The following is a 56,439-nucleotide window of genomic DNA, read 5'->3' on the forward strand; positions in this document are numbered from 1 at the left end:
CAAGCTGCGTTTGGCCAACTATAAGGGGGAACACAATTGCTGACAGAACCACAACGCCATGAAGTCGCCGACCTGTTATGGGATTGCTGGGCCCATGGTCGACGTGTCGCCGAACTGCCGCCCGCCCTGCAGCCATCGGACCGGGCCGAAGCCTACGACATCCAGCGCCGGCTGGAAGCGCGCAGCTTTGCGCCGCTGGCCGGCTGGAAGATCGGCGCCACCGGCCCTGGCGGCCAGCAATTGCTCAATATCGATGCTCCGCTGGCCGGACGCCTGCTGGTAGAACGCCTGCACCGCAGCGGTGCAAGCATTGCATTGGGCAATAGCCTGATGCGCGTCATCGAAGTCGAAGTGGCGTTCCGCATGCGGCACTCGCTGCCCCCACGCGCCACGCCCTATACCCGCGACGAAGTGCTGGACGCGGTGGGCTCGGTGCACCCTGCCCTCGAAATCCCCGATACCCGCTATGACAATTTCAGGACAGTGGGCGCCCACCAGCTGATCGCCGACAACAGCTGTGCCGATCAATTCGTACTGGGCGCGCCCTATGCTGGCGACTGGCGCAGCCTGAACCTGGCGACCCTGCCTACGAGCGGCCGCATCGACGGCGGCGAACAGCGCGACGGCAGCGGCGCACAGGTGCTGGGCGACCCCGTTGCCGCGCTGACCTGGCTGGCCAACGAACTGTCGCAACACGGCCAGACGCTGGGCGAGGGCCAGATCGTGGCCAGCGGCTCGACCATCGTGCCCATGCCGATCCGTGCCGGCCAACGCATTGTGGGCGACCTCGGTCCGCTGGGATCGGTCGAGGTCACGCTGGACTGAGGCCGCCCGCCGCTACAAAAAAAGCCGGACGACGCACACTGCGCTGTCCGGCTTTTACTATGGCGCGTACCCGCGGCCTCAGCTGGGCTTGACCTCTTCGTAGCGACGCGCCAGTTCCTGGCGCAGCGACTTGCGGATCACGGCAGCCTCGAAGCGACGCTTTTCCTCCTGCGAGAAGGGCCGCAGCGGCGGCACCGCGATCGGCTTGCGCTTGTCGTCCACTGCCACCATGGTGAAAAAGCAGCTGTTGACGTGACGCGTGTCCTGGGTGCGGATGTTTTCGGCCACCACCTTCACGCCGATTTCCATCGACGACGTCCCGGTGTGATTGACGCTGGCCAGGAAGGTCACCAGTTCGCCGACGTGAATCGGCTGGCGAAACATCACCTGATCCACCGACAGCGTGACCACGTATTGCGCCGCATAGCGGCTGGCGCAGGCATAGGCGACCTGGTCCAGCAGCTTGAGGATGGTCCCCCCGTGCACATTGCCGGCGAAATTGGCCATGTCAGGGGTCATCAGGACCGTCATGGTGAGTTGGTGAGATGGCAGGTCCATGGTGCGTTGGCTTTCTCTGTGCGGTCGAAATGTGGAGTGTGGTTGGCCGGCAGCTGCATCCCCATGCAGCTCAGCCGGCCGCAGATATTACCAGTCTCGCGGCCGGCATTCCAGGCTTTCAGGCGCGCACGGCCGGTTCTGCCGCCGCAAAATGCTCTTCGCAGTTGCGCAGGAACTGCTGCACCGAGGCTTCCACCGATTCGGGCGACCAGCCGGCCACGTGCGGCGTGAGCACTACATTGGGCAAGTCGACCAGTTCGGCCGGCGGCTGCGGTTCGCTCTCGTAGACGTCCAGCCCGGCGCCGGCCAGGCGGCCTTCGCGCAGGGCCGCAGCGACGGCGGCGGTGTCGACAATGCTGCCGCGCCCGATATTGACCAGATAGCCCTTGGGGCCCAGTTCGTTGATCACGCGACTTGAAATGAGGTGCCGGGTATCGGCGCCGCCGGGTGCGGCCACGATCAGGAAATCGGCCCAGCCGGCCAGCTGTGCCACATCGGGGAAATAGTGGTAATCGACATCGTCGCGCTTCTTGCGGTTGCTATAGGCCACCTCGACATCGAAGCCGGCCGCGCGGCGGGCGATCTTCTTGCCAATGTTGCCCAGCCCGACAATGCCCAGGCGCTTGCCGGCCAGTTGCGGCTGCAGCGGCAGGCCATCGCGCCAGACCCCGGCGCGGGTGGTCCGGTCGAGCACCGGAATGTGCCGCACCGTGGCCAGCAGCAGGCCCATGGCGTGATCGGCCACGCAATCCTCGTTGGTGCCGGAACCGGTGGCGATGTCGATGCCGTGGGCGCGCGCATGGGTCGAATCGATGTTTTCGTGGCCGGCGCCGAAAGCGCAGACCAGTTGCAGGCGCGGCAAGGCCTGCATTTCAGCAGCGGTGAGGCCGGTGGAGCCATTGGTCAGCACCACGGCAACCTGCCTGGCGGCGCCGGCGATCAGGTCGGCGCGGCGCTGGCGGTCGGGGGCGTAGAGGATGTCATAGTGCTGGCCGATGGTGGCGGCGCTGGCGTCGGAAAGATGGATCAGGACAAGCAGTGGCGGCTTCATGTTGTTGGGCGCAGTCATGAAAAACAGTGGATAAGGGATGCCGGGGGCGATGCAATGTCGCCCATTTTATGCGAAATCCCTCACCACGGCCGAGCAAGCGCCCGCGCCCGACACCTCACGCTAATGGTGCCCGGGGCCGCTTTCGACCAACTCGTGGGCCGCCTTGCGCGCGCCCTCCTCGGCCGATTTCTCGTCATCGAAGGTCTGGTCGGGCAACACCCGCTGCGAAGGGAATACGGGGTTGCGGTGCATCGGATTGGTCGAATGTCCGAAAATAGCCACATTGGCGACCCAACCGTCGCCGCCAATGACGCGCTGGCCGGAATACTCGATCTCGTAGTCGCCGATCTGTTCGGTTGCCATGCTGGTCTCCCTGGTGATTGAGGCACCTGTGGATACGGCGCCCGCAGGCGCCATATCGGTGCGCATGTTACGCAGCGCCGTCGCCGGCACGTTCGCTCAGATGGCTGATGGCATAGCCCTTCTCGCCTATCTGCATGTAGGCGTCTTCTGACTGCAAGGTGAAATGCCTGCGACCGTCGCGCTCGAAGTTGACATCCTGCTCATGCAATTGCCAGTCGGTATTGGTGACCTCTTGCGGCATAGGCTTCTGGTGCGGCACGACAAGATAAGAAAAGAGTCCATCGCTGTCCGGGCGTTTATACACATCGACTTTCATCGTCAGCCTCCTTGGTGGCGGTTGTGGTTGAACCAGGCGGCGCAGCGCCTCACCATTGCCGATGAGCTTGCAGGAGCGCCGATTGCCGCCTGCTTTTGTCCGACTTGACGAGCCGGACTTGGTTCAGGAGAAGATGCCTCTTCCACCATAGCAGCCGCTTGCGGCAGATTCCAGCGCGAGCCGCGTCAATAATAGGTCAGCAGGAACTCGGCCCTGACGTTGACGGTGCCCGCCGTCACCGCGCCAGTTCGATAGTATTGGGCGAACAACGACAACGTCGCCTGCTGTCCCACTACCGCCACCGAAGCGACGTTATTGGGGCCTTGCGGCGTCAGCGTCTGGTTACCCTCTCGCATGCCCACATGCAGGGCTACGCCCGACGCGGTGCCCTGGTTGGCAAAATAATCGGCATGGCCCGGCACGATCTGTCCACTGAACGCAAAAGCGGCACGATTTACCGCCGCGCTGCAACTATTGAGCCGCAAGTCGAAGTTGACGCGTCCGCCATAAGGTGTCGCACTGCTCAGGCTATTGGCAGAAATGGTCGGCAGCCTGACGGTGCGATTGCCGTCGCCAACGCTGAGCTGGCAGGTACGCGCCGGCCTGGGGACGAAGCTGCCGTTGAGCACCTGGTAGAGCATGTGGTCGGTCGATGCGCCGTGGCGATCCCAGGCAGGATGAATCGAGATGAGGATTACGTTGCTCAGCGTCGCTGTATTTGGCATATCGCCATTGCCATGCCAGAAATGCACGTAGTATTCCAGCGTGAAATACGTCGTCTCACCAGCTTTGGTGCGATAGCCGGTATCGATGGGAAAGTCCTGATACGGGTTGACGATCTTGCCCTTGTATTCGATGGCGATGCCAACGCTCAGGCCATACAGGTTCAATCCGACGCCTTGCGGAAACACATGAATTACGATCGGCTGGTCCGTGTATTCATTAGACGGCGTCTGACACGCTACTTGCACGCGTTGCAATGGCGAGCGCCAGAAATAATTGATCCCCCAGACCACGGGCGGCACTTCGATCGTCCCGACATTGAGCGGATATCGCGACGGCCCGGCTATATCGTTCAACCGGCAGATCACTGCCTGCGCGTCGGCCAGCATGAGCGACAACGCCAATAACATGAAAATCCGGGAAAGCGTTCGACGCAGCAAGCCGCCGCCGAGGAAGGGGATGGAAGAATTTGACATGGGGTTTCGGCCTACCGTTGAGTTAACCGGATTCTGCGCGCTTCGCCCTGCCAACTAATATAGGAAATGTCTCAAACTATTTCTGTTGCACAGGAGCAAACAAACTACTATTTGCTCATATCGCATTCAATCGGCTTGTCGCTGCAACCAGGCCAACACGCCATCCAGACTACGGAAATCCGATAGCGAACGGCAGGCAATCTGCGGATGGCGTTCGCGCAGCATGCGCGACAGCGCATTGCCGGGGCCGAGTTCCAGCGCGACCTCGATGCGATGCTCGGCGCAGGCGTCCATGCAGGCGGCCCATTGGATCGGTTCGCCCAGTTGCCGCACCAACTGGGTTCGGGCCTGGACCGGATCGGACACGGCCTGGCCGCTGACGCCGGCCAGCAAGGTGGTCTCAAGCACGCCGGGCGGCATGCCATCCAGCAGCGCCGCAAATGCTTGCTGCGCGGGCTGCATCAAGGGCGTATGCGAGGCCAGCGCCACCGGCAATTCGCCGCAGTGCGCGCCAGATCCCGAAAGCTCGGCTGCCAACGCCGTCAATGCCGGCTGCCGGCCCCCGACGATCACGCTGTCGTCGCCGGTGACGATGGCCAGGTGCGCATCGTGACGCGACAGGCTGGCCATGATGCGCCCCAGCGGCAAGCCACCGACCGACATCAATCCCTGCGGGTCGCGCACCGCCTCGTCCATCAGTCTGGCACGCCGGGCCGCCAGCGCGACCGTATCGAGCGGCGCGAACACGCCGGCCACGGCATAGGCAGATAGTTCTCCCACGCTGTAACCGGCCACCAGCGCCGGCGCACCGATGCTGGCGCGCAGTGGCCCGGCCAGGGCCTGCCATGCCGCCAACTGCGCCGCCACCACCAGCGGCTGGGCGTTGCGATTGGCAAACAGCGCCTGGGGGTCGGCCAGCACCTGCTGTCGAGGAGCGCTGAGCAAGGCGTCGAGCTGGCACTGCGCAAGGAAGTCGGCTGCGCGCGCGTCGCCGTGCAGCAAGTCGAACATGGCCGGATGCTGCCCGCCCTGACCGGGGCAGAGGATCGCCAGGCGCAGGCTCATGACGCGATTTCATCCAGCATGCAGGCCTGGCGCACCAGACAGGCCGCGGCCAGCAGGTCGGCCGCGCCGCCCGGCGACAGGCGGCGCTGCACGAACGCGCGATGACAATCCTGCGCCTCGGCCAGCCAGCCTGCATGCGCCGTGCCGCCGGCGGCCAGAAAGGCCGCGCTGCGCTGGCGCACCAACTGGGCGCCGGCTGCGCCGCCACGGTGATAGACATTGGTGTCGCTGAGTTGCGCCATCAGGGCGAACAACGCATCGATCCGGGCCTCATGCTCGCTGCGCCCCTGCGCCAGCGTGGCATCGAGTCGCGGCAAGGCGATCTCGAACACCGACGGAAAGCCGAGTGCGCCCTCTTCGCGCGCGCCGCCCACGGCGTGCTTGCTGGCCACTTGCAGGCCATGGCTGTGCTGCGCCGCGACGGGCGAGGTGTGATGCGACAGCGCGTCGCCCCATTGGATCAGCAATGTCGCCCGCAACGCCGCCGGTGACAGGCCGATATGCTGGCCGCGACAATAAGCGCTCGCCGCGCACAGCATGCCCAGCGCGAAGATCGCGCCGCGATGGGTATTGATGCCACCGGTGGCGGCCAGCATGCGCGCTTCGGCCTGCATCCCCAGTTGCTGCAGCTGGGCGAATGGCGCGCCGCGCAGGCCGGCACGGGCAATCTGATAGAAGTAATGGCGCAGCGCAAACAGGCTGCGCATGAAGGTGCCGGCGTTCATGTCGGCGTGACTGCCGTTGTCGACCAGCGACACCAGGCCGGGCTTGGGATAGAGCGTCAATTCCTGGTACAGGCTGCGCACCGCCAAACGCGCCAGTTGGCGGCAGAAGCGGTTTCCCTGCGCCGTCACCGTCAGCGGCGCGGGTGACGCGCGCACCTGCGATGAGCGACTCAGGCCGTGCATGACTGCTCCTGCTCAGGTGCACAATGCAACGCGTCGATACGTTCCAGCCTGACGCCGCGGGCGCCCTTGACCAGCACCCGCGCAGCGGGCTGGTCGGCCTGCGCCCATTCCTTCCAGGCCACCGCGTCGCCGCCGGCAAAGAGGATTTCACCGTCCAGCGGCAAGTGTCTGGCATGGCGCTGCAATAAGCGTATGCCCTGCTCCAGCGCGCTGCTATCCGACGGCTGCCACAGCAGATCGATGTCGGACTGTGCCCTCAGATACGGCTGGCCGGTCAGCACTTGCCACGACAGCGAACCGAACACCCGCAATGGCAGCCCGGCCTGCTGCAGCGCCAGCAGCGGCAGATGCCATGGCCCTGGCAATGCGGGCTGGGCTGCGATCACCTCGGCCAGCGTCAGCGGGGCACGTAGCCGTTGCACATGCGCTTGCGGCACCCGCACCGCGATGCGCAGCTTGTCGCCATCGACGTCGGGCGGCAGCGCTACTGCGGCGCAGACTTCATCGGCGCCGGCATCCGGGTCGGCGCGTCGCAGCACCAGCGGCCACTGTTCTTGCTGCCAGCGCTGCAGCGCCTGACGTTCGCGCGCATCGGCGGCGGCCGACTGCACCTGCGCCCAGCCGGCGTCATCGAGCCAGACCAGGTGGTGACGTTGCCGCAGTGCGGCCGGCGGGCAAGACATCACTTGAATGGCACGTCGTCGGCCACGGCATCGATCACGTGCTGAGCCAGTCGACGCCCGCCGCGTTCCAGCCCAGCGACCGCGCGCCGGTCGGCCGAGCGGTCGACCGCCAGCGCCTCGCGCAGCGACTGCGCCAGGTCGCCGCTCCAGATATCGGCCACGCCGCCCATGCGCAGATAGTTTTCGGGGCCGGGGGCGAACACCGGGTTGTTCCGGGCCAGTTCGGTCAGCCGCTCTTCAGGCACCTTGGTGATGCGCGCCATGGCCGGCAGGCCCATCACGCGGATGGTCGCCTCCGGCAACGCATAGCAGGCGTCGGCGATCAGGCCGCTGGTGATGAAGCCGCCAGAGAGCGCCTGGTCGTATACCAGGCCGATGACCCGATGGCCGCTGCGGCGCGCCAGCTCCACGCATTTGCCCAGGTGCGCCATGTAGCTGTTGATGCCCAGCATCTCGTCGCGGTGACGCAGGCGCTGCCCTTGCGTGTCGACCAGGATCACGATGGCGCGCCCCGGATGATCACGCACCGTGGCCAGGATCGCCTGAGCCTGGGCCAGCGCGATCTCGATGCCGATCGGGGTATGGCCGGTGGTGCCGACCACGGTCACGGTGGCGCCGTCGACCTGGGCGCTGCCGGACAGGAAATTGTCGCGCTCGCCGATGGCATGCCCTTGCGGGAACAACTGCTGCGCCAGTGCGCGCCAGTCGACCTGGGTCGGCGCAGTGGAAGGGGCAGGATTGACTGCTGATTGCATCATATTGGTCCTCTCAGGGGCGCACGCGGTAGGGGTCGACCAGGGCCACGAAGGCGTCGGCCTCCAGCATGGCCAGGTCTTGCGGCGCGGCGATGCCCAGCGCCCGCCAGATATCCTGCGGATCGGCTGCATCGCCGAAGCGCTCCAGGCGCTGTTGCAGCATCGCCTGCTCGGCCGCCAGGCCTTCCAGGGTAAGCGCGCTGGGGCCTGCCGCGCGCAGGGCCTGGATGGCGGCGCCGCGAAAGGCGTCGATGTCGTCGGCCACCAGCGCCTGGCAATCACCGATCAGGTAGCGATGCTTGCCGCCGGTGGTGCGCCAGACCAATGCCCGGTCGCGCGAATCGAATTCCTCGACGCCGTTGGCGGTCTCGATCACCTCCGGGCCCGACATCGCCAGGCGCCCTTCTTCGGACATGATCACCGCATCGGCGCAGCGCGCCACGATGCCCATGCCGCCGAAGCAGCCGTTGGAGCCCCCCACCAGCACCACCACGGCAATGCCGGCGGCGCGCGCCTCCAGCACCGCGCGCATCACTTCGGAGACCGCGATCAGGCCGGCATTGGCTTCGTGCAGGCGCACCCCGCCGCTTTCGACCAGCAACACCACTCCGTCAGCCTTCTTGCGGATGGCGCGCTGGAGCAAGCCGACCAGCTTGGCGCCATGCACCTCGCCGACGGCGCCGCCCATGAAACCGCCTTCCTGCGCGGCAGCCATCACGTGCAGGCCGTCCAGGCGACCTTCGCCGACCACCACGCCGTCATCGAACGACACCGGCGCATCCAGCTGCCCCAGGTGCGGGCTGACCACGCGCTGCGCCGGCGGCAGCAATTCGGTGAAACTGCCGGCGTCGAGCACCTGCACGATGCGCTCGCGGGCGTTGGCTTCGAGGTAGCTGGCGCTCATGGCTGGTCCTCCAGCATGACTTGCACCGCCTGGTCCAGCCGCAGGCTGACCACCGCCGGGGTGGCCCCCATGTCGTTGATGGCGATGCGGGTATCGGCCAGTTGCCAGCGGCCGAAGAAGTCGCCGATCACGGCTTGCCAGATGGCGCCGAAACCGCGCGCGGCGGTCTTGATCTCGATGCTGCAGCCGCCGTCCAGCGCGGCATGCTCGATCAGCACTTCGAGGTTGCCCGAGCTGACCACGCCGACCAGTTCCGGCGCCGGCTTGAGGCGACGGGTGCCGCCGTCAAAACGATAATTCAAGGTTTCCATTGCAGTTGTCCTGGAGCGTGCTTACCAATTGCGAAAGCGCTTGGGTGGCTGGTACAGGCCGCCCGAGGCGCGTACCAGGTCTTTCATGTTCTTGGCCGCCAGCAGGTCGCGGGTGGCCAGTCGCTTGTCGATGCCGAGGTCTTCGGCACGCCGGATCACACCGCGGTCGCGCAGGTTCTCGACCATGCGCCGGTCGCGCCCCAGCCCCACCGGGGTATAACCTGCCACACCCCGGATGGCCTGCTCGCGCTCTTGTTCGGTACGGCACAGCAGCAGGTTGGCAATGCCTTCTTCGGTCAGGATATGGGTCACGTCGTCGCCATAGATCATCACCGGCGGAATCGGCATGTTGGCCTGTTCGGCCAGTTGCCAGGCGTCGAGCCGTTCGACGAAGGCCGGCTGCATGTGCTCGCGGAAGGTTTCCACCGTCTGCACCACCAGCTTCTGGCCGCGCGGGATGGTGTTCTTGCCGGCCCGCGCCTGCTCGCCGGCCTTGAGCCAGGCCGGGCTGGCATGGCGTCGGCCGCGGGCATCGGCGCCCATGTTGGGGGCGCCGCCGAAACCGGCGATGCGGCCCAGCGTGGCAGTCGACGAATTGCCCTGCAGGTCGATCTGCAAGGTCGAGCCGATGAACATGTCGCAGCCGTAGTGGCCGGCGGTCTGCGAAAAGGCGCGGTTGCTGCGCATCGACCCGTCGGGACCGACGAAGAAGACGTCGGGACGGGCGCGGATGTAGTCTTCCATCCCCAGTTCGGAGCCGAACGAATGGATCGATTCGACAAACCCGGCCTCGATGGCCGGGATCAGCGCCGGGTGCGGATTGAGCGCCCAATGCTTGCAGATCTTGCCGCGCAGTCCGAGCGACTCGCCATAGGTCGGCAGGATCAGTTCGATGGCGGCGGTGTCGAAACCGATGCCGTGGTTCAGGCGCTGCACGCCGTACTCGGCATAGATGCCCTTGATGGCCATCATCGCCATGAGCACCTGGATCTCGGAAATCTGCGCCGGGTCACGGGTGAACAAGGGTTCGATGTAATGCGGCGTGGGCGCCTGCACCGCAAAGCTGACCCAGTCGGCCGGGATGTCGATGCGCGGCAAGGTGTCGACGATCTCGTTGACCTGGGCAATCACGATCCCGCCCGAAAACGCGGTGGCCTCGACAATGGCCGGCGTATCTTCGGTGTTGGGTCCGGTATAGAGATTGCCGTGGCGATCGGCCGCCTGCGCAGCCACCAGCGCCACGCGCGGGGTCAGGTCGATGAAGTAGCGACCGAACAGTTCGAGATAGGTGTGGATCGCCCCGATGTTGAGCTTGCCGCTCGAGGCCAGCTTGGCCAGCCGCCCCGCCTGCGGGCCCGAGAACGAAAAGTCGAGTTTGGAGGCGATGCCTTTTTCGAACACGTCCAGGTGCTCGGGCAAGGCCAGCACCGAAAACAGCATGTGCAGGTCATGCACCCGGGCCGGGTCGAGCGCGGCCAGGCTGCGGGCCAGGAAATCGGCCTGTTTCTGGTTGTTGCCCTCGACACAGACCCGGTCGCCCGGCTCGATCACCGCATACAGCAGATCGGTCAGTTGCGCAGCGGCGACCAGCTTGCCGCGCAACTGGCCACCCAACGCATTTGCGGCGCGCTGCAGGCGGGCGTCGCGATTCTGCCCGCGCGCATTCCAGACGCGTTCGTTACCACTCATGGCTACTTTGCTCCCATCAACAAGTCAGGCAATCCGGTCGCAATGCCGGGGAAAAGACATAACAGCACCACCGCCAGGAACATCAACGCCAGGAACGGTATGGTGCCCTTGATCACGTCACCCAGCGCAATGTCGGGTGCGATGTTCTTGATCACGAACAGGTTCAATCCTACCGGCGGATGGATCAGGCCCATCTCCATCACCACCGTCATGACGATGCCGAACCAGATCAGGTCGAAACCGGCGGCCTTGAGCGGCGGCAGGATGATCGGCGCGGTCATCAGGATGATCGACACCGGCGGCAGGAAGAAGCCCAGCACGATCACCATGAACAGGATCACGGCCAGCAGCAGCCACTTCGACAGATGCAGGTCGACCACCCACTGCGCCGCCGACTGGCTGATGTGCAGGTAGCTCATCACATAGGAATACAGCAGCGACATGCCGATGATCAGCAGCAGCATGCCGGATTCCTTGATGGTGGCCGAGAGAAACGGCGCGATCTCGCGTGGCTTGTAGATGCGATACACCACCGCAATCAGCAACAGCGCCAGCAAGGCCCCCAGCCCGGCCGTCTCGGAGGGCGTGGCCAGGCCGCCGTACAGCGCCACCATCACACCGATGAGCAACACCACGAAGGGCAACACGCGCGGCAGCATCTCGACCTTTTGCGCGAGCGTGAACTGCTCGTCGTCGAGGTAGGCCGACTTGACGCCGCCGGCACTGTAGATGGCGTGCGCCAGCTTGTACTCCTTGTGGGCGCGGTACATCGCATAACCCGCAAACAGCAGCACCAGCAACAGGCCGGGCCCGATACCGGCCAGGAACAGCCGGCCCAGCGACTGCTCGGCCGCCACCGCGTACAGGATCATGGTGATCGACGGCGGCAGCAGGATGCCCAGCGTGCCACCGGCGGCGATGATGCCGGCCGCGAAACCGGGCGAATAGCCACGCCGGCGCATCTCGGGAATACCGGCCGAACCGATCGCCGAGCAGGTCGCCGGCGACGAGCCCGCCATCGCCGCAAACAGCGCGCAGGCGAACACGTTGGCGATGCCCAACCCACCCGGCACCCGGTTGAGCCACACATGGATCGCCGAATACAGGTCGCGCCCGGCCGGCGAGCGCCCGATGGCGGCGCCCTTGAGGATGAACAAGGGAATCGACAGCAAGGTGATCGAGGCAATCTCTTCGTAGACGTTCTGGGTGACGGTGTCGAGCGACGAGGCCGGCATGAAGAAGTACATGAAGCCGGTCGCCACCACCCCCAGCGCGAAGGCAATCGGCATGCCCGAGCACATCACCACGATGGTGATGATGCCGTACAGAGAACCCAGGACGAGCGGACTCATGGGGCCTCCTGGCGGACCGGCGCAGGAACGGTGCCGGTGAGGCGCACCAGCACTTGCACCAGCAATTGCAGCGTCAGTACGCTCATGCCCAGCGCCATCATCGAATACGGAATCCACAACGGTGGCGCGAAGGTCGACGAGGTGGTCTGGCCGTCGACCCATGCTTCGTGAAACAGCGTCCACGACTTCCAGGCAAAGAAGGCGCAGAACACGAACGACAGCACGTCGCACAGGAACAGCCGGACCCGGTTGACCGCCGCCGGCAAGATCCCGGCCAGCGCCTCGATGCCGATGTGACCGCGCAGCGACTGCACGTAGCCGGCGCACAGAAAGATCACGCCCACCAGCATGAACACCGAAGCCTCATCCTGCCAGTCGGTGGGCTGGTGAAAGAAATAACGCACTACCACCGAATAGGTCAGGATGGCCGAGGTCACCACCAGCGCGATCATCGCCAGCAGCACGGCGGCACGATGGAACACCCCCAATGCCGCCGCCAGCCACGCCACCGGCGCGCTGGCCGGCACCGTGGCCGGGGCGGCGCTGGCGCCGGGCATCTCGAAGCCGTGACTCATAGTGTCTTCTCCGCCAGCTTGAGCAGGTTGGCGCAACTGGCGTTGCGGGCGGCGAAGTCTTTCCAGGCGGTATTGCGGGCGATGTCCTGCCACTTCTTGACCACTTCCGCATTCAGGTCGACCACCTTGGCGCCGGCCTTCTGGTAGACCTGGGCCACGGCCACGTCGTCGGCCTGGGCGGCCTTCATGGCGAACTGTTCCATCTCGGCGCCGACGGCCATGATGGCGGCCTGCTGGTCCTTGGGCAGGCGCTCGAACACCGCCTTGGAAATCATCAGCGGCTCGAACATGTACCAGTAGGCCTTGTCGCGTCCGGTGGTCAGGGCCTTGGCCACTTCTTCCAGGCGGAACGACATGAACGAAGTCGACGAGGTCATCGCCGCATCCATCGCGCCGGTCTGCATGGCGGCATAGATTTCATTGGACGGCAGGGTCACCACGGCGGCGCCGACTTCCTTGAGGATCAGGTCCATCTCGCGCGAGCCGCCGCGCACCTTCATGCCCTTGGCATCGGCCGGGTCGACGATCGGCTTGCCGCGCGAGGCGACGCCACCGGCCTGCCAGATCCAGCTGACGATGACGATGCCCTTCTCGCCCAGGATGCGCGCCAACTCACGGCCCACTTCGGCGTTCTTCCACGACGCCCCTTGCTGGTAGGACGTGACCAGTCCGGGCATGAGGCCGATATTGGTCTCGGGGACTTCGCCGCCGGCGTAGTTCAGCGGCACCAGCGACATGTCCAGCGCGCCCTTGCGCAGCGCCGAGAACTGGGCGTTGGTCTTCATCAGCGACGAACCCGGATAGATCTCGAACTTGAGCGCGCCATTGGTGCGCTCGCTGACCTGCTTGGCAAAGGTGCGCACCAGGCGATCACGAAAATCGCCTTCGGTGATGGTGCCGCCGGGGAACTGGTGTGAAATCTTCAGACTGCTGCTCTGGGCCTGTGCCAATGGCCATTGGGCCGCCAGCGAGGTGGCCGCCAGCGTGCCCAGGAAATGTCGGCGCGTGATGCTGTTCATCTTGGTGTCTCCTCCAATTGGGAATGTTGATGCCCCGTCGTGTGTTTTTATGGACGCATCGTGTATACAATTTCTTCCCAAAAGAATACATTGTCAAGCAGAACTCGGCATCTAACGAGATGCCCCCGCAAGATATTGAAGGAAGTGCAAGATGGAAAACGCCAAGACCCGCTCGGAAAGCCTGCGTGAGTCGATCGAGGAATTGATCGCCGTGGGCAAGCTGGCGCCTGGCCAGCACCTCGACGAGACCTCGCTGGCCGAGCAGTTCGGCGTCTCGCGCACGCCGATTCGCGAGGCGCTGATCCAGCTGGCGTCGATGGGAATCGTCGAGTTGCGCCCGCGACGCGGCGCCATCGTGGCCGAGGTCGGGCCGGACAAGCTGATCGAGATGTTCGAGGTAATGGCCGAATTCGAGGCGATGTGCGGACGGCTGGCGGCGCGCCGCATGACCGCCGACGAGCACGCGGCCCTGCGCGCGGCGCACCTGGCGTGCCAGGCGGCCCGCGATGGCGCCGATCCGGATGCCTATTTCTATCTCAACGAGGCGTTCCACGACCGCATCTATGCGGGCAGTCACAACAGTTTCCTGGCCGAGCAGGCGCGCGCCCTGCACCGTCGCCTGCGCCCGTACCGACGACTGCAGCTGCGGGTACGCGACCGGCTCCGGATGTCGTTCGACGAACATGCCGCAGCGGTCGACGCCATCATCGCCGGCGACGAAGAAAAGACCATGGAAGTGCTGCGCCACCACATCATGATCCAGGGCCAGCGCTTCGCCGACCTGGTGGCGTCACTGCACCAGCTCAAGACGGCGGCCTGACGCCCTCTGCGGGTGGCATCGAAGATTTTTCGTTCGACTTCAGGGGAATTATCGGACTTCTGTGATGCAACAATCGTCACGCGACATCGACAATACGGGCTTTTCAAGATCCTCCAAGGAACCCCATGAAGCCCTCGCAATCGTTGAGCCGTCGCGCCATCCGCCCCATCATGTTTTTCCTGTACGCCTGGCTGGCGAGCGGCCATGGCGGAGCCGCCGCCGGCAGCGTCCAGCTCAAGGTGGTGGGTTCGCTGGTGCCTCCGGCATGTTCCCTGGCGCTGCCGGCCGGTGACACCGTCGACTACGGCCGCATGCTCAATGCCGAGCTGTCACCCGACAGCCATACGGTGCTGCCCGAGCGTAACCTCAATTTTTCCATCACCTGCGATGCCCCCGCCAAGGTGGCGCTGATGCTGCAGGACGAAAACCCCGCCACCATCGTGCCCGATCTGATCAAGGTCGTGCGTGGCGAAGCCGACGCCAATTTCATGGCCAATGGCCTCGGTTCGGTCAATGGCGTCAACATCGGCATTTTCTATGTGCGGGTCGTCGCCGGCACGGGCCGCAACCAGCCGGGCTCGTTGCGCACGCTGCGCAGTGACGGCGTGCAAGGCTGGTCTGAAACCCCGGTCGATGCGCCGCTATATGCCAATGGCAGCAAGGCAGTCGGTTTTTCCGATGGCCAGGCCAGCGTGCCCACGGCGCTCAGCACGGTGACCGGCCGACTGGCGATCCAGCCGCTGATCAGACCGCGTGCAGATCTTCCTACTGCCGACGAAATCGTGCTGGCCGGTTCCACCACCCTGACCTTGTACTATCAATAAGGCATCGCGGGCGCGTCTTGCAACACGCGCATGCTGTCGAACTGGCGTGGCGACTGGTCGAGCGGATCGATGAACGAGAGCGAGCGCGCCAGCAACTTCAACGGCCGATCCAGGTCGTCCGCCACGCCCACCGGCACCGGCTGCGGATAGAACAGGTCGTGGACGATAGGTATCCCCAGCCCGGCCATGTGCACCCGCAACTGATGACGCCTTCCGGTGACCGGTTCCAGCCGATACAAACCGAATTCGCCACGCGCCTCGATGAGCGAGATGCGGGTTTCGGCGTTGGGTTCTCCGCTCACTTCGTGCATCCTGAAAAACTGTCCCGGGATTTCTTCCATGCGGCTGCGGTGCACCAGCGGCAACGTCAGCTCCGGCCGCAGCGGAGCGATCGCCTCGTACACCTTTCGCATGGTGCGCTGCTGGAACATCGACTGGTATTTGCCGCGCGTCTCGGGTCGATGCGAAAACACGATCACGCCGGCCGTTTCACGATCAAGACGATGAATCGGCACCAGATGCTCGAGTCCGGTGGTCTTCTTCAGCCTGACCAGCAAGGTCTCCTGCACGAAACGCCCGCCCGGGATCACCGGCAGGAAGTGCGGCTTGTCCACCACCAGCAGATGCTCGTCCAGATGCAAAATGCGCTCTTGCACCGGGATCACGGCTTCCGGCTGCGCCAACTCGCGATAGTAGAAGATGCAATCACCGACCCGATAGGGCGAGTCCGGCTGCAATGCCTCGCCGTGCTGGTTGCGTACCTCGCCCCGTTGCATGCGGCTGCGCCAGGCCTGCGGCGGCACGCCGGCATAACGCTCGCACAGGAAATCGAACATGCAACGCCAGTGCCCAGGTTGCAACCAGAAGTAGCTCGGCGCCAGGCCGTCGCGCACCGGCAAGGTGGGAATGGGCTTCATTTCGATGGCTGGATGTTGTTCACGGCCGATATGATGGGCTTTATTGGATGAAATACGCCACCGAAAAAAACGGCCAGACAAAAAAAATCGCGCCCGACTGCGGCGCGACCATGCTGCCAGCCCGACAATCAGGCCGTGGTATTGACGTTACGGCCGATATTGGGATTGGCCGGAAGCGTCGGCGGCAATGCCGACAGCAGTCCTTCCATCGTTGACGACTGGAGGTCTAGGGCTTTCTTGAGCATCGTGATATTGACCGCATCCGCGGTTTCAGCCGTGGCCAAGCTGGTCGACAACGACGCAATTTGCGAAACATCCATGAACACGCTCCTTTGCAGGGGGAAAACACCGCCTGCCAGAAGCGGCCGACGATATCCCTGTTACGGCATTGGAACCCGATTCTTTACATCTGCCAACAAAACAAATGAAATATCACAGGCCATTTGCATAGCGCATGAATATTTCCTCTTTGCAACATCCTGTAACGCATGCCCCGCCCGGCTTTGCTCCGGATCAGCTTGGGCGCTTCCCGAGCTCATCCTCAGGCCCGGGGCGAAAAAAAAATCGCACCCCATCGAGGTGCGATCAAGAAAAATTGCCAATGCAACAATCTTCAGGTGTCGTTCAACGGCTTAGGCGATCGTATTGATGATGCGTCCGATACTGCTGTTGGCCGGCAGCTGCAGCACCGACTTCACCGCACCTGCGACTTCATCCACCGCAGTGGACGCGACCTTGGTCAGGTCGAGCCCGACGGACTGCGCCGCCTTGTTGGCCAGCCAGGCGGTTGCTGCGCCGCCGGCAATTGTTGCGAGCTCCATGATGACTCCTTATACGAGTGGCAAAACATCCCGGCCGACATCTTTACACCGGGAATACACTTGTTGACGGCATGTGAAGGCGGCTCTTAACGGTTACGCGTTCACCCTTACCTGATCTTTCAAGTGTAAATTTGCTGCGTCGCACACTATTCTGATTTCAACGCTAAACTGCTGCCCCCTTTTCTGGAAACGGCCCATGCCCGACGCCTTCGCCGCCCTAGCCGCTCTCGACGCCATCGCCTCGGCCCCGCTCAGCACCGACCTGGGCCCACTCACCGCGCTGGCCGACAGCCTGCGACCGGCTGATCCGGCCGATGCCGACGCGGCGCTGGCCAGCCTGCGTGCGCTCGATCAGTTGCTGCGCGACCAGCCGCACTACGCGGCCGCGCTGCACCAGCATCTGCTGCACCAGCTTTCGGTGCGGCGACAGGTCGGCCTGTATGCCGATACCGGCATCCTGTCCAACGATGGTTTCCTGCACGAATTGCTCAAGCGACTGACCTACCGGCTGCTGCCGCCGGCACTGGACCCGCGCAAGCTCGAGGATTGCCTGGACCTGGTCTTTCACGACCCGCATGACACCCGCTGGCTGTGCGCGGTGTCGCTGGCCCAATGGCAGGCGCTGTGGCAGACCCTGCAGGGAGCTGCGCCTGCCGGCTCGCCCGCGCCTGGCGGCGTCGACCTGCTGCAAGCGATCCAGGTGCTGTCCTACCGCATCAGCGCCATCGGCATGGAGCCGGAACTGCTGCGCATCTACGATGACGTGCGGGCCTTCGAGTCGCCCTTCCTGATGCAGAACGTCGAATTGCACCAGTGGCTGCAGTCGCATCGGCAGGCCCTGCAAGACCGCGCAGCGCCGGCCGACGATGCCCGTCACCTGCTGGTGCTGCTCGACCAGTGCCAGCATGTCATCGATCGCATCCGCCGCCAGGCGCAGCGCATCGGCACCAGCATTTCGCTGACCTACCGCCTGCTGCGCCTGGAACAGAATCTGCAGCGGCTGCGCCAGTTGCTGGCCCTGGTCGAGCCGCCGGCGCCGGACGAGCGCGCGCCGCTGGCGCTGGCCCTGATGCACGAGCTGGCCGCAGCGCGCGCGCAGCAGTACAGCGTGCGCCAACTGCTGGCGGGCAACATCAACCTGCTGGCGCGCAACGTCACCGAAAACGCCAGTCGCACCGGCGAGCACTACATCGCCGAGACCCGCAGCGAATACGTCGCCATGTACCGCTCGGCAGCCGGCGCCGGCTTCATCATCGGCTTCATGGCGCTGATCAAGATCATGATGTCGTGGCTGCGCGCCGCGCCGCTGGTCGAGGCCTTCCTGTACAGCCTGAATTATTCGCTGGGTTTCATGCTGATCCACGTGCTGCACTTCACGGTCGCCACCAAGCAGCCGGCCATGACGGCCTCGCGCATCGCGGCCGACATCCATCGCATCGGCAACGGCCGTGACGTCGATCTCGACAGCCTGTGCGAACTGATCGCCCGGGTCTGGCGCACCCAGTTCATCGCAGTGCTGGGCAACCTGTCGCTGGCGTTTCCGGTGGCGTGGTTGCTGGCGAGCCTGTATCACTGGCTGTCGGGTCATCACTTCGTCGATGCCGCCAAGGCGGCCCACCTGCTGCACGATCTCGACCCGGTGAACAGCCTGGCGCTGTTTCATGCCGCCATCGCCGGCGTCTGCCTGTTCCTGGCGGGGTTGATCTCGGGTTATTACGACAACAAGGCGCTCTATACCAACATCGCGCAACGGGTGGTGCGCGCGCGCTGGCTGGTGTCGCTGCTGGGGTTGCCGCGGGCACAACGGCTGGGCAATTATGTCGAGACCGGCCTGGGCGGCCTGATGGGCAACTTCACCTTCGGCATCATGCTGGGCAGCATCGGCACCATCGGCTTCATGCTGGGCCTGCCGATCGACATCCGCCACATCACCTTCTCGGCGGCCAACCTGGCCATTGCCATGGATGCGCTGGACTGGGCGGTCGGCCCGCGCCTGTTCCTGCTGTCGGCCGCGGGCGTGCTGACGGTGGGACTGGTCAATCTGTGGGTCAGTTTTTCGCTGGCGCTGTGGGTGGCGCTGCGCTCGCGCCAGGTACGCTTTGCCCAGACCGGCAAGCTGCTGCGCGCCTTGCTGGCGCGACTGCTTACGCGCCCCGCGCAATTCTTCTGGCCACCGGCCGAAACGGCGTCAACGCCGCCGGCCGATGTGCCGAAATAACACCCGCTTCAACGCGTGACGGTATCGCGCTGCATCGGCGCCAGCAGGGCCAGCAAGCGGTTCTGGGTGCGCGATGCAATGCCGGACTGGTCCATGGCCAGTTGCAGGTCTTCCACCAGCGCATTGAAATGGGCGTTGGTGAGCTTGAGCCCCTGGTGCACTTCCTTCATCGGGTCGCCGGTATAGACGCAGCCGCCACCGCTCAACTGGCAGAACTGCTCCACCAGCTTTTCGTGCAGGCGCGGCAGGTTGGTGCCCTCGAAGGTGAAGCGGATACGCTCGTCGGCCAGCATGATGGCGACAAAATCGTCGACCACCTTCTGGATCACAGGCAAGCCGCCCAGGTCGTTGAACAGGGTTGGATCGGCCACCTTGGCCGGCGCTGGCATGGCTGCCGGCGCCGGCGCTGCAGACTGGGCCAGCGTCGCCAGTGGCAGGCAAGCCATCAGGAGGCAGAGGCTGAACTTGCGTGAAATCATGTCGGCGTCCTCAGAATCCGGCTTGCAGCGAAAGATAGACGCCGTTCTGCCGCTTGGGGTTATAGATGGTGATGTCGCCCAGCGACACATAGGCCAGCGTCAGCGACAGGTTCTTGCTGGGGAACCAGGCGATGAAGGCGTCGGCATAATCCTTCTCGCTGTCGGCCGCCAGGTTGCGCGGCTTCATGCGGTATTCGGCGCCGATGGCCAGCTGGCGATTAATCAGGTAGGCCGCCGAGAACTCCCCCATCGGTTGATAACGGTCACCACGGTCACCGCCAAAACCCAACAATCCCATCTGGTTGGCCTTGGTCAGCCGCAGCGTGCCGTTGAGCAGGATGCTCTGGTCCAGAAACAGCTTGGTGGCCGCCAGGTAGTAATCGATGCCGCTATCGCTGGCCGCACCCAGTTGCTTGACGCTGGTGACCGCCCCCAGCCCACCGATGCCGTTGTTGCGCTTGAACATGACGCCGGCGGCGATCTGCGGCAGCCACTGGTCCTGGTTGTAGACGGCATCGCCGGCCAGCTTGACCTTGACGCCGAAGATGTCCTGGCTGATCCGCAGGTTGTTGAGCGGCGCCAGGCTGCCATAGAACTCCTGCTTGGCCGCCGACAGCTCGACCCGATCCATGATGCCCACCGCCACCCCATACGACTTGAGGGTGTAGTCCTGGGTGCGCACGGTGGTGTAGTGCGCATTGGCGCCGTAGCTGTCGCGGGTGCCGTAGCCGGTGATCAGCGCCCAGGGCGCCAGGCCGCCGCCGCCCGCGCCTTCGACCTGGATCACGCCGCCGGTGGCGAACAACTTGCCCATGTCGGGCGCCCAGCGGTCGCGTTGTTCCGGCGCCACCGGGGCCGCCGCCGGATTGCGGGCGCCGGTGCCGGCCGCAGGCGCATCGGCGCCCGCGCCCTGGCTGGCGCCGCGCATCAATTGCTCGGCCTTTCTTTCCTGCGCCTCGGCCCAGGCCCGTTGCGCCTCGGGCGACAACTGCGCCACCGCCGGCAGCGCCGCGCCAGCCAGCAACAACCCCATCAACAGCCTACCGGCCAATGGTTTCGTTCGATTCATTTTCCCCCACCATCCCCATGACTCAATTCGGATCTTCAATTACCGCCTATACCGCCATATTTTCCGACTGGTCCAGCATCATCGGCGCCCGCCAGGTGTTCAACCACTCGAGGAAGCGGTCGACCGGCATCGGCTTGCCCATGAAATAACCCTGCCCCTGGTCGCATCCCATCTGGCGCAGCAAGAACCACACAGCCTCGCTCTCGACGCCTTCGGCCACCACCCGCAAACCCAGGTTGTGCCCGAGATCGACCGTGGAACGCACGATCTTGGCGTCGTCCTGATCCTGCTCCATCTTCATCACGAACGACTTGTCGATCTTGAGTTCGTCCACCGGCAGCCGCTTCAGATAGGCCAGCGACGAATAGCCGGTGCCGAAGTCATCGATGCCCAGCGCAAAGCCCATGGCAGATAAACGTTCCAGCGTATGCTGGGCGCGCGCCGGGTCGTCCATGATGGCGCTCTCGGTGATCTCCAGGCAGAACGAGCCTGGCGACAGGCCATACCGCCCCAGGATGCTGAGGAAGGTCGCCGGCAATTCGAGGTCCATCAAGTCGCGGGTCGACAGGTTGACCGAGAACTTGAGGTCGATGCCGCGCATCTTGAGTTCGCCGCACACCCGGGCCACCTTGTCCATCATCCACGTCGTCAGCTGGCGGATGAAACCGGTGGTCTCGGCGAACGGAATGAAATTGTCCGGCCCGATGAAGCCTTTCTCGGGATGGATCCAGCGCACCAGCGCCTCGGCCCCCACCACCTCGCCGGTAGCCAGGTCCAGCTTGGGCTGCAGGTAGAGCATGAATTCGTCGCGCTCCAGGGCGCGCCGCAGTTCGGACAGCAGCGACAGGCTTTCCTGGCTGGTCTGGTCGATCGAATGGTCGTACACCATCACGCCGGAACCCTTGCGCTTGGCGGTGTACATCGCCACCTCGGCGTGCGACAGCAGTTCGTCGCTGCTCTGGCCATGCAACGGAAAACCGGCAATGCCGATGCCCGCCCCGAGGTCAACCGTCTGCTCCTGCAGCGACAGCGGATGCTCCAGCGCACGCAGTATCTGGGTCGCCTGCTCCAGCGCTTCGTCGAGATCGGTATCGGGCAGCAGGATGGCGAACTCGTCGCCCCCCAGCCGCGCCACCCGATCCATCGGCCGCTGCAGTTGCCCTGACAGGCGTTGCGCCACCTGGCGCAGCAGGTCGTCGCCGAAGCTGTGACCGAGCACGTCGTTGACCTGCTGGAAGCGGTCCAGGTCCATCATCAGCACGTGACACGACCCGCGCTTGGTCTGCGGCGCGGCCGCGATGGCGTCGTTGAGCAGATTGGCGAACTGCACCCGGTTGGGCAGGTCGGTGAGCTGGTCCTGGTAGGCCAGCCGCAGGATCTTCACTTCGCGCGAGGCGATCTCGGAACGCATGGTTTCGAAGGCATCCGACAGGCGACCGATCTCGTCATGGCGGCGGATATGCGCCCCCTCGCTATAGTCACCGGCGCCGAGCCGCTTGGCCACGGCCGCCAGGTCGCGCAGCGGACTGGTGATGCGGCGCGCCATCACGGCACTGGCCAGCGCGGCGATGAGCACGCCCAGCACGCTGATGCTGAGCAGGATCACCTGCAATCGGTGATACGGCGCCACCGCCTCGCTCACCGAGCGCTGCAGCACCGCGACCGCGCGCTGGCCGCTGGAGGAGCGTGCCAGCGGCACCAGCTGGGTGCGATATTCGTTGTCGTCCAGGCGCAAGTCCGAAATGCGGGCGCTGTGCAACTCGGAGCGCCCCATCTGCGAGGTCAGCATGGCGCTCGCCTGCGGCATCAGGGTCGACACATCCGACACCCAGCCGGTGGCGCCGCGGTTGCTGACCATGATCGACACCTGCAGCGACGACAGCGCGCGCATGTCCGATATCAGTTGCTGGTCGACCGGAAAGCCCATCACTACCCAGGCAATCGTCACCGGCGCCTTGACCGGCACCGCCACGATCTGGAACAGGCTGTCGCCGACGATCACGTTATCGGCCGCGCCATTCTCGGAGGCCGGCTTGCCGATCAGCTCCAGACTGCTGCGCTGGAGATCGGTGTCGGGATATTCGAGGGTCGAAGCGCGGATGCGGCCATCGGTGCCGATCAGCATCGCCATCGAGGCGCCGATGCGGGCGCCGTGGTTGGACAGCACCGACGTGATGGTGTCGCGGTCATCGGTGCCGATCGCCTGGCGAAAGCCGAAATCGGCCGCCAGCAGGCGCCCGCCCTGGGTCAGCTTTTGCGCGTTCTGGTCGAGCAGGCGGGCAAAGACGCGTTCACCGATGGCCAGTTCGTCCACGATGGCATTGCGCGCATTGCTGTCGATGGCGGTGCGAATGGCCGTGAAGCCGGCCAGCTGCACCACCACGATCAGGATGATGAAGAGCGCAACGATCTTGTTTTCCAGACGATACAGACGCACCGACATCCCCCTGTTGTGCTTGATGGTTTAGCGATCCCAGCCGCCTACAGCGGCACGCCCTTGACACCCAGCTTGATCGACGCCCGGCCATCACCCTGCACCTGCAACGGCTGTGCGACGGCAGGCTCGTTCTGCGGCATGCGGAAGTACCAGGCCTTGAGCGCGTAGCTGCCGTTGGCAATGCCTTCCAGGCGCACCGTGCCGCTACGGTCGGTGACGCCGAAGAATGGCGTGTTGACCACTTGCACGAAGGCCACCATCTGGTCGTGGATGTTGCAGCCCAGCACCACCAGGCCCGGCTTGTCGAATACCACCGGGCTGCCGGGCGTGCCGGAATACAGTTTCAGTTCGAAGGTCTTGGCGGGAGAAAAGGAATAAACGTGGTGTCGCACCGAGTCGTTGTTGGGGAACACGATGGCCGTGCCCGTCTGCACCACCGACACCAACGGAAAGAACGTCTTGTCTTTCTGTTCGATCGACGCCTGGCGGGCCGGCTTGAAGTTGCCCCCGCCTTGCGGCTCGGCATACACCACCGCGTTGGGCAAGGGCTGGCCGGCAGCGTCCAGCACCTGCACCACCACTGCCGCCTGTAGCGGCAACGCCAGCATGGCCCCTGCCATCAGCACGCCTGCCCGCAATCGGGCGCTAGTTGTCTGCCACATGATCGAATGAGATTGATTGAAAATGGAGCCGGTCCCTCGCGCAATGTTGTACGCCCGGCAGTAAATTTTCAATCACTATACGGCAGCACCCCGGAAAAAACATAAGGACTTTTCTGAGTTGCCCTGCGGCATCAACACCCTCAAGCGATGCTCAGGCGGCGCGCGCCGAGGTCAGGTAACCCATCACCGCCGGCAGGATCTCAGGCCGGATACTGCCCGCCGACAGGCCGCCCGGGCCGGTCAGCACCACCGCATTGATCAGCGCCTTGAGCATGCGCTGGATGACGAACGTGGCGACGTCGAGGTCGGGCGGCGTGACCACCCCGCGGTGCTTCTGCAGCACGCCCCGGATCGCATCGAAGAAACGCTGCCGGACTTCGCCCGACACCGGCAGGTTATAGGCCGGAAATTCTTCTTCCAGGATGCGGTTCAGTTCGGGCTCCAGCAGGTGCGCCGCGACCAGCGCGTCGATCAAGGCCTCGAAGTCGTCACGCAACGAACCGGCGCCGTCGATATGCGCGGCCACGTCTTCGAACAGGGCCAGCATGCGCGAGACATGACGCTCGCGCAGCGCGAAGATCAGCGCGTCCTTGTTGGGAAAATACTGGTACAGCGAACCGACGCTGATGCCAGCCGACTCGGCGACCAGGTTGGTGTTGGTCTTGGCGTAGCCGCGTTCGACCAGTACCCGCGACATGGCGTCGAGAATGGTGTCGACCATGGCGCGGGAGCGTGCCTGGCGGGGTTCCTTGCGGGGTTGCAGTTTCATTGTTCAGTTCAGCTTACCGTGATGAATTCGATCGATCCGATGCGAATTCGCAACATGAGTTATTGTTCGCATTGAACAACATGAGTTATTGTTCGTATCCCCGAGTATAATACAAAAATGAGTTTTTACTCGTCAGAATTCTAAACGTAGTCGCGTAAAGATTTGCATGGGTTGGTCTGCATCACGACCACCCGCATGCGAGCGCCGCAGGCCACGCCAAGGCTGAACAGGGTAACAACCATCGGACAACACTAAAACGCGAAAGCAACAACAAGCTCGCATCGCCAAAGAAATTCAACGTGAAAAATTCCATGCACTGTATTACGTCGCCCGCCCGCAGGCTTCGGGCGATTGCCGCTGTCACCGCGCTGATCGGCCTGGTCGGCCTGTCGGGCTGCGCCAGTTTCGAGGGGATCGGCAGCGACCGCAAGATCGCCCAGCCAGGCGACTTCGCCACCCAGCGCAGCCTGGCCGATCCGGCCCAGGCCACGGCCGGCCAATGGCCCGGCAGCGACTGGGTACGCCAGTTCGGCGATGACCAACTGGTGGCCCTGATCGACGAAGCGCTGACCGCCAATCCCGGCCTGCAGCAGGCGCGGGCGCGCGTGGCGGCAGCCGGCGCCATCGCCGAATCGCGGGGCGCGCCGTTGTTGCCCAGCGTCACCGCCGATGCCTCGTTTACCCGCAACCAGTTCTCGTCCACCACCATCTACCCTGCCCCCTACGGCGGCAACTGGTACAACGACAAGAAGGCGATGCTCAACATCGGCTACGAGCTCGACCTGTGGAACAAGAACCATGCGGCCCTGGCGCAAGCCATTTCCAACGAAAAGGCCAGCCAGGCCAGCGAGCAGGAAGCGCGCCTGGTGCTGACGGCGGCCATCGTCTCGGCGTACAGCCAGCTGGCCACGCAGTACGCGCTGCATGACATCCTGCAACGCACGGTCGACCAGCGCGCCGCGCTGCAGAACATTACCGGCGAACGCGTTCGCACCGGCCTGGATACCCAGATCGAGCGCGACCAGTCGCGCAGCAGCAGCGCTGACGCCCGCGCCCAGCTGGAACAGAGCGAAGGCCAGATCCTGCTCACGCGCCAGCAACTGGGCGCCCTGAGCGGTCGCGGCCCGGATCGCGGCCTGCAACTGGCGCCGCCGCAAGCGACACGCCTGGTCACCCCGCCGCTGCCGGCCGAGTTGCCGCTGAACCTGCTGGGCCGTCGCCCCGATATCGTCGCCGCGCGCTGGCAGGTGGAAGCCGCCAGCCAGGGCATCGAGGTGGCGCGGGCGCGTTTTTATCCCGACATCAACCTGTCGGCGATGATCGGTTTCGACACGCTGCTCAACAACAATCCCTTCACGGCGGCCAGCAAGAGCATCGCCTTCGGCCCGGCGATTTCGCTGCCGATCTTCGAAGGCGGCGCGCTGCGGGCCGGGCTCAAGGGCGAGTACGCCAACTATGAGCTGGCCGTGGCGACCTATAACCGCACGCTCGACGACGCCTATACCGATGTCGCGCGCCAGATCGCCCAGATCCATTCGAGCGAGCGCCAGTTGCCGATCCGGCGCGAAGCCCTGGAGGCTGCAGAACGGGCCTTCAGGCTGGCCAGCGAACGCTATCGCCTGGGACTGGTGTCGCAACTGACGTTGCTCAGCGCCGAAACCGCGGTGCTGGCCCAGCGCCAGGCCATGGTGACGCTGGAGGCGGCGCGCCGCGACCAGCAGATCGCCCTGTTCAAGGCCTTGGGCGGCGGCTTCGAGGCAGGCCAGGCCGGTCTGGCCCTGAGTTCGCCGGCGCCGCGCAGCCCTTAACCCTTACTCGACAGAACACCGTGCGCGCCGCACCTTCGGGTGGGGCCAGCGCCATCGACTCTCACGCCAAACGATACGGAAAAAAACATGAGTGAAACCACCGCCCCCGGCACACCCGCAGCCAACCCGAAACCCAACGGCCGCCGCAAATTCCAGTTGCTGCTGCTGACCATCGTGCTGCTGGCCATTGCAGTGGCCTGTTTCCTGTACTGGTTCCTGCATTCCCGCTTCTTCGAAGAAACCGACGACGCCTACGTGGGCGGCAACGTGGTCCAGATCTCGGCCCAGGTCGGCGGCACCGTGACCGCCGTCAAGGCCGACGACACCCAGGTGGTGCAGGCCGGCCAGCAACTGGTGACGCTGGACGCCGCCGACAGCAAGGTCGCCCTGTCGCAGGCCGAGGCCGCGCTGGCCCAGGCGGTGCGCCAGACGCGCCAGCTGTTTCTCAACAACGATACGCTGGCGGCCAATGTGGCGGCGGCCGAATCGAACCTGAACCGCGCCCGCGATGACCTTCAGCGCCGCCAGGCCGGCCTGGCCTCGGGCGCCGTGTCGCAGGAAGACGTCTCGCACGCCCGTGACGCCCAGAAGAGCGCCAGCGCCGCGCTCGACCAGGCGCGTGCCGCCGCTGCCGCCAACCGCGCACTGACCGACCATACCAGCGTCACCGAGCACCCCAATGTGCTGCAGGCGGCCGCTGCCGTGCGCAACGCCTACCTGGCCTATGCGCGCGTGAACGTGGTCGCGCCGGTGGCCGGCTTCGTCTCGAAGCGCTCGGTGCAGGTCGGCCAGCGCATCGCCGCCGGTGCGCCGCTGATGGCCATCGTCCCGCTCGAACAGATCTGGATCGACGCCAACTTCAAGGAAGGCCAATTGAAGCACATCCGCATCGGCCAGCCGGTCGAAGTGATTGCCGATATCTACGGCGACGACGTCAAGTACAAGGGCACCGTGGTGGGCTTTTCGGCTGGCACCGGCGGCGCCTTCTCGCTGCTGCCGGCGCAGAACGCCACCGGCAACTGGATCAAGGTGGTGCAACGGGTGCCGGTGCGCATCGCGCTCGACCCTGAACAGGTGCGCGCCCATCCGCTGCGCGTCGGCTTGTCGACCACCGCCACGGTCGATATCCATGGCGACGGCCGGGCGCTCGAGAGCGTCGCCACCAACTACCAGACCAGCGTCTTCAACGACCTGGGCAAGCAGGCCGACGAGATCGTCGAACGCATCATCGGCGACAACGCCAGCGGCCTGGCGGCGCCCAGAAAGAGCCGGGCCGCCATGGTCGTGCCGCATACCTGATCCGCCCCGTCGACTGAACTCCTATGGCCAACAGCCCTACTCCATATAGCCCGCCGCCGCCCCTCAAGGGCGGTGCGCTGGTGCTCGGTACCTTGTCGGTATCGCTGGCGGTGTTCATGAACGTGCTCGATTCGTCGATCGCCAACGTGGCCATTCCCACCATCTCGGGCAACCTTGGCGTGTCGATCGATGAAGGCACCTGGGTGATCACCTCGTTTGCCGCCGCCAATGCCATCTCGATTCCCCTCACCGGCTGGCTGACCCAGCGCGTGGGCGCGGTGCGCCTGTTCGTCTCGTCGGTGCTGCTGTTCGTGATCGCATCCTGGCTCTGCGGCCTGGCGCCGACGCTGCCGATCCTGCTGGCCGCGCGGGTGCTGCAAGGCCTGGTGGCCGGGCCCATGGTGCCGCTGTCGCAGTCGTTGCTGCTGGGGGCCTACCCCAAATCCAAGGCTTCCTTCGCGCTGGCGCTATGGGGCATGACGGCGGTGGTCGCGCCGGTGGCCGGGCCGGCGCTGGGCGGCTGGATCACCGACAGTTATACCTGGCCCTGGATCTTCTACATCAATATCCCGGTCGGGCTGGTGGCGGCTGGCATCACGCTGGCCATCTATCGCTCGCGCGAGACGCCCAAGCGCGAGCTGCCGATCGACAAGATCGGGCTGGCCTTGCTGGTGACCTGGGTGGCGGCGTTCCAGATCATGCTCGACAAGGGCAAGGATCTCGACTGGTTCGCCTCGCCCACCATCATCACGCTGGGCGTGATTGCGGCGGTCGCATTCGCCTACTTCATCATCTGGGAGCTGAACAACGACCATCCGGTGGTCGACCTGCGCCTGTTCGGGCGACGCAACTTTGCCGGCGGCACGATTGCCATCTCGATCGGCTACGGCGTGTTCTTCGGCAACCTGGTGATCCTGCCGCAGTGGCTGCAGCAATACCTGGGGTATCGCTCGATCGATTCGGGCCTGTCGACGGCGCCCATCGGCATCTTCGCAGTGATCCTGATGCCGCTGATCGGACGCTTCCTGCCGCTGGTCGATGCGCGCAAGGTGGCCACGGTGTCGTTCGTGTGCTTCGCCGGCGTGTTCTGGTTGCGCTCGCGCTACAACCTGGAGGTCGACCAGTGGACCGTGATCCTGCCCACCTTGCTGCAGGGCATTCCGACGGCGATGTTCTTCGTGCCGCTGACGGTGCTGTTGCTGTCGGGCCTGCCGCCCGAACGGATTCCGGCGGCCGCAGGGCTGTCGTCGTTCGTGCGGGTGTTCTGTGGCGCCATCGGCACCTCGATCTCGACCACCGCCTGGAATAACCGCACCATCATGCACCATGCGCAGTTGACCGAGCACGCCACGCCCTACAGCCCCTGGCTGCAGCAAAGCCTGGACAACATCAGTTCGTTGCTGGGGCTCAACCCGGAACAGGCGGCCGGCATGATCGAACGCACCGTCACGTTCCAGGCGGCCATGCTGGGCATCAACGATATCTTCTTCGTGTCGGCCATCATCTTCCTGGCCATCATCCCGTTGATCTGGATCATCAAGCCCTCCAAGGGTGGCGCCGGCGCGGCCGAGGCATCGGCCGCACACTGACGCGCACCACGGCAAAAAGCGCCGGCCCTCGTGCGAGGGACCGGCGCTTTTTTTTATGCGCCTTGCCGGGCCGCTGGTCAGGCGGTCAGGATGCGGTGATGAAAGCGCAAGTGATCTTCCATAAACGTCGAGATGAAGTAATAGCCGTGATCGTAGCCTTCATGGCGACGCAACGTCAGCGGCTGGCCGGCGGCCTGGCAGGCGGCCTCGAACTCGTGCGGCAACAGTTGCTCGGCGAGGAATTTGTCGCCCAGGCCCTGATCCACCAGGATGCCCTGCGGAAATGGCGCCTGCAACGTGCGCATCAGTTCGCTGGCGTCGTACTGCGCCCAGGCCTGGCGGTCGGCGCCCAGATAGTTACCCAGCGCCTTGTGTCCCCACGGACATTTGGAGGGCGCGGCAATCGGTGCGAAGGCCGAGACCGAGCGATAGAGGTCACGATTGCGCAGCGCCAGCGTCAAGGCGCCATGGCCTCCCATCGAGTGACCGAAAATACCGATACGCTGCGGATCGGCAGCGAAGTCGCGCAGGATGGTCTGGCGCAGGCCATGCACCACATACGAATACATGCGGTAGTTTTTTTCCCACGGCGCCTCGGTCGCGTCGACGTAGAAGCCGGCGCCCACGCCGAAGTCCCAGCTGTCGCTCTCGCCGTCGATACCGGCGCCACGCGGGCTGGTGTCGGGCGCCACCAGGATCAGGCCCAGTTCGGCCGCGATACGCTGCGCACCGCCCTTGATCATGAAGGTTTCTTCTGTGCATGTCAGGCCCGCCAGGTAGAACAGCACCGGCAGCTTGGCGCCGGCCTTGGCCTGGGGGGGCGTGAACACCGAGAAACGCATCGGCAGGCCGATCTCGGCCGACTCGTGGCGATAAAAGCCCTGCACGCCGCCGAAGCAGGCATGTTCACTCAGGGTTTCGATCATGGGGCCGGCGTCAGCCGTAGTGTGCCCCGCTGCTGAGATGCTTGTATTCATTAGAGATTAGTCCGAGGTTGGAAAGTGACTGATGGCAATGAAGGCATTATCGCATTGCTGACCGACGGCCATTGATGGCCGCTCCTGCCATGTCCGATGGCAAACTGTCAATTCGCCTGCAATAGCACGCAGCAAGGTGTTGCAGCAGGCGCCGGGGCGGGTGACAAAGCACTGCGCATGCGGTAATGTTAGATCGGCATGGTAAAGCGTGACCCACCGGGGAAGACAGGTGTGTACATAAAACCGACAGACCATGCACTAACCGTTGCGCAAACACTAACAAAAAAAATTTGCACGGACGGATAATGGCATACTGCCTCTTCAGTTAATACGAATTGGCAACGACCACGTAACTTGCACGTAAGCCAGGCGTGCCAGCATCAGGGGGCGCTAGGTATTGATGCAGAGCAGTTAATCAGTTAATGGACCGATGCGGTCTGTCGAAAAAACGTAGGTCCGGTGATGGCCGGGCACCAAAAGGGGTCGCAGCAGAACGCTGCGTAATTCGCACATAGCGACACGTACACGACAGTTGGTTTCGATATTCGTCTAATGGGAAATCAGAAAAAAACGGCCGGTCGGACGGGTAACACCCTGCGAACGCTTCTTCTGTTTGTCGCATTCGTGGGTTCTTTCATCGTGGTGCAGACCTGGTGGGAGATTCGTCAAGACCGCCAATTGACCATCGATGCCGAGAAAAACGGATCGCTGGTGGCCGTGCGCAGCGTGCAGGAGCATGCCGACAGCGCCTTCCGCAGCGTCGACGCCATGCTCACCATGACGTCCGACCGCATCGCCAATGGCGAGCGACTGCTCGATGACGGCCAGGCCCTCTACCAGTTGCTCGGCCAGCAGAAGCAGCGCATGCAGGCCGTGCTGGCCCTGCGCCTGGTCGATGCCAATGGCGTCAACCGCGCCAGCTCGTTGCGCCCGCTCGACCAGGAAGTCAATCCGGACGATCTCAAACTGCGCTTCATCGATAGCAACCCGGCCCGGCCACGCCTGTTCGTGGGGCCCCTCACCCGCAGCCGCTACAACCAGGAACTGGTGTTGCCGATTGCCATGAACCTGTACGACAACCGCACCGGTCACCTGGGCATGCTGGTGGCCGAACTGCGGGCGTCCTACTTCTTCGACTTCTACAAGCGCATCACCAACTTCGAGGCGATCGTTTCGTTGCGGGGCGAAGATGGCGTGATGCTGATCCGCTCACCCTACGAGGAACGCTGGCTCAACACCAACCTGCGCGATGCCAGGAGCATGGTGCGCATCCGCAGCGGCCCGGAAGAAGGCGGCTTCGAAGATGTCTCCCACCTGACCGGCGAACACTTGCTGTTTACCTACAAGCGGCTGCAGGACTGGCCGGTGCTGGTGGTCTATGCGCGCCGCATGGACGACGTGCTGGCGCCCTGGCGCAGCCGCACCGAGAACCGCATCCTGCTGGCCTCGGGCATACTCGGCTTCATCCTGATCGCGCTGATTTCGTTCCTGGTGTACTACCGCTACCAGCGGCGCGTCGACAATGCCCTCACCGTCAGTGAATACCGCTACCGCAAGCTCTACGAAGAAGGCGCCGATCCGATCGTGCTGATTTCGTCGGACATGCGCTACCTCGATTGCAACGTCGCTGCCGTGCGCTTTTTCGGCGTGCCCGACAAGGAACGCATCGTCGGCCGCAAAGTGGGCCTGTTCTCGCGCCAGAAATCGATCCACATCGAGCAGCCCGACATCGACGACCTGGTGGGCCGGGCGCTGTCCGGCCAGCCGCAGCAATTCGAGTGGGTCACGGTACGGCGCAACAAGATCATCTACACCGATGTGACGCTCAACCGCGCCGAGCTCGATCGCGGCTACGCCATCTTTGCGATCCTGCGCGACATCAGCGCCCGCAAGCGCGCCGAGTTGCTGCAGAGCCAGCAGAACCGGGTGCTGCACATGGTGATGGCCGACGAAGACCTGGACGCGATCCTGTCCGAGATCGTCAGCTTCGCCGATTCGCAGATTCCCTACGCCGCCTGCTGCGTGCTGCTGGTCAATGAGCAGGCCACCCACTTCACCTCGGTGCTGAGCCATCGCCATCCCGAGAGCCTGATGCGCCAGTTGCAGGGCATGGCCATCCGTCATGGCAACGGCGTCGGCGCCGAAGCCGCATTGCGCCGCGCGCCCTGCATCGTCACCGATATCGCGCGCGACCCGATGGTGGAAAACCTGCGGCCGCTGATCGATGCCGAGGTCTATCCCTCGTGCGGCGCCTGGCCGATCATCGGCAAGGAAGGGCAATTGCTGGGGGTATTCTCGGCCCTGCTGAAGGAAAACCAGGCGCCCAGCTCGGAATACCTGCAACTGGCCAATATTGCCGCCGACCTGGCCAGCGTAGCCATCGAAAGCCGGCGTGCCGATGAGCGGATCCGCCACCTGGCGCATTACGACGAACTGACCGGCCTGCCCAACCGCTTCCTGTGCACCCAGCACGTGAGCAATGCCATCACCCACGCCGAGCACCGCGACGGCATGGTGGCGGTGCTGCTGATGGACCTGGATCGCTTCAAGAACATCAACGACACCTTCGGCCACGAGACCGGCGAGGCTGTACTGCAGGAAATCGCCCAGCGCTTCCGGGGCTGCCTGCGCGAGCTGGATATCCTGGCGCGCGTGGGCGGTGACGAATTCATCGTGCTGATCGACGATTTCGACGATCCGCTGCAACTGGGCGAGATCGCCCAGAAGCTGCTGGAAGAGGCGCGCAAGCCGTTCATCATCGATGGCCAGGAAGCGCAACTGTCGGCCAGCATCGGCATTGCAACCTACCCCGGCGACGGCAACAATGCCCAGGCGCTGATCAAGAATGCCGACATCGCCATGTACCGCGCCAAGCATCACGGCAAGGACGATTACCGCTTCTTCTCGGACGAGGTCAACACCAATACGGTCGAGCGCATCGCGCTCGAAGCGGAACTGCGCCGGGCCATCGAGCGTGGCGAGTTCGTGGTGCATTACCAGCCCAAGGTCAACCTGGCCAGCGGCCTGGTGGTCGGCGCCGAGGCCCTGGTGCGCTGGCAGCATCCGGTGCGCGGCTTGCTGCCGCCGGCCGAATTCATCACGCTGGCCGAAGAAACCCGCCTGATCGAGCAGATCGGCCTGGCGGTGCTCGACACCACATGCCGCGATGGCGCTCAGTTGCTGGCGCGGGGACTGGAGTTCGGGCGCATCTCGATCAACCTCACCGGCAGCCAGTTCGGCGACGCCAATCTGCTGGGCGACATCAAACGGGTGGTGGCCGCGCATGGCACGCCGCCGTCCTGCCTAGAGTTCGAGATCACCGAGAGCATGGTGATGCACAACCGCGACCAGGCCATCGCCATCATGGATGGCATCCGCGCCGAGGGCTTCACGATCTCGATCGACGACTTCGGCACCGGTTACTCATCGCTGGCCTACCTGAAGCGCTTTCCGGTCAATACGCTCAAGATCGACAAGTCGTTCATCAACGATATTCCCGACGACCCCAACGGCAGCGCCATCGTCCAGGCGATCATCGCCATGGGCCATGCGCTCAACCTGAAGGTGGTCACCGAAGGCGTCGAAACGGCCAAGCAATTGCACGCGCTGCGCGAATTCGGATCGGACGAATACCAGGGTTATTACTTCAGTAAGCCGGTGCCGCTGGAGAAGTTCCTGCAACTGCTGCAGCACCAGCAGGACCACATGGGCACCCTCATGGTGCGCCCTGAGAAAATGGCTAGCCTGCAGCGGGCGCCGCACGCCTGAGCGGCGCTGCGACTCACTATTTTCCGACCAGCCGATCGACCCGGTACAGGTCCGGAAACAGCCGGATCCACAGCAACACGATGAGGATGGTGCCGATGCCGCCGATCAGGACCGCCGGCACGGCCCCGAACCAGGCTGCCGTGAGGCCCGATTCGAATTCGCCCAACTGGTTGGAGGTGCCGATGAAGACCGAGTTGACGGCCGACACCCGCCCCCGCATCTGGTCCGGCGTTTCCAGCTGCACGAACGACGAGCGCACCACCACGCTGATCATGTCGGACGCGCCCAGCACCGCCAGCGCCGCCAGCGACAAGGCGAACGAACGCGACAGGCCGAACACGATGGTGGCCAGCCCGAACACCCCGACGGCGATGAACATGGTGCGCCCCACCCGCCCGCGCAACGGATGACGCGCCAGCAATAAGGCCACCGCCAGTGCGCCCACCGCCGGCGCCGAACGCAACAGGCCGAGTCCGGCCGAATCGGTGTGCAGGATATCCTGCGCATAGATCGGCAGCAGCGCAGTCGCGCCGCCCAGCAGCACGGCGAACATGTCCAGCGAGATGGCGCCCATGATGGCCGGCTTGCTGCGGATGAAGGCCAGGCCGGCGAAGACCGACGACAGGCTGGCCCCGCTGCTCTTGCCGCTGCTGTTGCCCGCGTTCACCGGCGCCGCCGCAGGACGCTTGATGAGCGTCAGCATCAGGCTGCACAGGGCGAACAGGACGCAACTGCTGGCATACACCACCACCGGCCCGGCCACATAGAGAAAACCGCCCACGGCGGGGCCGATGATGATGGCGAACTGGGTGGCCGAGGCCGAACCGGCCACCGCGCGGGGCAACAGCGCCGGCGGCATCAGGCTGGGCAATAAGGCGCTCATGGTCGGCTTGGAAAAAGCCCGCCCGGCGCCGATCACGAACACCACCGCAAAGATGATCTCGCGATTGAGCCAGCCCTCGATGCTGCCCAGCGCCAGTGCGGCAGCGGCCAGCGCTTCGACCAGGGCGCTGATGCGCGCCACGTTGCGCCGGTCGTAGCGATCGGCCACGTGGCCGACCACGAACACCAGAAACAGCGACGGGATGAATTGCACCAGCCCCACCAGGCCCAGGTCGAATGCGCTATGGGTCAGTTGGTAGACCTGCCAGCCGACAGCCACGATCTGCATCTGCAAGGCGATGGTCGAGGCCACGCTGGCGCCCCAGAACAGTTTGAAGGGAGTGTGATGACGCAGTAGCGAGCCGGCGTCGGCGGAAGCGGAAGATGACATGGATGAAGGTCGGAAGGTCGAACATGCCGGCGCGGCGCCGGCAAGATCATGGATCGGCGTAAATTGTTATAAATATTATGAACCGGCATCGGTCATTGGCGCCGATGCCGAGTGCCCTGCACTACTGGAACGGCCCGGCTATACTACCCGATCCTGCGCCAACCGGCCCGCCGCACCTCGGCGCCACGCCGGGCACAATAAACAAGGAGAACCTGCATGCAGTATCGTCAACTCGGCCGCACCGACCGCAAGGTGAGCCTGATCACCCTCGGCACCATGACCTGGGGTCAGCAAAATACCGAAGCCGAGGCCCATTCGCAGCTCGACCTGGCGGTCGAACGCGGCATCAACCTGATCGACGTGGCCGAGATGTATCCGGTGCCGCCGATGCCCGAGACGCAAGGCCTGTCGGAGCGCTACCTGGGGTCGTGGCTAAAGAAATCGGGATGGCGCGAGCGCCTGCTGATTGCCACCAAATGCACCGGCCCGGCACGCAAGCCGCACAATCCGCGCCACATCCGCGGCGGCATCAACAACCTGGATCGCCGGGGCTTGACCGATGCCTTGCACGGCAGCCTGGAGCGGCTGCAACTGGATCATGTCGACCTGTATCAGCTGCATTGGCCGGACCGCAGCGTCAACAGCTTCGGCCAGCTCGGCTACCAGCACATCACCGACGAAGAGACGGTCGCCATCGACGAGACGTTGACCGTCCTGTCCGAATTCGTCAAGGCCGGCAAGATCGGCCATATCGGCTTGTCCAACGAGACCTCATGGGGTGTCGGCCAGTTCCTGCGCGCGGCCGAACGCCACAACCTGGAACGGGTGGTCAGCATCCAGAATCCGTACAACCTGCTCAACCGCAGCTTCGAGGTCAACCTGGCCGAATATGCCCATCGCGAAGATGTCGGCCTGCTGGCCTATTCGCCCCTGGCGTTCGGCATGTTGAGCGGCAAGTATCTGGACGGCGCACGCCCGGCAGCCGGTCGCCTGACGCTGTTCGAACGCTTCCAGCGCTATAACAGTCCCGAAGCCTTCCGCGCCACCGAGGCGTATGTGGCGCTGGCGCGTGAACACGGGCTGGACCCGGCGCAGATGGCGCTGGCCTACGTCAACAGCCGGCCGTTCGTGACCTCCAACATCATCGGCGCCACCACGCTGGACCAACTGCGGGCCAACATCGACAGCCTGCAGGTGCCATTGAGCGAGGCGGTGATTGCCGGTATCGAGGCGATTCACAAAAGCCAGCCGAACCCGGCGCCGTAATCCTTGCGGGCCGCGCGCCGCCAGCGATCGCGCGTTCAGTCGCCGCCGCTTTCGGTGGCGGCGGCCTGCGCCACCTGGTCCGGGCGCGCGCCGTAACGTGCCGCCAGGACTGCGCACACCATCAACTGCAACTGGTGAAACAGCATCACCGGCAGCAGCACCATGCCGATGCTGCCGCTGGCAAACAGCACCTTGGCCATCGGCACGCCACTGGCCAGGCTTTTCTTCGAGCCGCAAAAGACGATGGTGATCTCGTCTTCCTTGTTGAAGCCAAGACGGCGGCTGCCGAACGTGGTGAGCAGCATGATCAGCGCCAGCAGTACCGCATTGATCACCAGCACCGTGGCCAGCATGCTGGCCGGCACCTGATGCCACAGCCCCTCCACCACCGCTTCGCTGAAGGCCACGTAGACCACCAGCAGGATCGAGCTCTGGTCGACGAACTTGAGCCAGGACTTGTTGCGCGCGATCCAGTCGCCGATCCAGCCGCGCAGGACCTGCCCGGCCACGAACGGCAGCAGCAACTGGTAGACGATCTTGAGGATCGAATCCAGCGACACCTGCTGGCCGCCGTGCGCCACCACCAGCACACCCACCAGCAAGGGCGTGAGGAAAATACCTAACAGATTGGACGCCGACGCGGCGCAGATGGCGGCCGGCACATTGCCACGCGCCACCGACGTGAAGGCGATCGACGACTGCACCGTGGACGGCAATACGCACAGGTACAACAGGCCGATGTAGAGCTCCGGCGCCAGCACGTGACTGAGCAGCGGGCCAGCCAGCAGACCGATCAGCGGGAACAACGCGAAGGTGCACAACAGTACCGTCAGGTGCAGCCGCCAGTGGGTCAGCCCCGCCACCACCGCTTCGCGCGGCAGCTTGGCACCGTGCATGAAGAACAGCAGGCCGATCATGAACGTGGTGAGCCAGTCAAAACCGACCGCCACCGTGCCGGTGCAAGGCAGGATCGAGGCCGTAATCACCACCGCCACCAGCAGCAGGGTCATGTTATCGGGAAGAAAACGGGGGCGCGCCATGATCGGGTCTGTCCTTTATTCGCTTGGGGTGCGCTTAAGACTTGCGCACGAATTCGGTCTTCAGGCTCATGTTGCCGAAGCCGTCGATCTTGCAGTCGATATCGTGGTCGCTGTCGACCAGGCGGATGTTCTTGACCTTGGTGCCCATCTTGACCACGCCACCGCCGCCCTTGAGCTTGAGATCCTTGATGACGGTCACCGAGTCGCCGTCCTGCAGCACGTTGCCGGCGCTGTCGCGATAGACGCGGGCGACCTCGCCGGTGGCGGCGACTGCCTGGGCGCTCCATTCGTGGGCGCATTCGGGGCAGACCAGCATCAGGCCGTCTTCATAAGTGTATTCGGAACTGCACTGGGGACATGCGGGCAAGGCACTCATCGAAAAATCCTGGCAAAGAAAAATGGGACGCAAGTATAGCGCGTGGGCGCCGCGCCGACCTTGACCAGGCTCAGCTTAGACGCCAAAAGAAAAACGGCAAGCCCTGGTGCAGGACCTGCCGTCGGCAACGCATTCACAGGGCAACCCGCTCACCACAGCCAGAACATCAGCAGCCACGAGTAGTTGATCAGCGCCAGGCCGGCCAGCACCGGCACCAGCGCCAGCAGGCGATGGGGCCACGAAGTGGCGTAGCGGCCGATCACTTTCCAGGCCAGCAGCAGGCTCCACAAGGTCATCACCGACAACAGCGCGGCGCGCACGTCGTTGGCCCAGTCGACCGGCCAGTGCTCGGCCCGCAACAGGCTGATGGTGGTGGCCGACAAACCCACGAAGACACCGCAACCCGCCAGCGGGATCAGGGTCTGCACCAGATGGTTGAAGCGGCTCCAGTCCCACTTGGCTCCCAGCAGGCGCGCGCCCAGCGCGAACATCAGCGTCACGCCCGTGCCCAGCACCAGGGCGGTGACCGAGATATAGCCGACCACCATGGCGCCATCGAGCCAGGTGAAGACATCGCTTTGCTGCGGGTAGTTGGTCAACAGCCACCATGGCGCCTGGGTGCCGAACGGCCACATGATGTCGCGCTCGATCAGCCAGCCGGCGATTTCTTGCTTGATGGTGACGAACCAGGGACTGGCCGACCAGTGGAAGGCGCCGATGGCAATGCCCAGCAGGCCGTACAGCACCAGTGCGCTTTCCCACAGGTTGTTGTTGGTCTTGCCGAAGGTCACCACTTCGACGGTCGGTGCGCGGAAGGTCAAGGCGATGGCGTCGCGATGACCGGCGCAACGGCCGCACATGTGGCAGTCGGAAGCGCCCTTCATGTTGCGCAGCGGCACCAGCGGCGCGCAATTGATGGGGATGATCTTGTGCTCGGGATGGTACGAGGCGCGCCAGGCTTCTTCGTCGACCTTGTAGTGCATCGGCGCCAGCTTGGCCAGCAAGCCGAACACGCCATTGACCGGGCACAGGTACTTGCACCAGACCCGCTTGTCGCGGCCATACAGGTAACCGACGATGATGGCGCCGACGGTCGAGCCGCCCAGCACCAGCAGCACTGCCTTGGGATACTGGTAGACGCTGACCATCTGGCCGTACACGGTGGTCAGGGCAAAGGCCACGAAGGGCCAGCCGCCCCAGCGCATCCACTTGGGGATGGCGCGACCGCGACCGTACTTGCTGGCGAATTCGGTCAACGCCCCTTCGGGGCACAGCACCCCGCACCAGACCCGGCCCATCAGCACCATGCTGACCAGCACGAACGGCCACCAGATACCCCAGAAGGCAAACTGGGCGATCAGGGTCAGGTTGGACCAGAGATGGGCGGTTTCGTCGGGCAGCGGCATGAACACCGGCACCAGGATCAGTAGCGCATACACGGCCACCACGATCCATTGGATGCCACGGATCAATGCGCCATTGCGGCGCATCCAGTCGCCCGTACGCGAGAGCAGGGTCGGCGATTGCGTACAGGTATTCATGGGCTTCTCAGACTGCAGGTTGCCTCTGGGATTGAGGCTTCGGTTTGCGGTAAAGCGCCGAGCATATCACAACCCAATAAACCACATAGACGATCACCGACAGCAACGCCGGACGGGCCCGATAACCGGTCAAGGTCGAGATCAGGCTACCGGCGGTGGTCGAGTCGTCCAGCAGCCAGGCGGTATCCCAGACCGGCGCGGTAAGGGTCATGGTCCAGTCGGCCGAGGCCAGCATGTCGGAGCTTTCCAGCAGCACGTCGAACAACTTTTCGACACCGGTCACCAGCAGGCCGGCCGCCAGCAACAGCAGGATCACTTCGGTGACCTGGAAGAAACGACGCCACGAGAAGATCTTGCCGCCCAGCTGCAGGATATAGAAGGTCAGGAAAGCCAGGCCGAAACCGATCACGCCAGCCAGGACCAGCGAAGCCGTGCTGGCTTCCTGCTGGCCCAGGCCGATGCCGTATAGAAACACGGCCGTCTCGCTGCCTTCGCGCGCAATCGCCAGCGCCACCAGCACGAACACGCCCCACCAGTTGCCGCTCTGGACATTGCTCTGCATCGAGCTTTCCATGTCCTTCTTGAGGGTGCGGCCGTGCTTGCGCATCCAGAACACCATCTGCACGATCAGCACCGAGGCGATCAGGACGATGGCAATCTGGAAATAAGTCTGGGCATCGCCCGACAGCATTTCGGAAAAGCCGAGCAGCGCGCCGCCCAGCGCTGCGGCCAGCACCACGCCGGCCACCACGCCGGCCCACAGGTAAGGCAGGCCGCGACGCGCGGAGATATCACCGTTTTTCAGCCAGGCATACAAAATACCGACCACCAGAAGCGCCTCGACGCTTTCGCGCCAGACGATGAACATGACCTGTCCCATTGATAAGCTTCCCTATAATCCACACACTATTCAAACCATTCCGGCCGCTGGGCGGTCCCGGATGACGCTGTCTCTCCTCGCGTCCCGCTTGGTTGCCTTGACGGCTATCGTTATGCCACTCCTGCAGGCGCGGACCTGCAAGAGCCAACCTACGCCGACGACTTACTTGGCCACGATCACGCCTTGCGGCATGTTCAGGTGGAAGTCATCGAAGAACTTGTATTCGCCCGGACGCAGCGGCGCGATCACGACGAACGACTGCGCGCCCGGCGCCAGCACCTTCTCCTTGCGCAGTTCGATGCTCTCGAACTCGGCGGCCGACTTGCCGATGTTATGGATCTCGATCTTGATGCGCTGGCCGGTCGGCACTTCAATGCGCGGCGGAATCAACTTGCCATCCTGCATTTCCAGCTTGAAGGTCGGCAGGTCGGCGGCAACCGCCATGGTGGACGCAGCCAGCAGCACGGCTGCGGTCAACATCGCACGGACGTTGCGGACTTTGGATAGGGACATGAACGCTCCGGTACTCTCAAATGGAAGCGGCCGCACTGATGATCGATGCCGGGTTCAATCCCATCATCAGACCTTCAGGCAGCCGAGTGTCGAACTGCTGAACTAGCCCGGCGCCGGCATCGGCCGGCACCAGGCGTGAAATCAGTAACCGCCCTTCTTGCCGACGCCGGCGAACGGGAAGTCGTAATTCAGTTCGAAGGTCTTGAACCATGGACCGACGCCGGTTTCCTTGTCGACGTGGCGACCGAAGTGCGCGTGCTCATTGCCGGCCGGCGACGAGATGGTCAGCTTCAGCTTGTACTTGCCAGGGCCGTCGAGCTTGACGTTGTCACCGTAGTGCGGGCCATCGTTGGCCACCATCGGCATCATGTCGCCCTTGATCGACTTGGTCGAACCGGCCTTGGTCAGTTCGTACTTGATCACCAGGTAAGGCATCCAGTCGCCCTCGGCGAAACCGTTAGGGTTCTTGGCCACGGCACGGATGTCGGCTTCGAGGTGGATATCGGACTCTTCCGCCTTGCGCATCATGCCGTCCGGTTCCATCTTGACCGGCTGCAGATAGACGGCGTTGACTTCAAAACCATTCTGGATCTGCGGCTTGCCGATCGGATATTCGGCGGCCATGGCAACCCCTGCGGTGCAGGCCATCATGACTGCGGCAACGGCGAGTTTCTTGATACCAATCATCTTTGTGTTCTCCTGGTCGATCAAATGATAATGATTAGCATTAATTGTAACACCATTTTGGTGCCGCCCGGGATGCCCACAGACAAGCTTTGGGGCATCCCCCGCAAAGCCGCGCCGCGCATGAAAAAACGCCCGCCGCCCTGATCTCTGCGTCAACGGAGTTAGCGTTTTTGCAGAGCCCGGACAGCGGGCGTTTCTAAACTTTTCAGACGGTTGCTGCTACCTCGGCTGGCGCCGTGGAAATTAGAACTCTTCCAGCTCCACGCCCAGCTTCTTGACTTGCGCACTGGTCGTCTTGAGACGCGCATTGGCCGGCGTGATGTCGATGGCACCGCGGCTCACGACGTTCTGGGGCTGAGGGGCCGCCAGGCGCGACGCATCCAGCTTGAACACGCTGACCACCTGCTCCAGCGTCTCGGCCTGCTGCTGCAACGCCTGCGCGGCGGCAGCGGCTTCTTCGACCAGCGCGGCATTCTGCTGGGTGCTCTGATCCATCTGCGACACCGCCAGGTTGACCTGGCTGATGCCCGAGCTCTGCTCTTCGCTGGCCGACGCGATGTCGCCCACGATCTGGGTCACGCGCTGGACGCTGTCGACGATTTCGCTCATGGTGGTGCCGGCCTGCTCGACCAGCTTGCTGCCGGTGCCGACCTTGTCGACCGAGTCATCGATGAGCGACTTGATTTCCTTGGCGGCGGCAGCCGAACGCTGGGCCAGCGAGCGCACTTCCGAGGCCACCACGGCGAAACCGCGGCCCTGCTCGCCGGCACGCGCCGCTTCGACGGCGGCATTCAGCGCCAGGATGTTGGTCTGGAACGCGATGCCATCGATGACCGCGATGATATCGACGATCTTGCGCGACGAATCGTTGATCGAATTCATGGTATCGACCACCTGGCGCACCACGTCGCCGCCCTGCGAGGCGATGTTCGAGGCCGACAGCGCCAGCTTGTTGGCAGCGCGGGCGTTCTCGGTGTTCTGCTGCACCACAGATGTCAGTTGCTCCAAACTGGAGGCGCTTTCTTCCAGCGCTGCGGCCTGCTGCTCGGTGCGGGCCGACAGGTCGGCATTGCCGGCGGCGATCTGGCGTGCCGCCACGCTGACCGAATCAGTCGACACGCGGGTGGTGGCCACTACTTCGACGATACGGGCCAGCAGCTTGTTGAAGGCGGTGGCAGTGCGGCCGATTTCGTCCATGCGCTCCACCGGCACCGGACGCGACAGGTCCAGGGTCTGGCTGACGTGTTCGAAGTTTTCCTGGATCTTGCCCAGGCTGCGGCTCAGGTGGCGCAGCAACTGGATGCCCAGCAATGCGGTCACCAGCACGGCGGCCACGATCACGGCCACCATGGCGCGGAAGGCAAAGGCATAGGCATCGTCACTCTCGGCGCGCACGGCAGCGATCAGCTTGCCGTTATAGGCGATGTGCTCATCGAATCCCTTGGCTGCGGCGCCTGCCGTGACGGCCAGCGGAGTGCCGGCTTCCAGCGTGGCGCGCACGCCATCCAGGTTGTTTTCGTAGGCCGCCGCAAAGAACGGGATCAGCGCCTTGCGATAGGCTTCCACGTTGGCCTTGTCGGCTGCGATCATGGCGCGGTCGGTGTCGTCATAGACGCGCTCTTTTTCGTAGCGGTTCAACTCGTCATCGAGGGCCTTGTTGGTGACGTCGAGGGTCTTTTGCAAGGCGCTCTTGTCGGGCAGGTTGCCGAACACGGCCAGGCGATAACCGGCCAGGCGGGTGTTGACCAGCGCGCTCTTGGCGGCATTGAGCCCCTCGATGCTGGGGATGATGCGATTCTGGATGGTATCGAGACGTTGCTGTGCGCGCTGCAACTGCAGCAGGCCGTCGCCGCCAACGAACAGCAGAGCGAGCAAGGCTGTCGCCAGGGTAATGATCAGGCGGTTGGTGATCGTCATAATGTGCGAATCCATGAGTGATATTGATTGAATCCCGGGGGCATGCCCCCGGTGCCGGATGTGTCTCGTCCTGGCATGGTGTTGCGCGGGCTTGTCGCCTCTACTCTGTGTATGTAATGGGTGGCCGGCGCCGATGTCGCCTCAGGCTGCCAGTGCAGCGTCGGCCGGCACGCTGCCCAGTTGCTCGCGGTGCTGCTGGCAGAACGCCAGGCCGGCGCGGTAGCCGACATCGAACAGGCGTTGCATGTTCGACGACGACCAGTCCAGCACCTCCGGCCAATGCTGCTCGGGCACGTCACGCATCAGGTCGACCTTGAGCATGCGTCGACGCTGGGCGCCGGTCACCGGGTCGGTGTTGTGTTCGAGTTCGAACAGGCGCTGCTCGGCCTTGGAAATCTTGACCAGCGGCGTGATGATGGAACGCACCCAGGCATCGTAGAGATTACGGGGCTTGCGAATCAGGCGGTCGTCGCCCAGGATGTCGAGCACCACCAGCGTGTCGACTTCGGGATGGCGCGCGGGCTGGCCGTCGCTGCCGGCGATGAAGGGATCGAAGTTGAGCGTATCCAGGGCCGCGCCCTCGATATAGTTTTCGCCGTCGATCTCGGTGGGCGCATACAGGAACGGGAATGACAGCGAGGCCCGCACATGCGCGGCGCCGATCTCGTGCTTGCCCCAGACCTGCATCTGGTGACGGTCGACGTTATAGGCATTGATATAGAACTCGGGCGCCATGCGCGGCACCGCGTCGAAGTCGATCGACTGTTCCAGGAAAGGCAGATGGGCGCACAAGCCCAGGCTGCCGGAATTGAGGTCGGAGGGCGACATGGCCGACATCATCAGATGCATCCAGTCATTCCACTTGGTCTGGGCGTCGGCGAACTGCTGGGTGAACATCTGCGCAAACGGGTTGCTGCTCATGGCCGGCATGCCCTGCATCTGCTGCATGAACGAATCGCGATAACTCTCGGCTTGCGAGCCCGGCTTCTTGAAGACCTTGTAGTTCACCGGAAACAGCTTGTAGATACTGTCGGCCACGCCCACTTCGGCCCAGCGCATCAGCGCCTCACGCGGAGAAACATCGCGCGGCGCAGTGTAGAGCAGCCCCATCAGCACCCCGGCGCCCGATGCCGAGATGACATCGAATTCGATGCCTTCGGCCAGAAACGCCGCCAATGCGCCCGCGATCAGTGTCGAATTGGGCGCCCCGCCGCCGATGACCAGACCGAGCTTTCCCCGCCCCTGTTGCTTGTTCATTTTTTCCCCCTGTGTCGACGCACACCGCAAAGTTGCTGGTGATGGCCGCCCGCGTTCCCTGTTAGTCGGCACCATGAATGTCATGAGGTAACTATCGCGTACGTCGGGAATATAGCCTCAAAGCAATTTGACGGTGGGGTTCGGTGTGATTTTATTAGCGCATAACAGGCATTCACGAATTTGATATGTCGCGCCGGAGTTGATGTTGCAGCGCAAAAAAGTCGAACAGCGGTCAATCTGCACGCCGTTGTAATCATGCTGTAAGGAAAGTCAGCATTAACAGCCAAATAATTAATATAAAGACAACTCCAGGCTTGATTCCGGGATGAAACAAATGATTGGCAGGCAATGGCTTTATGTAACTCTCTGTGTCAAACTGATTGCCGCCTCCCCAGCCAGCTCGACTACAACACTGCTCAATCTTCGCAATGACCCGTTCCAGCATATTGATGGTTGATCCCAGCCCAGAATCGGTGGAACTGGCGCGCTTCAGTCTTTGGCGCAGCAAGCTGGACTGCGCCTTCGGCTGGTTCGAGGACGCCGAACAAGCCGCCGAGTCGCTGTTCTCGCCGACCGCCATGACGGGCCCCGACGACACCCTTCCCTATCTACTCTTGCTTGAACCCAAATTGCCACGCATGGATGGGCTGGAGCTGTTGCGCCAGGTTCGCAGCCACGCCCATACGCGTGACTTGCCGGTGGTGATGTTCTGCAACAGTGGCGATGCCGATGATGAAGCCGCTGCCATGGCGGCGGGCGCCAACAGCTACCTGGTCAAGCCGGTCGACGCCAAGGAATTCATGCAACTGGTCGTCGATACCGTGCTCCGGTGGCGCAATATTTCCCACGGAAAATAAACCCGCCCTTATTTTTTTGCTACCCCCGGGAAAATCCCGATTACCCCCGCCCCCGTAAGAAATTAAGATTTCAACAACGCTCGACGCTGCAGCAATGTCATTGCACGCGGCCAGGCACTAAGTTGTCTTTCTTGATTTTTGTTATTCTTTTTACAATAATCAACAACAGCAGTCCGGTCATCCAACACGATGTCCATCACGGGGAGAAGCACATGAAATGGTTTTATGATCTCAAGATTTCCAGGAAATTGATCACCGCATTCCTGGTCGTCGTCATGATGGTCGCGGCGCTGGGGGCGTTCGCGGTACGTCAGCTGGACAAGGTCAATTCGGCCTCGACCGAAATCGCCACCAACTGGTTGCCCAGCATTCGCACGCTGTCGGTCATCCAGTTGACGCTGTCGCGCGTGCGCAGTTTCGAAATGCAGCACATCCTGGCCAGCGATCCCAAGGAATTCGCCGAGATCGAGCAAAGCAGCCAGAAGCAGATCGACCTGCTCAAGAAACAATTGGCGCTGTATGACGGCCAGATCTCCGAACCCGAGGAAAAAGCGCTCTATCCGGAAGTACAGAAGCTGATCGCCAGCTTTCTGGCCGAACATGAAAAGATCATCGCGCTGTCCAAACAGGACAAGAACGATGAAGCGCGCACCCTGCAACGCGGTGAAGCCACGCGCGCCTATCGGGCCCTGCTGCAGAACCTCGAAAAGCTGATCAACGTCAACGACACCGGCGCCGATGGCTCCAATGCGTTGGCCGATGCGATCTATGCGCAGTCGCGGTTGTGGATCATCGTCCTGGTATTGAGCTGTGTCGCCCTGTCGATGTTGCTGGCCATGTGGGTGTCGCGCCTGATTGCCCGCCCCATCGAAGAAGCGGTGGCGGTCGCCCAGCGCGTCGCCGGTGGCGACCTGACCGCCAACATCCAGTCGACCAGCAAGGATGAGGCTGGCCAGTTGCTGGACGCGCTCAAGACCATGAACGGCAGCCTGCTGACCATCGTCGCCGAAGTGCGCCAGGGCACCAGCACCATCACCACGGCATCGACCGAGATCGCCGCCGGCAACCTCGACCTGTCGTCGCGTACCGAACAACAGGCCAGCTCGCTGGAAGAAACCGCCTCGGCCATGGAAGAGTTGACCTCGACCGTGAAGCAGAACGCCGACAACGCCAAGCAGGCCAACCAGCTCGCCGTGTCGGCCTCGGAAGTGGCATCGGCCGGTGGCGACGTGGTCGGCAAGGTGGTCGATACCATGGGCTCGATCAACGAATCGTCGCGCAAGATCGCCGACATCATCAGCGTCATCGATGGCATCGCGTTCCAGACCAATATCCTGGCGCTGAATGCTGCCGTTGAGGCCGCACGGGCCGGTGAACAGGGCCGTGGCTTTGCGGTGGTGGCATCCGAAGTGCGTTCGCTGGCGCAGCGCTCGGCGGCCGCCGCCAAGGAAATCAAGGGACTCATCGAGGGTTCGGTGGCGCAGGTCGACCTGGGCAGCAAGCTGGTCGAAGAAGCCGGCTCCACCATGACCGAAGTGGTCAACAGCGTGCGCCGCGTGACCGATATCGTGGCCGAGATCACCTCGGCCAGCCAGGAGCAGAGCGAAGGCATCGAGCAGATCAACCTGGCCATCACGCAGATGGATGAAGTCACGCAGCAAAATGCCGCGCTGGTGGAGCAAGCTGCCGCTGCCGCACAATCGCTGCAAGAGCAGGCCGAGAAACTGACCGATACCGTCAGCGTCTTCAAGCTCGACAGCAATGCCGTGGCCACGCCGCCCAAGTCCACTTTCTCGGCCGCCGCCGCGCCCAAGGGCAACACCTTTGCGCCGCGCAATACGCCGCCACGCAAGCGCACGCAAGATGTGACGCCGCCCAAGCCGGCACTGAAGGCGTCCGCCCCCGCAGCCAGCAAACTGGCGCCGGCCAGCGATGACAGCGGATCGTGGGAAACCTTCTGAGGCCAGTCATTGCCCGGGTGACCTGACCCGGGGTGTGATCAGGACCATGAAAAACACCAGCTTGCCCAACGGCGCGCTGGTGTTTTTTTATGGATATCAATATGCGAAATCATTCGTTCAGCCAGCGCAGGCACGACGGTTAGAGTGGTTTTTCCCTCCACGACTCGTCTGCCTACCATGTCGCAAGCTCCGCAATGGAAATTCGAAACGATCTCGGTCCACGCCGGCTACTCTCCCGATCCCACCACCCGGGCGGTGGCGGTGCCGATCTATCAAACGGTGGCGTTTGCGTTTGACGACACCCAGCACGGCGCCGACCTGTTCGACCTGAAGGTGCAGGGCAATATCTACTCGCGCATCATGAACCCCACCCAGGACGTGCTGGAGCAGCGGGTGGCGGCGCTCGAAGGCGGTATTGCTGCGTTGGCGGTGGCCTCAGGCCAGGCCGCCGTCACCTATGCGATCCAGACCATTGCCGAAGCCGGCGACAACATCGTGTCGGCCTCGACCCTGTATGGCGGCACCTACAACCTGTTTGCCCACACGCTGCCGCAATTCGGCATCGAGACCCGCTTCGCCGATCCGCGCGACCCGGCCTCCTTTGCCCCGCATATCGACGCCCGCACCAAGGCCATCTTCATCGAATCGATCGGTAATCCGCTGGGCAACATCACCGACATCGCCGCCATTGCCGATATCGCCCATCAGCACGGCGTGCCACTGATCGTCGACAACACGGTGGCCACGCCCTACCTGCTGCGCCCGATCGAGCATGGCGCCGACATCGTGGTGCATTCGCTCACCAAATACCTGGGTGGCCATGGCACCAGCCTGGGCGGCGCGATCGTCGATTCCGGCAAGTTTCCGTGGGCGCGCCACAAAGAGCGATTCAAGCGCCTCAACGAACCTGACGTCAGCTATCACGGCGTGGTCTATACCGAAGCGCTCGGTGACGCCGCCTATATCGGCCGCGCACGGGTGGTGCCGTTGCGCAATACCGGCGCTGCACTGTCGCCGTTCAACAGTTTCCTGATCCTGCAAGGCATCGAGACCCTGGCGCTGCGACTGGACCGGATCACCGCCAACGCACTGGCCGTGGCCAGGTACCTCAAGCAACATGCCAAGGTGAACTGGGTCAACTACGCCGGGCTGGAAGACCACCCCGATCACGCGCTGGCCAAGAAGTACCTGCAAGGAAAGTCGTCGGGCGTGCTGACCTTTGGCGTGCAGGGCGGGCTGGCCGGCGGCGCCAGGTTCCAGGATGCATTGCAGCTGTTCACGCGGCTAGTCAATATCGGCGACGCCAAATCGCTGGCGACCCATCCGGCGTCGACCACGCATCGCCAACTGTCGCCGGCCGAGTTGATCAAGGCCGGCGTGACCGAAGACACGGTGCGACTGTCGATCGGCATCGAACACATCGATGACCTGATCGCCGACCTGGAGCAGGCGCTGGCCGCAATTTGAAGAAAGTGTGAGGGGAGCAGAAAAGAAAAAAGGGTCCATCTTGCGATGGACCCTTTATATCTGGTGCGGCTGGCAGGAATCGAACCCACGACCCCTTGGTTCGTAGCCAAGTACTCTATCCAGCTGAGCTACAGCCGCGAAAGAAAAGATTATAACCGCGTTTTTTGCATTGTGGAAGCCCCTTTTTCACTCTCGGGATGACCTTATTGGCCCGGACGGCTATCATGGCCACCATGCAAGCCCACTTCCCTGCCACCTCCATCGATCCCCGCCTCCAGGAAGAACGCATCCGCGACCAGGAGCGCAGCCGCATCGCGCGCGACCTGCACGATGAACTGGGGGCGCACCTGACCGGCATCGGCATGGCACTTGGCCAGTTGCGCGAACAGATCAACGATCACCCGGCCGCAGAACAGGCCGACTACGCCCAGACCCTGTTGCACCGGGCCAATGACGCCTTGCACGCCGTCATTGATGGGTTGCGCCCGCCCATCGTCGAATTCGGCCTGGCCGATACGCTGCAATGGGCCGCGCGCGAGTTCACCCGGCACAGCGGCATACCCTGCAGCGTGCAAGCACCGGCCGAGCTGGACGGTCTTGACGAGTCTGCGGTGCTGATGGTGCTGCGCATCGTGCGCGAGGCCTTGTCCAACGTGAGCCGCCATGCCCAGGCGCGCCAGGTTTCCCTCAGCGCGCGGCGCGATGGCAAGGGAATCCACCTGCAGATTGCCGATGACGGGCGCGGCTTCGATGGCACCCATCCGCCCCGCCTGGGCCACGGCCTGGGCAACATGCGCCACCGGGCGCAAGCGCTGGGCGGCGGCTTGCAAATCTTCAGCACACCGGGCCAGGGAACGGTGGTCGTGCTCACGCTGCCTGTTGCTGGCTGAGCGAACACTATAAAATACGGGCTCACCGACTCGAGGGTCTGCGCCCTGCCCCCATGAGCAAGAAAGCCACTGCCACCATCAAGGTCCTGATTGCCGACGACCACGCCATCGTGCGCGAGGGTCTGCGCCAGATCTGCGCCGGCTCCAAGGACATCGCAGTGACCGGCAACGCCGCCAACGGATCGGAGGCGATCAAGCTGGCCCGCGAAGGCGACGGCGACGTGATGCTGCTCGACATCGTGCTGCCGGACCGCAGCGGCATCGAGATCCTCAAACAGATCCGCAAGGAGCACCCGCAACTGCCGGTGCTGATCCTGTCGATCCATCGCGAAGACCAATACGCTATTCGCGCCCTCAAGGCGGGCGCTGCCGGCTTCCTGAACAAGCAGGTGGCACCGGCCGAGCTGCTGGCGGCGATCCGGCAGGCGGCCAGCGGGCGCAAGTACATCAGCCCGTCACTGGCCCAGGAGCTGGCCAACCAGATCGGCTTCGACCACGACACGCCGCTGCACGAGACGCTGTCCGATCGCGAATACCAGACCATGGTGATGATCGCCTCGGGCAAGACCGTCAGCGACATCGCCGCCGAGCTGTCGCTCTCGGTCAAGACCATCAGCATGTACCGCTCGCGAGTATTGGTGAAGATGAAGATGCGGCATAACGCCGAGCTGACGCATTACGCCCTGAAAAACAAACTGGTGGAATAAAAGCCACACTTGGGACGCACATGCGAGCAGCAACCTCAAGTCGTGGTAAAAAGCGCCCCGGCCAAAATGGCTTGTCGGTAAAATGAAGCGTCATTTTTGGAGCGCCCGACGCCCGAATCGATGCCGTCTCCGGGGGAGGTGCGGCCTGGCACGAAACCAACAAGATCATCAGCCGCATGTCCAAGAAACCGTCCACGCTCACACCCGTCGAAATCGCACGCGAAGCCTTCCAACGCCTAGGCACCCGTCGTATCGCCCCCACGCCCGAGGCGTATCGCATCGCCTACGAAGAAATCCAGGGCACCGCCTCCGATGTGCGGCCCGAGACGGTGCTGATGAATTTTGCCACGACCCTGGCCAAGCAGCCCGGCGAGAACGGCATGCTGGGCACCCGCCTGGTGCGCGCCCAGGAAACCGACGACTGGCAGCAATACCAGCACCAACTCACCGAATTCGCCGAAGAAAACTGGAGCGGTCGCCCCTCGGTGCCCCATGGCGAGTTGATGCCGGTCGACCTCGAACGCCAGTTCATCCGCGACAGCAAGAAAGAGAAGATGCTGCGCGAGCTGCTGGCGCGGGTGCTGGTGTTCAACCTGCCCTCCTTGCTGGAAAACGCGCCGGAACTGGCCAACGAGGCCCGCAACGGCGGCCAGGACCTGAAGACGGCCTTTTCCGAACAGGCCATGAACGAGATCTCGAGCCGCATCAAGCAGCTGAGCTTCCAGATCGAACTCAAGACCGACGACATGGCCCAGCAGCAAGAACTGCTGATGCGCCTGTTCCTGCTGCTGCTGGAAAACATCAACGGCCTGCTGGAATCGGGTTCGTGGCTGTCGAGCCAGATCGAGACAGTACAGGCTTTGATCACCGGCCCGATCAGCAAGACCTCGCTGGCCGACGCCACCAAGAACCTCAAGGAAGTGATCTACAAGCAAGGCCTGCTCAAGAACACGCTGTCCGAAGAGAAGGTGGTGGTCAAGAACATGATGCTGACCTTCGTCGACCGGCTTTCGGCGATGGTCTCGACCACCAGCAATTACCAGAAGACCATCAGCGGTTTTTCGCAGCAAATCAGCCAGTCCGGCAACATCAGCGACCTCAATTCGGTGCTCACCGACATCATGCGCGAGACCCAGAACGCGCAGGTCGAGGCGGAGCGCTCGCGCGATGCCATGCAGGATGCGCAGCAGGAAGTCGAACGGGCCGAAGCGCGCATCCAGACGCTCGAATCGCAACTGGTGCAGATGGGCGAACTGGTGCGGGAAGACCAGTTGACCGGCAGCCTGAACCGGCGCGGCATGGATGAATCGCTGGAACGCGAGATCAGCAACGCCCAGCGCCACGATGCGCCGTTGTGCATCGCCCTGCTCGACCTGGACGATTTCAAGCGCATCAACGACACCCACGGCCACGCCACCGGCGACGAAGTGCTGGTGCACATGGTCAAGGTCATCAAGGAAACCCTGCGCAAGCTGGACGTGATCGCCCGTTTCGGTGGTGAAGAATTCCTGGTGGTGATGCCCGAGACCGACCCGCAGGATGCCGTGCAGATCATCACCCGGGTCCAGCGCGAGCTGACCAAGCGCATCTTCATGCACGAGAGCCAGCGCCTGTTGATCACCTTCAGCGCCGGCGTCGCCCTGCACGAAAACGGCGAGACCCAGGCCGACCTGCTCAAGCGCGCCGACATGGCGCTCTATCGCGCCAAGGACGCCGGCAAGAACCGCATCGTGTTTGCCGATCCTGCCGGGTCGGGAAGTTCGGTGGCGTCGTAAGTTCGGGCGTTACGACACTGGGTACCGGCATTCGCCGGCACGACGGGAAACGTTTCAATCAACCGCCGTCGCCCTGACGAAAGTCAGGGCCCAGCGTCGTTCGCCGCACGTCTCAAGAAAAGTTGTCCAGGCTTTCAGCTTTCCAGCGCCGCCATCCCGCCACCGCCATCAGCACGAACAGGCCATACAGAATCGCGGTCAGCGTGAGGTGCTTGTACAGGTACAGGCCGACATAGAGCACATCCACCACGATCCAGACCAGCCAGTTCTCGATCTTCTTGCGCGACAGCAGGAACTGCCCGACCAAGCTGCCCGCCGTCAGGAAGCCATCCATATGCGGCACATCGGTATCGGTAAAGCGGCGCAGGAACATCGACAGCAGCCCGAAACCGGCCAGCCAGACCAGGGGCATGAGCATCCACCCGATGCGCGAGAGCCGCGACACTTCAAGCTGGCGCTGCGCCGTGCCGCCATGCAGCCACTGATGCCAGCCCCAGATCGATACCGCCACGAAGACGAACTGCAGGCCGCAATCGCCATACAGCCGCGCGTTGGCAAAGACGGCCGCGTACAGCAGCGACGACAGGATGGAAAACAGCCAGGCCCAGTGGTTCTGGCGGATGTTGAGCCATACGGTAAGCGCCGCCAGCAGGAACGACAGCAGCTCCAGCGGCGTAGTCGTCAAGCCGAACAACGACAGCGATGTATCAAGGCTCATCGGGACCAGACCAGGATGGGATGGAAAAACTAAGGCGCCGGCTTGGCGGCCTCGGGCGCGGTGGCCGGGACGGATACGCTATTGGGCTGCCCTGAACCGGGCATGTAGGGATTGGGGTTGGGCGAAGCCATGGGTTTGCCGGAGGCGCCATCGAGCACCTGCACGAAGACTTCGTTCTGCTTGATCATGCCCAGCTCGAAGCGCGCACGCTCTTCGACCGCACCACGACTCTGCTTGAGGTCGTCCACTTCGGAGGCCAGCTTGGCATTGCGCTGCCTGAGCTCCTCGTTCTTCTTGCGTGCCTGCTGCGCCTGGCGGTCCAGCTCCCAGACCTTGAGCCATCCGCCCTTGCCGAGCCAAAGCGGATACTGAATCAGTACCAGGAGCAACGACAGGCAAAGAATGATGAGGCGCATGGCCGGGAGCTTTCGCGGAGGGCGCGGCGTAAACCGCGCCCTGACTGCTTACTTCAGGTTGTAGAACGCAGCGCGGCCTGGATAAGTGGCGATGTCGCCCAGATCCTCTTCGATGCGCAGCAGCTGGTTGTACTTGGCCATGCGGTCCGAACGCGACATCGAGCCGGTCTTGATCTGCAGGGCGTTGGTGCCAACCGCGATATCGGCGATGGTCGAGTCTTCGGTTTCGCCGGAACGGTGCGAGATGACGGCGGTGTAGCCGGCACGCTTGGCCATTTCGATGGCGGCGAAAGTCTCGGTCAGGGTGCCGATCTGGTTGATCTTGATCAGGATCGAGTTGCCGATGCCCTTGTCGATACCCTCTTGCAGGATCTTGGTGTTGGTCACGAACAGGTCGTCACCCACCAGTTGCACCTTCTTGCCCAGGGTTTCGGTCAACAGCTTCCAGCCAGCCCAGTCGTTCTCGGCCATGCCGTCTTCGATGCTGATGATCGGGTACTTGTCGCACCACGATGCCAGCAGGCCGGTCTTCTGCGCAGGCGTGAGCACCATGTTTTCACCGGCCAGGTGATAGTTGCCGTCCTTGTAGTACTCGCTGGCGGCGCAGTCCAGGCCCAGGGCAATCTGGGTGCCTGGCTCGTAACCGGCCTTTTCGATGGCTTCGATGATCAGCTGGATCGCGGCTTCATGGCTGGAAACGTTAGGCGCAAAACCGCCTTCGTCACCGACCGACGTGGCCAGGCCCTTGTCGTGCAGGATCTTCTTGAGGGTATGGAACACCTCGGCGCCGTAGCGCAGCGCTTCACGGAAGCTCGGTGCGCCGACCGGGATGATCATGAATTCCTGGATATCCAGGTTGTTGTCGGCGTGCGCGCCGCCGTTGATGACGTTCATCATCGGCACCGGCATCTGCATCGAACCGCTGCCGCCGAAATAGCGATACAGCGGCAGGCCCGATTCTTCAGCGGCAGCCTTGGCCACGGCCATCGACACGGCCAGCATGGCATTGGCGCCCAGGCGGCTCTTGTTCTCGGTGCCGTCCAGGTCGATCAGGGTACGGTCCAGGAAAGCCTGTTCATTGGCGTCCAGGCCCATGATGGCTTCCGAGATTTCGGTATTGATGTTTTCGCAGGCTTGCAGCACGCCCTTGCCGAAATAGCGGCTCTTGTCGCCGTCGCGCAGTTCGATCGCTTCGCGCGAACCGGTGGATGCGCCCGACGGGACGGCGGCGCGACCCAGCACGCCGGATTCCAGCAGCACGTCGCATTCGACCGTGGGATTGCCGCGCGAGTCGATCACTTCGCGGCCGATGATGTCAACGATTGCACTCATTCCAAATCTCCATCAAGGTTTTAAAAATTGTTGGCGGGTGCATCCGGTGCAAACGGGCTTGGTTTGAACCCGCCCCCTGCACACGATGAAACGGCCGCCAGCGGCAGCCGTTTGTTGCTATCAGGCGAAATTGGTTTCCAGGAAACCGGCTTTCTTGACCACCCGATCCAGTTCGACCATGGTCGCCAGCAGTTCCTTCATGCGCGCCAGCGGCACCGCATTGGGGCCATCCGACTTGGCTTCGGCCGGGTTGGGATGGGTTTCCATGAACACGCCCGCGATGCCGGTAGCGATGGCGGCACGCGCCAGTACCGGCACGAATTCGCGCTGGCCGCCCGACGAGGTACCCTGGCCGCCCGGCAATTGCACCGAGTGGGTGGCATCGAACACCACGGGGGCGCCGGTCTCGCGCATGATGGCCAGGCTGCGCATGTCGGACACCAGGTTGTTGTAGCCGAACGAGACGCCGCGTTCGCATGCCATGAAGTTGTCGACCGGCAGGCCCGCTTCGCCAGCGGCGGCGCGCGCCTTGTCGATCACGTTGACCATGTCGTGCGGGGCCAGGAACTGGCCCTTCTTGATGTTGACCGGCTTGCCCGATTGCGCACAGGCGCGGATGAAATCGGTCTGGCGACACAGGAAGGCCGGCGTCTGCAGCACGTCGACCACCGCCGCGACCGGCTTGATCTCTTCGATGTCGTGGATGTCGGTCAATACCGGCACGCCGATCTGCTGGCGCACCTTGGCCAGGATCTCCAGGCCACGCTCCATGCCCAGGCCGCGGAACGACGAGCCCGACGAACGGTTGGCCTTGTCGAAGGACGACTTGTAGATGAACGGAATGCCCAGCTCACCGGTGATTTCCTTGAGGATGCCGGCCGTATCGATAGCCATCTGCTCCGACTCGATGACACAGGTGCCGGCGATCAGGAAGAATGGCTGATCGAGCCCGATCTCAAAACCGCACAGTTTCATGCTTTGCCCTTTGCGCTTGCGTCATGATGCGACAGCGCAGCACGGATGAACGAAATGAACAGCGGATGGCCGTCGCGCGGCGTCGACTTGAACTCGGGGTGATACTGCACGCCCAGGTACCAAGGATGCGAATTGTCGCCGCTGCGTGGCAACTCCATGATTTCGCACAGGTCTTCGGTCGGCGTACGGGCCGACACCACCATGCCCGCTTCTTCCACCCGAGTCAGGTAGAAGTTGTTGGCTTCATAGCGGTGACGATGACGCTCGGTCACGGTGTTGCCATAGATCTCGGCGGCCAGCGTGCCGGGCTTGACGTCACAGGTCTGCGCGCCCAGGCGCATGGTGCCGCCCAGGTCGGAATTGGCGTCGCGACGCTCGACCTTGCCGTCGTGGTTCTGCCATTCGTCGATCAGCGCCACGACCGGTTGCGCCGTGTCGGGATCGAACTCGGTCGAGTTGGCTTGCGGCAGGCCGGCCTTGTTGCGCGCATATTCGAGCAGCGCCACTTGCATGCCCAGGCAGATGCCCAGGTACGGCACCTGGTTTTCGCGGGCATAACGG

Annotated in this window: 53 protein-coding genes, 1 tRNA gene and 1 pseudogene (1 of these 55 cut by a window edge); 15 read left to right on the forward strand and 40 right to left on the reverse strand. The window is 63.5% G+C overall.

All coding sequences use genetic code 11. The features are described from left to right. Positions 1-36: 36 nt before the first annotated feature. Positions 37-825, forward strand: coding sequence for a 2-keto-4-pentenoate hydratase (locus LBW87_RS20915; protein WP_225203406.1), 789 nt, complete (start codon positions 37-39; stop codon positions 823-825). A gap of 78 nt (positions 826-903) precedes the next feature. Here LBW87_RS20915 and LBW87_RS20920 read toward each other — a convergent pair whose 3' ends face one another. From LBW87_RS20920 to dctP, 15 genes are all read right to left on the reverse strand, one after another. Continuing rightward, the gene (locus LBW87_RS20920; protein WP_008114783.1) at positions 904-1,383 is read right to left on the reverse strand and encodes an acyl-CoA thioesterase; all 480 of its coding nucleotides are present in this window, start codon (positions 1,381-1,383) and stop codon (positions 904-906) included. A gap of 118 nt (positions 1,384-1,501) precedes the next feature. Then, positions 1,502-2,434: a 2-hydroxyacid dehydrogenase gene (locus tag LBW87_RS20925; RefSeq protein ID WP_225203487.1), complete on the reverse strand. Its 933-nt coding sequence runs from the start codon at positions 2,432-2,434 to the stop codon at positions 1,502-1,504. Between the two features lie 120 nt (positions 2,435-2,554). Beyond that, positions 2,555-2,797 (reverse strand): hypothetical protein, encoded by a 243-nt coding sequence (locus tag LBW87_RS20930; RefSeq protein WP_225203407.1) that lies wholly within the window; start codon positions 2,795-2,797, stop codon positions 2,555-2,557. A gap of 67 nt (positions 2,798-2,864) precedes the next feature. Then, positions 2,865-3,113, reverse strand: coding sequence for a DUF6139 family protein (locus LBW87_RS20935; RefSeq protein WP_225203408.1), 249 nt, complete (start codon positions 3,111-3,113; stop codon positions 2,865-2,867). Between the two features lie 185 nt (positions 3,114-3,298). Continuing rightward, entirely contained in the window at positions 3,299-4,312 is a 1,014-nt protein-coding gene (locus tag LBW87_RS20940; protein WP_225203409.1) for a fimbrial protein, read from the reverse strand. 126 nt (positions 4,313-4,438) lie between these two features. Further along, a complete protein-coding gene (locus LBW87_RS20945; RefSeq protein WP_225203410.1) occupies positions 4,439-5,377 on the reverse strand; it encodes an acyltransferase domain-containing protein in 939 nt (312 codons plus the stop codon). Then, a complete protein-coding gene (gene mdcB, locus LBW87_RS20950; protein WP_225203411.1) occupies positions 5,374-6,285 on the reverse strand; it encodes a triphosphoribosyl-dephospho-CoA synthase MdcB in 912 nt (303 codons plus the stop codon). Before mdcB ends, LBW87_RS20945 begins: the two co-directional genes overlap by 4 nt. Continuing rightward, positions 6,273-6,968, reverse strand: coding sequence for a malonate decarboxylase holo-[acyl-carrier-protein] synthase (gene mdcG, locus LBW87_RS20955; RefSeq protein WP_225203412.1), 696 nt, complete (start codon positions 6,966-6,968; stop codon positions 6,273-6,275). The genes mdcB and mdcG overlap by 13 nt, the downstream gene beginning before the upstream one ends. Continuing rightward, complete coding sequence (gene mdcE / locus LBW87_RS20960) at positions 6,968-7,726, reverse strand: biotin-independent malonate decarboxylase subunit gamma (RefSeq protein WP_225203413.1); 759 nt, start codon at positions 7,724-7,726, stop codon at positions 6,968-6,970. The genes mdcG and mdcE overlap by 1 nt, the downstream gene beginning before the upstream one ends. 10 nt (positions 7,727-7,736) lie before the next feature. Beyond that, entirely contained in the window at positions 7,737-8,627 is an 891-nt protein-coding gene (locus tag LBW87_RS20965) for a biotin-independent malonate decarboxylase subunit beta (RefSeq protein WP_225203414.1), read from the reverse strand. Then, a complete protein-coding gene (gene mdcC, locus LBW87_RS20970) occupies positions 8,624-8,938 on the reverse strand; it encodes a malonate decarboxylase acyl carrier protein (RefSeq protein WP_225203415.1) in 315 nt (104 codons plus the stop codon). The genes LBW87_RS20965 and mdcC overlap by 4 nt, the downstream gene beginning before the upstream one ends. A gap of 21 nt (positions 8,939-8,959) precedes the next feature. Then, positions 8,960-10,627 (reverse strand): malonate decarboxylase subunit alpha, encoded by a 1,668-nt coding sequence (gene mdcA / locus LBW87_RS20975; RefSeq protein ID WP_225203416.1) that lies wholly within the window; start codon positions 10,625-10,627, stop codon positions 8,960-8,962. A gap of 2 nt (positions 10,628-10,629) precedes the next feature. Then, positions 10,630-11,979, reverse strand: a complete 1,350-nt coding sequence (locus tag LBW87_RS20980; protein WP_225203417.1) for a TRAP transporter large permease — start codon at positions 11,977-11,979, stop codon at positions 10,630-10,632. Then, entirely contained in the window at positions 11,976-12,554 is a 579-nt protein-coding gene (locus LBW87_RS20985; protein WP_225203418.1) for a TRAP transporter small permease, read from the reverse strand. Before LBW87_RS20985 ends, LBW87_RS20980 begins: the two co-directional genes overlap by 4 nt. Continuing rightward, the gene (gene dctP, locus LBW87_RS20990) at positions 12,551-13,573 is read right to left on the reverse strand and encodes a TRAP transporter substrate-binding protein DctP (protein ID WP_225203419.1); all 1,023 of its coding nucleotides are present in this window, start codon (positions 13,571-13,573) and stop codon (positions 12,551-12,553) included. The genes LBW87_RS20985 and dctP overlap by 4 nt, the downstream gene beginning before the upstream one ends. Before the next feature lie 151 nt (positions 13,574-13,724). Here dctP and LBW87_RS20995 point away from each other — a divergent pair, with 151 nt between their 5' ends. After that, positions 13,725-14,393, forward strand: coding sequence for a GntR family transcriptional regulator (locus LBW87_RS20995; RefSeq protein ID WP_225203420.1), 669 nt, complete (start codon positions 13,725-13,727; stop codon positions 14,391-14,393). A gap of 125 nt (positions 14,394-14,518) precedes the next feature. After that, complete coding sequence (locus tag LBW87_RS21000; protein ID WP_225203421.1) at positions 14,519-15,217, forward strand: DUF1120 domain-containing protein; 699 nt, start codon at positions 14,519-14,521, stop codon at positions 15,215-15,217. On the opposite strand, the gene LBW87_RS21005 is transcribed toward LBW87_RS21000, so the two are convergent. The 3 genes from LBW87_RS21005 to LBW87_RS21015 all read right to left on the reverse strand — a co-directional run bounded on the left by LBW87_RS21005 (position 15,211) and on the right by LBW87_RS21015 (position 16,955). Then, on the reverse strand, positions 15,211-16,134 hold the full coding sequence (locus LBW87_RS21005; RefSeq protein ID WP_225203422.1) for a pseudouridine synthase: 924 nt from the start codon (positions 16,132-16,134) through the stop codon (positions 15,211-15,213). The genes LBW87_RS21000 and LBW87_RS21005 overlap by 7 nt on opposite strands. Positions 16,135-16,262: 128 nt before the next feature. After that, entirely contained in the window at positions 16,263-16,454 is a 192-nt protein-coding gene (locus LBW87_RS21010) for a YjfB family protein (RefSeq protein ID WP_225203423.1), read from the reverse strand. A 312-nt stretch (positions 16,455-16,766) separates the two neighbouring features. After that, positions 16,767-16,955, reverse strand: a complete 189-nt coding sequence (locus LBW87_RS21015) for a hypothetical protein (RefSeq protein WP_225203424.1) — start codon at positions 16,953-16,955, stop codon at positions 16,767-16,769. Between the two features lie 196 nt (positions 16,956-17,151). Between LBW87_RS21015 and LBW87_RS21020 the strand changes: the two genes are divergently transcribed. Next, positions 17,152-19,173: a site-specific recombinase gene (locus LBW87_RS21020; protein ID WP_225203425.1), complete on the forward strand. Its 2,022-nt coding sequence runs from the start codon at positions 17,152-17,154 to the stop codon at positions 19,171-19,173. An 8-nt stretch (positions 19,174-19,181) separates the two neighbouring features. On the opposite strand, the gene LBW87_RS21025 is transcribed toward LBW87_RS21020, so the two are convergent. The 5 genes from LBW87_RS21025 to LBW87_RS21045 all read right to left on the reverse strand — a co-directional run bounded on the left by LBW87_RS21025 (position 19,182) and on the right by LBW87_RS21045 (position 24,589). After that, positions 19,182-19,652, reverse strand: coding sequence for a group I truncated hemoglobin (locus tag LBW87_RS21025; RefSeq protein WP_225203426.1), 471 nt, complete (start codon positions 19,650-19,652; stop codon positions 19,182-19,184). 10 nt (positions 19,653-19,662) lie between these two features. Then, on the reverse strand, positions 19,663-20,721 hold the full coding sequence (locus tag LBW87_RS21030) for a DUF3034 family protein (protein WP_225203427.1): 1,059 nt from the start codon (positions 20,719-20,721) through the stop codon (positions 19,663-19,665). Positions 20,722-20,767: 46 nt separating this feature from the next. Next, positions 20,768-23,164: a putative bifunctional diguanylate cyclase/phosphodiesterase gene (locus LBW87_RS21035; protein WP_225203428.1), complete on the reverse strand. Its 2,397-nt coding sequence runs from the start codon at positions 23,162-23,164 to the stop codon at positions 20,768-20,770. 38 nt (positions 23,165-23,202) lie between these two features. Next, positions 23,203-23,820 carry a methylamine utilization protein gene (locus LBW87_RS21040; RefSeq protein ID WP_225203429.1) on the reverse strand — a complete coding sequence of 206 codons (618 nt, stop codon included), beginning with the start codon at positions 23,818-23,820 and terminating at the stop codon, positions 23,203-23,205. A 151-nt stretch (positions 23,821-23,971) separates the two neighbouring features. Next, the gene (locus LBW87_RS21045) at positions 23,972-24,589 is read right to left on the reverse strand and encodes a TetR/AcrR family transcriptional regulator (protein WP_225203430.1); all 618 of its coding nucleotides are present in this window, start codon (positions 24,587-24,589) and stop codon (positions 23,972-23,974) included. A 311-nt stretch (positions 24,590-24,900) separates the two neighbouring features. Here LBW87_RS21045 and LBW87_RS21050 point away from each other — a divergent pair, with 311 nt between their 5' ends. The 3 genes from LBW87_RS21050 to LBW87_RS21060 all read left to right on the forward strand — a co-directional run bounded on the left by LBW87_RS21050 (position 24,901) and on the right by LBW87_RS21060 (position 29,285). Further along, entirely contained in the window at positions 24,901-26,397 is a 1,497-nt protein-coding gene (locus LBW87_RS21050) for an efflux transporter outer membrane subunit (protein ID WP_225203488.1), read from the forward strand. 87 nt (positions 26,398-26,484) lie between these two features. Next, positions 26,485-27,696: an HlyD family efflux transporter periplasmic adaptor subunit gene (locus LBW87_RS21055; RefSeq protein WP_225203431.1), complete on the forward strand. Its 1,212-nt coding sequence runs from the start codon at positions 26,485-26,487 to the stop codon at positions 27,694-27,696. A 23-nt stretch (positions 27,697-27,719) separates the two neighbouring features. Beyond that, entirely contained in the window at positions 27,720-29,285 is a 1,566-nt protein-coding gene (locus LBW87_RS21060) for a DHA2 family efflux MFS transporter permease subunit (RefSeq protein ID WP_225203432.1), read from the forward strand. 77 nt (positions 29,286-29,362) lie between these two features. Here LBW87_RS21060 and fghA read toward each other — a convergent pair whose 3' ends face one another. Beyond that, a complete protein-coding gene (fghA, locus tag LBW87_RS21065; protein ID WP_225203433.1) occupies positions 29,363-30,211 on the reverse strand; it encodes an S-formylglutathione hydrolase in 849 nt (282 codons plus the stop codon). Between the two features lie 603 nt (positions 30,212-30,814). On the opposite strand from fghA, the gene LBW87_RS21070 reads away from it, so the two are divergent. Further along, the gene (locus LBW87_RS21070) at positions 30,815-34,030 is read left to right on the forward strand and encodes an EAL domain-containing protein (protein WP_225203434.1); all 3,216 of its coding nucleotides are present in this window, start codon (positions 30,815-30,817) and stop codon (positions 34,028-34,030) included. Positions 34,031-34,046: 16 nt separating this feature from the next. Here the strand turns inward: LBW87_RS21070 and LBW87_RS21075 are convergent, their stop codons facing one another. Next, positions 34,047-35,303: an MFS transporter gene (locus LBW87_RS21075; protein ID WP_225203435.1), complete on the reverse strand. Its 1,257-nt coding sequence runs from the start codon at positions 35,301-35,303 to the stop codon at positions 34,047-34,049. 216 nt (positions 35,304-35,519) lie between these two features. On the opposite strand from LBW87_RS21075, the gene LBW87_RS21080 reads away from it, so the two are divergent. After that, entirely contained in the window at positions 35,520-36,569 is a 1,050-nt protein-coding gene (locus tag LBW87_RS21080; protein ID WP_225203436.1) for an NADP(H)-dependent aldo-keto reductase, read from the forward strand. Between the two features lie 35 nt (positions 36,570-36,604). Here LBW87_RS21080 and LBW87_RS21085 read toward each other — a convergent pair whose 3' ends face one another. The 9 genes and pseudogenes from LBW87_RS21085 to LBW87_RS21120 all read right to left on the reverse strand — a co-directional run bounded on the left by LBW87_RS21085 (position 36,605) and on the right by LBW87_RS21120 (position 44,780). Continuing rightward, entirely contained in the window at positions 36,605-37,609 is a 1,005-nt protein-coding gene (locus LBW87_RS21085; RefSeq protein WP_225203437.1) for a bile acid:sodium symporter family protein, read from the reverse strand. A 34-nt stretch (positions 37,610-37,643) separates the two neighbouring features. Next, complete coding sequence (locus LBW87_RS21090; protein ID WP_225203438.1) at positions 37,644-37,985, reverse strand: zinc ribbon domain-containing protein YjdM; 342 nt, start codon at positions 37,983-37,985, stop codon at positions 37,644-37,646. Between the two features lie 149 nt (positions 37,986-38,134). Then, positions 38,135-39,475 (reverse strand): 4Fe-4S binding protein, encoded by a 1,341-nt coding sequence (locus LBW87_RS21095; protein ID WP_225203489.1) that lies wholly within the window; start codon positions 39,473-39,475, stop codon positions 38,135-38,137. A gap of 58 nt (positions 39,476-39,533) precedes the next feature. Next, entirely contained in the window at positions 39,534-40,406 is an 873-nt protein-coding gene (locus LBW87_RS21100; RefSeq protein ID WP_225203439.1) for an FTR1 family iron permease, read from the reverse strand. Between the two features lie 162 nt (positions 40,407-40,568). Further along, on the reverse strand, positions 40,569-40,886 hold the full coding sequence (locus LBW87_RS21105; protein ID WP_413927669.1) for a cupredoxin domain-containing protein: 318 nt from the start codon (positions 40,884-40,886) through the stop codon (positions 40,569-40,571). 174 nt (positions 40,887-41,060) lie between these two features. Further along, a complete protein-coding gene (locus LBW87_RS21110) occupies positions 41,061-41,606 on the reverse strand; it encodes an iron transporter (RefSeq protein ID WP_225203441.1) in 546 nt (181 codons plus the stop codon). Positions 41,607-41,849: 243 nt separating this feature from the next. Continuing rightward, positions 41,850-42,956, reverse strand: coding sequence for a methyl-accepting chemotaxis protein (locus tag LBW87_RS21115; RefSeq protein ID WP_413927670.1), 1,107 nt, complete (start codon positions 42,954-42,956; stop codon positions 41,850-41,852). Between the two features lie 90 nt (positions 42,957-43,046). Continuing rightward, positions 43,047-43,538, reverse strand: a pseudogene (locus LBW87_RS24085) (MCP four helix bundle domain-containing protein); the annotation flags it as partial. A gap of 126 nt (positions 43,539-43,664) precedes the next feature. Next, complete coding sequence (locus LBW87_RS21120; RefSeq protein ID WP_225203442.1) at positions 43,665-44,780, reverse strand: patatin-like phospholipase family protein; 1,116 nt, start codon at positions 44,778-44,780, stop codon at positions 43,665-43,667. 449 nt (positions 44,781-45,229) lie between these two features. On the opposite strand from LBW87_RS21120, the gene LBW87_RS21125 reads away from it, so the two are divergent. The 3 genes from LBW87_RS21125 to LBW87_RS21135 all read left to right on the forward strand — a co-directional run bounded on the left by LBW87_RS21125 (position 45,230) and on the right by LBW87_RS21135 (position 49,065). Then, on the forward strand, positions 45,230-45,637 hold the full coding sequence (locus LBW87_RS21125; RefSeq protein WP_225203443.1) for a response regulator: 408 nt from the start codon (positions 45,230-45,232) through the stop codon (positions 45,635-45,637). A 212-nt stretch (positions 45,638-45,849) separates the two neighbouring features. After that, a complete protein-coding gene (locus LBW87_RS21130) occupies positions 45,850-47,598 on the forward strand; it encodes a methyl-accepting chemotaxis protein (protein WP_225203444.1) in 1,749 nt (582 codons plus the stop codon). Between the two features lie 177 nt (positions 47,599-47,775). Then, a complete protein-coding gene (locus LBW87_RS21135; protein WP_225203445.1) occupies positions 47,776-49,065 on the forward strand; it encodes an O-acetylhomoserine aminocarboxypropyltransferase/cysteine synthase family protein in 1,290 nt (429 codons plus the stop codon). A gap of 61 nt (positions 49,066-49,126) precedes the next feature. On the opposite strand, the gene LBW87_RS21140 is transcribed toward LBW87_RS21135, so the two are convergent. Next, positions 49,127-49,203: transfer RNA gene (locus LBW87_RS21140), tRNA-Arg, on the reverse strand. 86 nt (positions 49,204-49,289) lie between these two features. Here LBW87_RS21140 and LBW87_RS21145 point away from each other — a divergent pair. The 3 genes from LBW87_RS21145 (at position 49,290) to LBW87_RS21155 (ending at position 52,437) form a co-directional block, all read left to right on the forward strand. Continuing rightward, positions 49,290-49,955 (forward strand): sensor histidine kinase, encoded by a 666-nt coding sequence (locus LBW87_RS21145; protein WP_225203446.1) that lies wholly within the window; start codon positions 49,290-49,292, stop codon positions 49,953-49,955. A gap of 53 nt (positions 49,956-50,008) precedes the next feature. Then, positions 50,009-50,662, forward strand: coding sequence for a response regulator transcription factor (locus tag LBW87_RS21150; protein ID WP_225203447.1), 654 nt, complete (start codon positions 50,009-50,011; stop codon positions 50,660-50,662). A gap of 176 nt (positions 50,663-50,838) precedes the next feature. Next, positions 50,839-52,437: a GGDEF domain-containing protein gene (locus tag LBW87_RS21155; protein WP_225203448.1), complete on the forward strand. Its 1,599-nt coding sequence runs from the start codon at positions 50,839-50,841 to the stop codon at positions 52,435-52,437. A 112-nt stretch (positions 52,438-52,549) separates the two neighbouring features. Here LBW87_RS21155 and pnuC read toward each other — a convergent pair whose 3' ends face one another. From pnuC to LBW87_RS21180, 5 genes are all read right to left on the reverse strand, one after another. Further along, the gene (pnuC, locus tag LBW87_RS21160) at positions 52,550-53,155 is read right to left on the reverse strand and encodes a nicotinamide riboside transporter PnuC (protein WP_225203449.1); all 606 of its coding nucleotides are present in this window, start codon (positions 53,153-53,155) and stop codon (positions 52,550-52,552) included. Positions 53,156-53,184: 29 nt separating this feature from the next. Next, positions 53,185-53,571 (reverse strand): cell division protein FtsB, encoded by a 387-nt coding sequence (gene ftsB / locus LBW87_RS21165; protein ID WP_225203450.1) that lies wholly within the window; start codon positions 53,569-53,571, stop codon positions 53,185-53,187. Between the two features lie 48 nt (positions 53,572-53,619). Then, positions 53,620-54,903, reverse strand: coding sequence for a phosphopyruvate hydratase (gene eno / locus LBW87_RS21170; protein ID WP_225203451.1), 1,284 nt, complete (start codon positions 54,901-54,903; stop codon positions 53,620-53,622). A 120-nt stretch (positions 54,904-55,023) separates the two neighbouring features. Next, positions 55,024-55,878, reverse strand: a complete 855-nt coding sequence (gene kdsA, locus LBW87_RS21175) for a 3-deoxy-8-phosphooctulonate synthase (RefSeq protein WP_225203452.1) — start codon at positions 55,876-55,878, stop codon at positions 55,024-55,026. Next, on the reverse strand, positions 55,875-56,439 hold the final stretch of the coding sequence (locus LBW87_RS21180) for a CTP synthase (protein ID WP_225203453.1). 1,091 nt of this gene lie beyond the right edge of the window; 565 of the gene's 1,656 nt are visible here — the last part of the coding sequence; its start codon lies beyond the right edge, outside the window; it ends in the stop codon at positions 55,875-55,877. Before LBW87_RS21180 ends, kdsA begins: the two co-directional genes overlap by 4 nt.

The organism is Herbaspirillum sp. alder98 (assembly GCF_020179755.1).
In the GTDB taxonomy this organism is placed as follows: Bacteria; Pseudomonadota; Gammaproteobacteria; order Burkholderiales; family Burkholderiaceae_D; genus Herbaspirillum.

What these genes read in the sequence shown, in the direction of transcription:
- LBW87_RS20925 (WP_225203487.1), bottom strand. Translation starts at nt 2,434, where the DNA reads ATGAAGCCGCCACTGCTTGTCCTGATCCATCTTTCCGACGCCAGCGCC.
- LBW87_RS21060 (WP_225203432.1), top strand. Translation starts at nt 27,720, where the DNA reads ATGGCCAACAGCCCTACTCCATATAGCCCGCCGCCGCCCCTCAAGGGC.
- LBW87_RS21090 (WP_225203438.1), bottom strand. Translation starts at nt 37,985, where the DNA reads ATGAGTGCCTTGCCCGCATGTCCCCAGTGCAGTTCCGAATACACTTAT.
- LBW87_RS20920 (WP_008114783.1), bottom strand. Translation starts at nt 1,383, where the DNA reads ATGGACCTGCCATCTCACCAACTCACCATGACGGTCCTGATGACCCCT.
- LBW87_RS21015 (WP_225203424.1), bottom strand. Translation starts at nt 16,955, where the DNA reads ATGGAGCTCGCAACAATTGCCGGCGGCGCAGCAACCGCCTGGCTGGCC.
- LBW87_RS21040 (WP_225203429.1), bottom strand. Translation starts at nt 23,820, where the DNA reads ATGTGGCAGACAACTAGCGCCCGATTGCGGGCAGGCGTGCTGATGGCA.
- LBW87_RS20930 (WP_225203407.1), bottom strand. Translation starts at nt 2,797, where the DNA reads ATGGCAACCGAACAGATCGGCGACTACGAGATCGAGTATTCCGGCCAG.
- LBW87_RS20995 (WP_225203420.1), top strand. Translation starts at nt 13,725, where the DNA reads ATGGAAAACGCCAAGACCCGCTCGGAAAGCCTGCGTGAGTCGATCGAG.
- LBW87_RS21145 (WP_225203446.1), top strand. Translation starts at nt 49,290, where the DNA reads ATGGCCACCATGCAAGCCCACTTCCCTGCCACCTCCATCGATCCCCGC.
- LBW87_RS21120 (WP_225203442.1), bottom strand. Translation starts at nt 44,780, where the DNA reads ATGAACAAGCAACAGGGGCGGGGAAAGCTCGGTCTGGTCATCGGCGGC.
- kdsA (WP_225203452.1), bottom strand. Translation starts at nt 55,878, where the DNA reads ATGAAACTGTGCGGTTTTGAGATCGGGCTCGATCAGCCATTCTTCCTG.
- LBW87_RS20980 (WP_225203417.1), bottom strand. Translation starts at nt 11,979, where the DNA reads ATGAGTCCGCTCGTCCTGGGTTCTCTGTACGGCATCATCACCATCGTG.
- LBW87_RS21125 (WP_225203443.1), top strand. Translation starts at nt 45,230, where the DNA reads ATGGTTGATCCCAGCCCAGAATCGGTGGAACTGGCGCGCTTCAGTCTT.
- mdcB (WP_225203411.1), bottom strand. Translation starts at nt 6,285, where the DNA reads ATGCACGGCCTGAGTCGCTCATCGCAGGTGCGCGCGTCACCCGCGCCG.
- LBW87_RS21070 (WP_225203434.1), top strand. Translation starts at nt 30,815, where the DNA reads ATGGGAAATCAGAAAAAAACGGCCGGTCGGACGGGTAACACCCTGCGA.
- LBW87_RS21115 (WP_413927670.1), bottom strand. Translation starts at nt 42,956, where the DNA reads ATGGTGGCCGTGATCGTGGCCGCCGTGCTGGTGACCGCATTGCTGGGC.
- LBW87_RS21030 (WP_225203427.1), bottom strand. Translation starts at nt 20,721, where the DNA reads ATGAATCGAACGAAACCATTGGCCGGTAGGCTGTTGATGGGGTTGTTG.
- LBW87_RS21000 (WP_225203421.1), top strand. Translation starts at nt 14,519, where the DNA reads ATGAAGCCCTCGCAATCGTTGAGCCGTCGCGCCATCCGCCCCATCATG.
- dctP (WP_225203419.1), bottom strand. Translation starts at nt 13,573, where the DNA reads ATGAACAGCATCACGCGCCGACATTTCCTGGGCACGCTGGCGGCCACC.
- LBW87_RS21130 (WP_225203444.1), top strand. Translation starts at nt 45,850, where the DNA reads ATGAAATGGTTTTATGATCTCAAGATTTCCAGGAAATTGATCACCGCA.
- LBW87_RS21155 (WP_225203448.1), top strand. Translation starts at nt 50,839, where the DNA reads ATGTCCAAGAAACCGTCCACGCTCACACCCGTCGAAATCGCACGCGAA.
- LBW87_RS21135 (WP_225203445.1), top strand. Translation starts at nt 47,776, where the DNA reads ATGTCGCAAGCTCCGCAATGGAAATTCGAAACGATCTCGGTCCACGCC.
- mdcA (WP_225203416.1), bottom strand. Translation starts at nt 10,627, where the DNA reads ATGAGTGGTAACGAACGCGTCTGGAATGCGCGCGGGCAGAATCGCGAC.
- LBW87_RS21085 (WP_225203437.1), bottom strand. Translation starts at nt 37,609, where the DNA reads ATGGCGCGCCCCCGTTTTCTTCCCGATAACATGACCCTGCTGCTGGTG.
- ftsB (WP_225203450.1), bottom strand. Translation starts at nt 53,571, where the DNA reads ATGCGCCTCATCATTCTTTGCCTGTCGTTGCTCCTGGTACTGATTCAG.
- LBW87_RS20940 (WP_225203409.1), bottom strand. Translation starts at nt 4,312, where the DNA reads ATGTCAAATTCTTCCATCCCCTTCCTCGGCGGCGGCTTGCTGCGTCGA.
- LBW87_RS21055 (WP_225203431.1), top strand. Translation starts at nt 26,485, where the DNA reads ATGAGTGAAACCACCGCCCCCGGCACACCCGCAGCCAACCCGAAACCC.
- mdcC (WP_225203415.1), bottom strand. Translation starts at nt 8,938, where the DNA reads ATGGAAACCTTGAATTATCGTTTTGACGGCGGCACCCGTCGCCTCAAG.
- LBW87_RS21075 (WP_225203435.1), bottom strand. Translation starts at nt 35,303, where the DNA reads ATGTCATCTTCCGCTTCCGCCGACGCCGGCTCGCTACTGCGTCATCAC.
- pnuC (WP_225203449.1), bottom strand. Translation starts at nt 53,155, where the DNA reads ATGAGCCTTGATACATCGCTGTCGTTGTTCGGCTTGACGACTACGCCG.
- LBW87_RS21110 (WP_225203441.1), bottom strand. Translation starts at nt 41,606, where the DNA reads ATGATTGGTATCAAGAAACTCGCCGTTGCCGCAGTCATGATGGCCTGC.
- LBW87_RS21010 (WP_225203423.1), bottom strand. Translation starts at nt 16,454, where the DNA reads ATGGATGTTTCGCAAATTGCGTCGTTGTCGACCAGCTTGGCCACGGCT.
- LBW87_RS21025 (WP_225203426.1), bottom strand. Translation starts at nt 19,652, where the DNA reads ATGATTTCACGCAAGTTCAGCCTCTGCCTCCTGATGGCTTGCCTGCCA.
- LBW87_RS20935 (WP_225203408.1), bottom strand. Translation starts at nt 3,113, where the DNA reads ATGAAAGTCGATGTGTATAAACGCCCGGACAGCGATGGACTCTTTTCT.
- LBW87_RS21100 (WP_225203439.1), bottom strand. Translation starts at nt 40,406, where the DNA reads ATGGGACAGGTCATGTTCATCGTCTGGCGCGAAAGCGTCGAGGCGCTT.
- LBW87_RS21050 (WP_225203488.1), top strand. Translation starts at nt 24,901, where the DNA reads ATGCACTGTATTACGTCGCCCGCCCGCAGGCTTCGGGCGATTGCCGCT.
- LBW87_RS20985 (WP_225203418.1), bottom strand. Translation starts at nt 12,554, where the DNA reads ATGAGTCACGGCTTCGAGATGCCCGGCGCCAGCGCCGCCCCGGCCACG.
- LBW87_RS21035 (WP_225203428.1), bottom strand. Translation starts at nt 23,164, where the DNA reads ATGTCGGTGCGTCTGTATCGTCTGGAAAACAAGATCGTTGCGCTCTTC.
- mdcG (WP_225203412.1), bottom strand. Translation starts at nt 6,968, where the DNA reads ATGTCTTGCCCGCCGGCCGCACTGCGGCAACGTCACCACCTGGTCTGG.
- LBW87_RS21005 (WP_225203422.1), bottom strand. Translation starts at nt 16,134, where the DNA reads ATGAAGCCCATTCCCACCTTGCCGGTGCGCGACGGCCTGGCGCCGAGC.
- LBW87_RS21095 (WP_225203489.1), bottom strand. Translation starts at nt 39,475, where the DNA reads ATGCGCCGCAATGGCGCATTGATCCGTGGCATCCAATGGATCGTGGTG.
- LBW87_RS20945 (WP_225203410.1), bottom strand. Translation starts at nt 5,377, where the DNA reads ATGAGCCTGCGCCTGGCGATCCTCTGCCCCGGTCAGGGCGGGCAGCAT.
- LBW87_RS21150 (WP_225203447.1), top strand. Translation starts at nt 50,009, where the DNA reads ATGAGCAAGAAAGCCACTGCCACCATCAAGGTCCTGATTGCCGACGAC.
- LBW87_RS21080 (WP_225203436.1), top strand. Translation starts at nt 35,520, where the DNA reads ATGCAGTATCGTCAACTCGGCCGCACCGACCGCAAGGTGAGCCTGATC.
- LBW87_RS21020 (WP_225203425.1), top strand. Translation starts at nt 17,152, where the DNA reads ATGCCCGACGCCTTCGCCGCCCTAGCCGCTCTCGACGCCATCGCCTCG.
- eno (WP_225203451.1), bottom strand. Translation starts at nt 54,903, where the DNA reads ATGAGTGCAATCGTTGACATCATCGGCCGCGAAGTGATCGACTCGCGC.
- fghA (WP_225203433.1), bottom strand. Translation starts at nt 30,211, where the DNA reads ATGATCGAAACCCTGAGTGAACATGCCTGCTTCGGCGGCGTGCAGGGC.
- LBW87_RS21045 (WP_225203430.1), bottom strand. Translation starts at nt 24,589, where the DNA reads ATGAAACTGCAACCCCGCAAGGAACCCCGCCAGGCACGCTCCCGCGCC.
- mdcE (WP_225203413.1), bottom strand. Translation starts at nt 7,726, where the DNA reads ATGATGCAATCAGCAGTCAATCCTGCCCCTTCCACTGCGCCGACCCAG.
- LBW87_RS21105 (WP_413927669.1), bottom strand. Translation starts at nt 40,886, where the DNA reads ATGTTGACCGCAGCCGTGCTGCTGGCTGCGTCCACCATGGCGGTTGCC.
- LBW87_RS20965 (WP_225203414.1), bottom strand. Translation starts at nt 8,627, where the DNA reads ATGAGCGCCAGCTACCTCGAAGCCAACGCCCGCGAGCGCATCGTGCAG.